Genomic DNA, 40745 nt, shown 5'->3' with positions numbered 1-40745 from the left:
GGCCGCCGCCGGCGCCCGGGCGCTGTGGCCCACACTCACCGCGGGGCTGCTCGCCGCCCAGCAAGGCAACGGCACACTCCTGCACTTCGTGGTCTCGAAGGTCACGGTCGCACCGTTCGGTGGTCCCTACGCGACGCTCCAGGAGCAGCACACCGCGGTGCGGTGCGCCGACTGGCCGGAACTGACCAACCTGGCGGAACACCGTGCCGCAGCGAAGAAGATCGCCGCACGCGGCGAGCGTCTGGGCAGCCGCGCGGCCTACAGCGCGCTCAACTGCGCGCGGTGGCCCGCCCAGAACAAGGACCGCTTCACCAAGGAGCTCACCGGCGCCGGCGCCCCGCCGATCCTGGTGGTGGGCGGCCGCGTGGACAACGTATCCCCGTACCACTGGGCCCTGACCATGACGAAGCGCCTCGAGGACGCAGTCCTGCTCACCCGCGAGGGCGTCGGTCACACCTCGTACCGTACGAGCGGCCGGTGCATCGACGACGCGGTGGACGCGGCGCTGATCGACGGGGACCTCCCCACCGAGGGCACGGTCTGTGACGCCGTGCCCCCGGGCACGACCCGGCCGCCTGCGCCCCAAGCAGGGACAGCCGAGTAGGCGCTGGGCCTGTGTGCTTCGGGCAGGAACACGCGACAAGCTGCGCGAGCCGCCGGCGTGCGGAAGCCATCAGCCGTTCTGCGCGCGCACCTTGTTCATCGCGGCTTGGATCTGCAGCCAGGTCGGGTCCGCGCCCGAGGCTTCGGTCACGGTGTCCAGGTCCTCCTGCTCCCATGACCGTTCACCGTCGGTCAAGGACAGTTGCGACTCAAGGTCCGTGCTGTCGTCGGAGACCTCGGAGGTGGAGTCCACGAAGGTACACACGGCCCCGGCCATCGTCTCCAGGTCGCCGGGGCGCGGGACAGCGGACACGGAAAGGAGCAGGACCTCGCCGGCTCCGGTGGCCGCCACGAGCTGTCCCGTCGCCAGCGTGCTCACAGCCGTCACCGGTGAGCCGGCCAGCTGGTGATGCGGTGTGACGCGGTCGTCATCGAGGTCGAGTTCGAACAGGGTGCCGTCCGGCCCGCCGATCCACAGCACACCCGGCCGGGCGTCGAAGGCGATGTTGTGCCGGGACCAGTCCGGCTCGTCCACGGACTGCCCCGCAGTCGCAGGCGGCCCGGACTCGCTCTTGTCCTCTGCGTCGAGGGTCGTAAAGAGCGTCAGCCGCAGCGAGGGGAACGCGTAGACCGCCAGGGTCTCCGCGTAGGCGTTGCCGCGGATCGCGAAGTGACGGCCGTCCGAGCTGAACACCGGGGCCTCGTAACCGTCGACATCGATGATCAGCGCACGCCGCAGGAACCGGAGCGGGCCCGACGTGTCATCTGTGCGGGCGAACAGCATGAGGGTGGCGCCCTGGTCGCTGTTGTACGTAGTGACCAGACCGCCCGCCGGATGCTCCACGATCCCGGTGTCCCAGCCCCGGCCCGAAGTGACCTCTCCGCTCAGCAGATCGATCGTGTCACTGCGGTCCCACATGCCACTGTCGTCGTGGGCCGGCCAAGCCCACAGGGCGTTGCCGTCCGGACTGAAGGCCACGTGCTGGTAGTCGGCGACGGGAACGTGGACCATCGCGAGGTCCTCCTCCCCGCCGTACGCTCGGGGCGCGCCGTCGGCAGGAGGCTGCCTCCAGTGCAGTACCCGACCGTCGTGGGCCACCGCGAGCGCGGGTTCTGCCGGATGCCAAGCGACTGAAGGTGTCGCCCGGTCCCAGCTCCCTACGTCCCCGTACGGATCCAGCTGAGCTCCGATCGTGGCCAGAAGATCCAGCCGCCCCGCCGAGCAGTCCCAGATGTGCACGGCCGGACGCTCCGCATCAAGGCCCGCCACCAGAGGCAGCCGTGGGTGGCACACCAGTCGCTCCACCCGCGATTCGCCGTCCACACCCAGCCGCGCCACGATCACTATGTCGGTCATGCCGGCACCCTACGAGGCGCCGCTGACAGCCACGGGTGCCGGCGAGCGCCAGCGTCCTGGGGGGGGGCGGCGGACCGTACCGGTCATGGGTACGGACACCGGGTGCGGCCCAGGTCAGCCGCCGCCGTAGACTCCCCCAGGTCCGTCGCTCAGGGCGCCGGCCACCAGCACGTGAACCAAGGAATGGAAACCGCAGTGAACGCCAGCACCGATGCGCCGATCTACGAGGAACTCGTCAAGGAGCTCGGAGACGTCCCCGGCGAGGTACGGTCGGCCGCCGAGAAGGAGCTCAACAGGCTTCAGAACGTCTTCGGCCTCGAGCGCCCCCGCAGGACGCAGTAGCGCTCCTCTCCCCCATGACCCCCGTCAGGCGGGGAAGGAGAAGTAGAGCGCGTCGCTGTAGAAGGACGCGAAATGCTGCTGCCAGTCGGTGCGAATCGACGCCAGCCAGTCGTCGTTCTCCCCGGCGATCGCCGCCTCGGCCTGGGCCACGGCATCGGGAATGTCCTCGGACACCAGTCGCCGCACACTCGCTGCCGGATCGTCTCCCGTCATCGAGACGATCTCCCCGGTCTCCAGGACGAAGTACTTCGCCGCCTGCTTCTCGAGGTGGGCTGTGGTCCGCGCGACGCAGTCCCCGAACTCGGCGTCGTCCCCCAGGCCCTTGCCGACCGTGCCCAGGAGGTCACGGAGCAAGGACGCCCCGCCGGCGTAGTCCGCGGCGATGCCGATCGGAGGGTTCCAAATCATGGACGGGACGATCGTCGTTCCGCGCCCCACCAGGAGCTTGTGCGCGAGCGGAATATCCCAATTGTGCTCGGATATGCAGCGGATTTGCTGAGGGATCTCTGCCTCGTTCGGCATCGAGTCGGCGGCGTAGAGATACGAACGATTAGCCATGGCGGCGACGCTAACACCGGGCACTGACAGGGTCGCCACCAGCCGTCCTGCGGGCGCCGGACCGCAGCAATCCTCAAGACCTGCGAGCTGATGCTCGGCCAGGGGGCGGGTTGGTGCCCCGCAGGACGTCCCCTCGCTCGAGATGCAGATCGTCCGCGCCTGCGCCGGTAAATACGAGACGGGCACCGTGAGGCGGGTCCACCTCGTCGACTGGCACCTGGGGATACCGGCGGATCTCTGCCAGTACCAAATCGACGACTCGTCCGCCCGGGCTGGTGCAGCGGAAGTGCGCGCCCAGGCGTGTGGTCGCCAGGCATCGCACGACGACAGCCACAAGAGCGCTGCCAGCGGCATCCACCTGCACGATCTGGACCTCGGGGCCGGGTGCCTGCGCTGGAGTCGTCGTCACGTCGCCATGCTCTCAGGACTTTCGACGAGATGGCCGGGCGCTTTGTGCAGAGCAGCCACTCGAACCCGTCTCCGCTCGTCACTCCACAGCGCGGCCGATGAGTTTGTGGCTCCCGGGCGGTCCAAGCTTGTAACACCGAAGGAAAGGACCCCGCCATGTCGGAGCTTCTCGTCGACTTCATCACCTCCCTCGACGGCCACGCATCTGGAGAAGGATGGCCCGGATTCTGGGGCCTCGAGGGCCCGGAATACCTCGCGTGGCTCGGCGAGCAGCCCAAGGCCACCTACTTGATGGGAGCGAACACGTACCGCCTGATGTCGGGCTTCGCCGCAGGCGAGGTCCCGAGCGGCCAGGACGAGTTCCGGCCCGAAGAAGAGGCATCCGTCGACGAACTCACGCAAGCGTCCAAGGTGGTGTTCTCCTCCTCGCTCAAGGACCCGCTGACGTGGGCCAACGCCACACTCATCCGCGACGACGCCGTCGAGACGGTCCGCGCCATGAAGGCGAACGGCTCAGGACTCCTCAGCACGATCGGCAGCCTCAGCCTGAGCCGGTCCCTGCTTCGAGCCGGGCTCGTCGACCGCTTCCGGGTCGTCATGTTCCCGGTGATCACCGGAGCCACCGGCGAAGAACGCATCTACGACGGCTACCCGGACGTCGCCCTCGAAATGACCGACCACCGCACCTTCGACGGCCGCATCCAACTGGTCGAGTACAAGCCCCGGGTGCTCGAACACCCGCCGCTGCACGTGCCCGCGTGACGTCAACCCGACCGCTCTGAGTCAGGACGACTGCGAGGCGTCCGGCACCCAGAAGGCAACAGTCCGTTGTGGCTACCGAATTCAGCCATGGAAGACCCATGGCGTACGAGTTCTGCCAGCGGATGGTGGGAGGCTGCGGCATCCGGGCTGGGGCCGCGCCCCAGCCCGCCCAGTCGGCGGTTCCGATGGTCTTCGCCGCTACGATTTCCCGTCAACGTCCCGCGTGCAGGTGGACATCTCAGCGCAGAGACTGAATCGCACACGCCTCCCCTCGGCGATGTCCCCGGAGCCGTCTGGAGTACCGAGCTGATACACCTTGAGCCCCGTATTCTCCAGGTAATCCCAATCCACCACTTGCCCGTCACTGCCGGTGACCGTGAGACGAATACGCGCTTCTCGGTTGTCCGCATAATTGTCGTGCACCGCTAGCCGCTCACCGTCTGCCCAGAACTGCGCCCGGTAGTGGTAATCCAGGTAGTCACTCCCGCAGATGTAGAGGTATGCAGCTGCGTTGCGCCCGCCGGAGTCAGTAGAGCTTGGCCACGACTTGGTGTGCGTGCAGTAGTCGATGGCTGCACCTGCCGCCGGAGCAGTGATCAACCCCGCTCCGAGTACAGCAACCGTGGCCGTTGCGACGGCGACGACCTCGCGTAGCGAACGCCGGAACATAACTCGCCTCCCCGTGCGCCGTTCTGAGGCGGCACCTCCCCGCGCGCCCAGCGATTCCAGGCACCATTCCAACGAACTTAGGTGGCTTTGCGGACTGGTCAACCTGAGAAGTCTCAGTACGCCCCATGCATACGTGCGCCGACGCGCCCCTCGTCTCTGCAGCGGGCAGAGAGGGATGCGTTCCACCGCGGCGGGATTGGCCAGCAGTCCAACAGCTGCTCTCTCCTCGCACGCGAGGCGAGGTACCGCACAGAGTTGTAAGGCACGATCAGGAACCCGTTGCTCTCACGGACCGGCATGTCGCCGCAGAGCCGAGGTCAGTAAAACCAGGTAACGACTCGCACATGGTCCGCTCCGTGCAGGTCGCTGAGTGTCCGCATCACATTCCAGACCGGCCCCCAGCCGCTTTCATCTCCAGCGACCGATACTCGAGTTCGAGTGCCGGAGTCGTCCGTCTCCTGCCAGTCGGCAGCCGCAAGCTCGGCCCACGTGATCCACGTCGTGCCATAGGTGTCAGGAGAACCGCCGTAGCCGGCGCATTCGGTCTGGAGCCCGTCGGAGGCGTCCGTCGGGAGGCCGCGACCTTCGGCCAGGGGGCGGAAGCCCAGGTAGTTGCGGATACCGAAGAGGCAGGCGAGAGCGTCGTAGGCGTTGCCGGTGTCGAGGAAGAAGAGGTCGATAGCGGCGTGCCAGACGGAGTCCTCGTCGTCAGGGCCCCACAGGCGGGCACCTGGCCGACACTCGATCATTCCGCTGACCTCGGTAGACATGGGGGCATGTTGCCCGCACGGGCCGTGAGTCGGCATCTGAATATTCTCCGGTGCACCCAAGGTGGACCCGCAGGTGCCGACTGCCCGCGGCCTCGAGCAGTTCAAGCCGCTCTGGATCAACTCGCAGTTCGGCTGATCATCACAGCCGACATGATCGAGATACACCGTCAGATGGCTGGAAGGAGGACGAAGAGGAGGTACCCCAGCCTCAGATACGGCGCCCTTCTGGTGGCGTACGCGCCGTTTGTGAGAGTCGCGCCGGCGCCGGAGAGTTCGAAGCCAGACAAACCTCTCGACGCACCTCGGTCGCCCTCTACTGACCCAGACCGTCGCCTATCGAATACGCAGGCGTCGCGGAACAGTTGGCGAGGGACGCGGATCACGGCGTCTGGCATGATCATGCCGACCGGCTGGGCCGCCCATCCTCATGCGTCCGGCCCACCGGCCGATCCGGATCGCCTCCACTCGAAAGGTTCCGCTTCATGCGCATGAAGAGACTGCTCACAGCCGGCGCGGCGGCGCTCCTCGCCACCGTCGGAACCCTTGTCGTGGGCTCCCCCGCTCAGGCCGTCGACTGCGACCACGTCTGGTACACCGACGAGTCCGACTCGATAGGCTCGGTCGACCAGGGTGGACGTCTGTGCTTCGCCGAGCACGGCGACTACGTTTTCCTGACCGACTACGACGCCGACGGCTACAGCGTCGTCCTGGCCGTCTTCATGGATGGCACCGGTCAGCTCCTGTACACGCTCAAGGCATCGGGTGCCGGCGACGTGCAGACTGCCAACGCCGGCGACGGGATCGCCTACCACAACCTGCCTGAGGTGAACGTCAGGTTCCGGATGTACCTGACCAAGTCCGGTTCGGGCCAAGTCGGCCTCGTCTCGCACGTCGTGAACAACGACCACTGAATGACGGGGCGGCCGCCGTAAGACCGGCCGCCCCAGATCGGCGCAGCCACAACGATCGGAGACCGCGAGGGGGAACATCGCATGGTGCGCCATGACGTCGAGGCCGAACGTGAGATGTGGGACCGGTATGCTGCGGCCCCCAAGAACGACACCCGCGTCGACAGCGAGCCGGTGTTCGAGTGGACGCAGTGGGGCTCTGCCCATGGGCCCGACATCGAACTGCTCGGCGAACCGGCGACGGTGCTCGACCTGGGGTCCGGGCCCGGGCGTGAAGCGGCCTACCTAGCCGCGCGCGGCATGGAGGTGACCGGGATCGACCTGTCGCCGGTAATGGTCGAGGCGGCGGCGAAACGCTGGGCTGGCACCGGGGAACTGCGGTTCGTGTGCGCCGAGGCGATCAGCTATTTATCGGCCGGCACCAAGCGGTGGGATGCGATCTATTCATCGTGGGGTGCGGTCTGGTTCACCGACCCCGAGGTTCTACTCCCGCTCATCGCCCGGCACTTGAGCCCGGGCGGCCGGTTCGTTGCCGCCCATGCTCCGGCGATCCCCGGCGCGTACGGGCCGCAGGGGATGTACGGCGACGGGTTCAAAGGGCGGGCGCACTTCCACTACCGCTACGCGTACACCCCGCGGCGGTGGCTGAGCCTGATGGGGCGTGCCGGTCTCGTCGACCCCGCCGCTGAAGTCGTACCGGCGCCGGTCGCAGGGGACGTGGGCACGCTCCTTCTGACCGCCCAGGGCGCGTGATTCACGGCGCGCGGCGCTGTGCCGAGGGCGCGCTGGATGCGGATGGTGTCGACGGATTCGGCGAGCAGCTCGAACTCGGTCGTGGCGTCGCGGGCGATGAAGCGCAACAGCTGTCCGTACTCCAGAGTGCGGCCGGCCTGGGCCTGTTCGGCCGCGTTGTCGCGCCAGGCTCGCAGTTGACCAGGAACGTCGGGGGCATCTCGCGGGAGCGGGATCAGGGCGCCCGCCGGGATGCCCGCGGCATCCGGGGTGGGATCGAGGCGTTCGGCGATCCAGGTGGCGCGCTCGCGCAGCCACCACAGCGCCAGGGGCAGGCTCGGAGCGCGGTAGGTGCCCAGCGGTACGCCGACCAACTGCCCGGCACAGACGCCGTAGCCGGTTACTTCGCAGAGAAATTCCTCGTGCACGTCGCCCCCATCTGCGGTCTGTCCGCACAGGTCGGCGCGGTGACGAGGGATCGCGCGCGAGAGTACGGACGGAACCGGATCGCTGGTGCCCTGGCTGCGGCAGGACACATCGTGTGCACGTCGAGGTTGGGCCGCCTCGGCGCTCAGGTCTGGTCGAGCCTGTGAGCATGACGGTCACGCCGATCGGCACCTCGATCGCGTACGGCTATTGTTCCCTCACAACCCGTGATCGTTGGCATATGCCGGGGAGTTATGGCTGGATCCGCGCTCTGCTTCACCTGCCGCACCGGCAACACCCGCTTGGAGCATGCGAGTTACGGAGCACCAAACCCAACTCCCGCCGCACCGGACATTCGACGTGGCCGAAATACCCCCTGAGCGACTGGGAAGCACCGACGAAAAGGTGCCTCCTGCAGTGACGGAAGTCGCGGTGAGGCGCACCCTTTCGCGTTGGTGAGTCGCGTTTCTGTCGGTCATCGCGGATCCGGGCAGGACCGAGCCGCGTCTGCAGTGATCTGTTCAGCTGGCAGGAGCCGCGATGCGTCCGGTGGGGGTCCTGGTGCCAGGGCGATCGACCTGTACCCGGCCTCAGGTGTTCAGCGCTGCCGCGAGGATTCGTACGCCGTGGCTGATCCCGGACTCGTTGACGTTGCCGAAGCCGAGTACCAGGGCAGGGCTGAACGCGGTCGGATCGGTCGCGCCGGCGGTGCGGTAGCGATCTAGACCGTAGACCTGGACGCCCTGGGCGGCGATGCGGTCCACAATGTCGGTCTCGGTCAGCTCCGGGGGGAGCCGCAGGAGGGCGTGGCAGCCTGCGTCCAGGCCGTCGAGCCGACTGCCGGGGGCGTGCTCGGCAAGTTCGGTGACCAGGGTTTGGCGGCGGGCGTGGTAGATGTCCCGCATCCTGCGCAGGTGCCGGTCGAAACGTCCGGACTCGATCAGCAGCGCCAGTGCGCTCTGGTCGAGTGCGGGTACTCCGCGGCTGGTCAGGTGCTTCTCCCGCACCAAGGGCTCGAGAAGTCGTGGCGGGACCAGCAGCCAGCCGATCCGGATGCCTGGCGCCAGCGTCTTGCTCACCGAACCGAGCGCGATGACCCGGTCCGGTGCCAGCCCTTGCAGCGAACCGACCGGCTGACGGTCGTAGCGGAACTCGGCGTCGTAGTCGTCTTCGAGAACGAGTCCGTCGACCTCCTCGGCCCAGGCGATCAGGTCGCGGCGGCGCTGTGCGCTCAGGACGACTCCGGCCGGGCATTGATGAGCCGGTGCGACCAGGACGGCACGGGTTCCGGAGGCGGCCAGCGCCGCCACGTTCACACCCTCCTCGTCGACGGGTACCGCGATCGGCGACAGGCCGGCCCGGGCAGCGAGTTCGTCGTGCTCACGGGGTCCAGGGTCTTCCAGAGCGACGGTGTCGTGGCCGGCGTGCGCGAGCGCACCGAAGACCAGGTTGAGCCCGTGCCGGAAGCCATTCACGATGATCGTGTCCTCGGCTTCGGCGGTACCCGCCCGGACGCGCCGGTGGTACCCCGCAAGGACACTGCGGAGGTGTCCGCAGCCCGAGCCCGTTTCATCGCCCATGGCAGCAGACCCCGCCCCTCGTGCGGCCTGGGTGAGCGCCCACAGCCAGTCCTGCATCGGGAACGAGGCGAGGTCCGGGATCCCGTACTCGAAGTCGACCTCGATCGGCGCCGGTCGGGTGCTCTCGACCCGTTCCGGTCGCCGCGGCGCTTCGCGTGCGGCCATGCTCGGAGCGACCCGCGTTCCGGATCCGGTCGCGCTGATCAGGTAGCCCTCCGCGGCCAGTTGGGCGTAGGACTCCACAACCAGACCACGGGACACCTGAAGTTGGTCGGCGAGGGACCGGCTGGACGGCAGACGTTCCCCCTCGGAGAGCCGGCCGGTCCGGATCCAGCCGCGCAGCTCGCGCTGGAGCTGCTGTCCAATCGGTTCGCGACTCGACCGGTCCAGGCCGATGAGCAGCTCCGGACCAAGCCCGACCCAGCGCACTGCCATCAACGCCACCCCAAGTGGTCCACTCGACAGCCTTCCAATTGGTACTACAGGTAAGACCATTCTTGGTCGAGAATCGAGGTCCTGGCAACAACAACAGCAGGAGGGACCGATGATGACCTCGACATTCATCGCTCACGATGGCGGTGGGCTCCGATGACCATCGGCATTCTGCTGGCGTTGCTGGCCGCCGTCGGGTACGGCACCTCCGACTTCATCGGCGGCTTCGGATCCGGGCGGGTCTCGGCCTGGGCGGTCGCGTTCACCGGGCAGCTGGCCGGTGCGGGAGCGATCGTCGGCGTCAGCTTGGTGATGCCCGGCACCCCGTCGCTACGGGACTTCGGCTGGGCAGCGCTGGCCGGTCTCGGCGGCGCGATCGGGTCGGCCTTCCTCTATCGCGGTCTCGCCTCCGGCCGCATGGGGATCGCGGCACCGGTCTCGGCCGTCGGCGCCGCGATCCTGCCCGTCCTGGTCGGCACCGCCCTCGGCGAGCGGCCGACCTCGCTGGTCTGGCTCGGCGTGCTCGTCGCGTTGCCGGCGATCTGGCTGGTGGCTCGCGAGAGTGGCGGAGACCCGGCCGGTCGCCGGCCGGCGATGATCGACGGCGGAATCGCCGGGCTGGGCTTCGGCTGCCTGTTCGTCGCCACCGCTCAGATTCCGTCCTCCGCCGGCGTGCTGCCGCTGGCCGCCAGCCAGTTGATCGGTGCTGTCGTGATCGCCGTGATCGCCACGGCACTCCGCAAGCCCTGGCGTTCCAGTGTCAGGCACCATCACTGGGGCATCGCCGCCGGCGCCCTCGGCGCGGTCGGCACCTGTCTCTACCTCGCCGCCACCCAGGCCGCCGACCTCGGCGTGACCGCGGTCCTCACCTCGCTCTACCCGGCGATCACAGTGGTGCTGGCCGTCGCGGTCCTGAAGGAACGTATCCGCCCCACCCAGCGCGTCGGCCTCGCCGCTTGCGGAGCCGCCGTCGTCCTCGTCGCCATCGGATGAAACCGACCAAGGAGAGACTGACATGACGTACGAGCTGCCCGACCCCGCCCCTCAGACCGCCGCAGGCAAGGTCCTCTGGCACTTCACGATGTCGCTCGACGGCTACGTCGCCGGCCCGAACCACTCCATGGACTGGATGACCGGGATCGTCAACCCCCGGGCCGACATCATCCAGGAGTACATCGAGACCACCGGTGCCATCCTCGGCGGCCGGGACGGCTTCGACGCCTTCCCCGACGCCGACTCCACCTACGACGGCACGTGGAAAGGCACCGTATTCATCCTCACCCACCACCCCGAGGACGCCCCGCCCACCCCGAGCACGACGTTCCTGAACTGCGGCGTGGCCGAAGCGATCCGGATCGGCCTCGAATCCGCCGACGGCAAGAACCTGGAGATCCTCTCCGCCTCGATCGGCCGGCAGGCCCTCGAACTCGGTCTGATCGACGAGATCGACCTGCACATCGCCCCCGTCCTCCTCGGTGACGGAATCCGTCTGTTCGACAACCCGGGTGGCTCCCCAGTCAAACTCCAGCTGCTCAATGGCGACATCCCCGCAGCCGAGATCAACGTCAGGTACCGGCCGGTCGCGAACAACCAGCAGCCATAGGCACAGCCAGACTGCTCACAGCCCGACTCCACGGCACAAGCACGCCGAGGAGGTGGGAAACGATCTCCATCAACGCAGGATCGCCAAGGTGACGCACCTCCCTTACCGCTGGTCGGCGAGTTCCGTCGGTGTCCCACTGGGTCGAGCCTGATCTCAGTGCGGCGCCAACTCCTCGTCCGACCACAGTGACGCGCCGGCATGGCCCAGCAGCAGCTTGGGGTAGTAGGTCCAGGCGAACCATGGTGCGGTCCGTGACGGGCCGAGCAGGCCGTCCAGTACGAGCCCGCCCGCCGTCAGGGCCACTCCGAGCGTTCGCCGCCGTGCCGGGGCGCGACGGATCGCGACCGTCGCGGCCACCATGTACGCGTACTGGCTCGCGGCCCACACGGCAGGGTGGACGCGGCGGCTCGCGGCCCACACGGCAGGCTGGACACGGCGGGTCGCGCTCCCGCCCGGCAATCCCGCATCCAACCGCGCCACCACCGCGGGGTGGACGTGCAGCGCGGCGAATGAGTAGTGCGCGGCGTTCCCCTGGCCCCGGCGTTCGTACCAACGGGCGCACGCCCGCGTGTTGTTGACGTACACGCCGCCTGCGAGGTCCACCGCAAGCAGACACGCGATGGCCGCGCTCCCTGCGCCGGCCCCACGTGCCCTGGCCACAGTCGGCGCCGCGACCGCACCTGCCACGGTCGTCACAGCCGTCAGCACATGGTTCGCCCGCGTGGCCTCCGGGCCCACGAACTCACCCCACGCCCGGCGCAGCGCCGCCCTCGCCTCCGTCAACGATCCTCCCGAGTTGTGATGTGGTCTGCGTCCCGTCTCAGCATCTCCAGATCCTTGTCCCCGTGACGTACCTCCACTTACGTGGCTTCGTTCACGGGTCGTGAATAGCGTTCGTCGTGTGGCTGTGATCCACGAACAGCCGTTACTCAGGCTTGACACCGCAGATCGCACACTTGCCCGCCTGAGCCCATCGGCGATGGTTGTACTCGTCCAGCGTCAGGCCGCAGCGGCAACGAAGGCTCCGCCCGTATACGTGATCGGTCCCCCTGCAGGTGTAGCGCTCCCGGTTCCGATCGCTGCTGCTTGTCTGCACTTCACTTTCATGGATGTGGGGGGTACGTGACTCGTCAAAGGGCCTCCGCGATGGATGAGATGGGGGCAGGGGTGGCGGCGGCGCCCGCGACTGCAGGGCAGATCGCCACGCGTCGCTAGGATCAGCGCTCTCAATGGGAGTGCGATGCGAACATCCGGTCGGGGCGACGACGGGCAGAAGTGCGCGCTGTCCTCGGACGAGGACGAAAGCGACTTCTGGGGCTTCGCTCAGGAAGCGGAGGGGTTGTTCACGTCCCTGCCGGATGAGGATGGAGCGCGACGAGTGCACCTGGCGGGTTGCCTCCCGCAGGGTGGCCTACTCAGGTGCGTTGACCACGTCGGCAGCCGTCGTGCAGCGGCGGGGAACGCCCGGATCGCGCTCCTCGACGGTGACGGTGCCACCATGGGGTCCTACTTCGTCAACGAGGTCACCGTCATCGACGTCGAGCCCTCCGCCAGTGGTGCCGGCCTCGTCGACCTCACGGTGACGCTCTGGTGCGAGGACGCCCTGCGCGGAGCGGAACCGACCGTGGGAGCTGGTCCGCACTGGTCACCTGAACCACACCGGAATGTGGCACGAACTCGCACCCGAGGACAGGCACGCGTGGCTGTCGGTGGCCCTGTGGTCCCGGGAGTACCAACGCCAGGGGAAGCCCGATGCGCCTGCAGGCCAGGTGTTCACATTGGATGGCCGACACATCGTCGTCCGCAGGAGTACGTCATTCGGACTCCTGCGGACGGCGACGTGTGGGATGCCGAGGTGGACAGTTGGTCGCTGGTCTCGCTGACCGAGGGTGAGGAGACGGGTTCAAAACGAACAGGCAGGCCGCCGGGTCGGACGTAGGCTGCGGCTGTGACGGTGAGATATGTGTTGGACGGAGGCCAGGTCAGGACCCTGGAGGACTTCTGGCGGATCGCCGGCGAGAGCATTGGCTGCGGCGGATACTTCGGTCGGAACCTCGATGCCTTCGCCGACTGCCTCCGCGGCGGCTTCGGGGCACCGGACGACGGCGACTTCATGATCGAGTGGCACAATCACGCGGCCTCCCGTCAGCATCTCGGATACCCCGAGACCGCCCGTCAGCTGGAGATACGACTCGCTCGGTGTCATCCGGCGAGCAGGACCCGCGTGAGCGCCGAGCTTGCAGAAGCTCGCGCTGGACGTGGCCCGACCGCCTTCGACTGGCTGGTCGAAATCATTGAAGGGGAACTTCCCGGGGGCCTGCTCCTTCGTTAGCCAGGTGGACCGGCACGATCCTCGAGACCGGCACCGAGTCCTACCGGCTCGCACAGACCAGGCCCAAGCAGCAGGAGCAGACGAAGAAGTAGCCCGAGGGCAGTCGGCCGATGGGATCTAATCCCTGCTGCCTCGGGCTTGGCGGTCCAGGAACTCGATCAGCCGTGTTTCCGAATGTGCAAGCCTCTCCCGTTGTTCGCGTGGAAGCGAGGCGAGGGCGTCGACCAAAGTCTGCTTTCGCGAAACGTGCACCATGTTGCCGGAGTAGATCCGACAACTGGAACACCATGCGAGTCCGACGCACCGCTCGAACATGGAAGACTCGGGCGGATGGAAGCGGTACTGGTATGAGCGGACTGGCGTTTCGCAGGCGGCGCAGATCCGTTGGTCCCCGTCGACGACCGTGCCCCAAGTCCCGACCTTGCGCCAAGGCTGCCGCCCGGCCGGTGCTCTTCAAGTCGTCATGCCTGACATTCTCTCCTGCGGCCAGGCTCAGCACAGCCATCCCGGCGAAGGTGGGGCCGCAGCAGACCGAAAGCCGTGGCCACCTCAAGCCGGAACCAGCCGTGACTCAACAGCTCGCCGGCATCCCCGAGGGATACCTCGCAGCCTGCCGCCAGTTGGACGCCTCGTCCCCGTCGGACGCCTCCGCGAGCCAGTCCACCTTTGCGTCAAATGTCGGCAGCTTTCGGCGAGTTGATGCGGAGGTAAGTGCAGAGGTAGGCGCGGAAGCAAGTCACGCGCCCCCGGCAGCGAACCACCGGGGGCGCGTCGCGCCGTACCTGAGTCAGGGGTTGTGGTTTACGGAGCGGTGCCCCACAGCAACTCGCCGCCGGAGTACACGCCGATCTTCGGTGCGTCCGTGTACGAGCTCGCGGTCCCGTGGCTGTAGTCGTCCGCCTCGTTGAGGTTCGACCAGTCACTGCGGTGCAGGCGCAGCTGAATGTCACCGGTCGAGGCGCCCGCGGCGAGTGTGCCACCGGTGACGTTGACCTTCAGATAGCGATTGGCCCCGGCCGTCGTGCCGTTCGTCGACACCGAGTGGGTCAGGTTCGCGCAGCCGATCTGCGCCCAGTCACACCACGTCGTGTACGACGAAGCAGAGTCGTCGAACCAGTAGCGGACCTCGACGCCCGTGAGGCTCTGCGAGGTGGAGCCGGTGTTGATCAGCTGCAGGCTCATGCGGATGGCGTTGTCCGCCGGGCTGGTGTCGCTGGTCTTGAACTGCACCTTCAGGTTGCCGGTGCCGCTCCCGCCGCCCGACGTCGTCGTACCGGCTACTTGGGCGGACTGGGCCGACGCGTTCCCGGCGGCGTCCCGCGCCCGGACCTTGTACTGGTAGGTGGTGGTGGCGGTCAGCCCGCTGTCGGTGTAGGTCGTGCCGCCGGTGGAGCCGACGAGCGTCCCGTTGCGGTACACGTCGTACGACGCGACGCCCACGTTGTCCGTCGAGGCGGTCCAGGACAGGGACACCGAGGACGAGGTGGTGCTCGTCGTCTTCAGCCCCGCCGGGACGCTCGGCGCCTCCGTGTCGTCGCCCGGGTCGCCGCCGCCGTCCAGCGGCGGGTAGGCGTTGGCAAGCAGCATCCGGAACTGTGCCGAGAACCAGTGGCCGGCCAGCGGGGCGTCCGCCATGGCGCCGGTCGGGTTGTTGCCGTTGCGGTCGTTGCCCCCGTACGTCGGGTCGCACATCCGGTCGAAGCCCTTGCCCTCGTCATTGTCGATGGGCTCGCTGTTGCCGTCCGACTCGCCCGGGGGCTTGGCCCACACGTACGCGTCGATGCCCGGCTCGGGCGCCGTCTTCGGGCGCTCGCCGACGCCGGCACCCTCCTGGTTGCACCAGTTGCCGGTGTGGATACGACGGTCGACGCGGCTGCCGTCGACGTAGGCGTCCACCGAAGTCAACGGGCCGGGGCCGGTGGGCCGGGCGGTGCCGCCCCAGCCGCTGCGGGCGGTGTCGATGAGCATGCCGATGTCGGAGTTGAAGCCGCCGCGGCTGACCAGGCGGTCGCGCAGCGCCTGGGCGAAGGACAGCTCGTCGACGTAGTAGTTCCAGTCGACCCACTTGGCCTGGCGCACGGTGGTGCCGTTCACGGAGTCGGTGACCTTGAAGTGCGGCTCCTTCACCGCGTTGTAGTTGGCGGTATTGACGATGAAGCCGTGCACGTCGTCGACCGTCGCGCCCTCGGTGGTGGCGGCCTTCTTGAACTGGTCCACCGCCGGGTCGAAGTTGCTGTCCCAGCCGAGCCAGCCGTGGTGGCCCGCGTCGATGTAGTTGTAGACGTTGGGGATGTCGCCGAGCTTGTTCAGCGCATAGCCGACGCCCTTCTCGTACGACCCCAGAGCCTTCACGTTCCGGCAGGCCTCGGTGGAGCCGGCCGCGCTGCCCGCGTTGGTCACCATGTTGGGCAGCGAGTCCGGCTCGATCAGCGCGGAGATCCGCAGCGAGGCGTACTTCGGGTCGGCGAGGATGGCCGCGATCGGGTCGATGTACTCGGTCTTGTACCGACCGAGCTCCTCCGCCTTCAGCTCGCCGTTGGAGGCGAGCGCCGCGCAGTCGCGGCCGGGCAGGTCGTAGATGACGACCTGGAAGAGCGTGGCGCCCTGCGTCAGCGCGTGGTCGAGGTGGGCACGCAGGCCGCGGCCGTTGGCGGTGCCGGTGATCGCGGCGATCCGGTCCATCCAGACGAAGCTGGGCTGGTCGGCGATGGCGGAGCCACCCGGCTCGGCCTTCGCCTTGGCCGACCAGTCGGGGTTGACGTAGGGCTTGGCGCCCACGTACGGGTTGTCGACGCGGGCCGCCGCGCCGGCCGAGGCCGGTGCTGTGGGCAGCGCGATGCTGAGCGCGGCGCCCATGGCGAGCGTCGACAGCAGCGCCGCGAACCTCCTGATGCGGCTCTTGCGTCTGAGGTGCGTGGTGGTGTTCATCGTGGTGTGGGGTTCCTCTCGGATAAGGGTGTGCGCAGGTGCGGCCCGGTGGCGGGAGGCAGCGGGAAGGATTCCCGCCACCGGGTGTCTGGGGGGTGGATCAGGGCGCGGTGCCCCACAGGAGCTGGCCGCCGGAGTAGACGCCGATCTTCGGAGCGTCCGTATACGAACTCGCCGTGCCGTGGCTGTAGTCGTCGGCCTCGTTCAAGTTCGACCAGTCCGCCCGGTGCAGCCGCAGCTGGATGTCACCGGTCGATGCACCCGCGGCCAGCGAGCCACCGGTGACATTGACCTTCAGATAGCGATTGGCCCCGGCCGTCGTGCCGTTGGTCGACACCGAGTGGGTCAGGTTCGCGCAGCCGATCTGCGCCCAGTCGCACCACGTCGTGTACGACGAAGCAGAGTCGTCGAACCAGTAGCGGATCTCGACATCCTTCAGGCTCTCCGCACTGGAACCGGTGTTGACCAACTGGACGTTCATCCCGACGGCGTTGTCGGTCGGGCTCGTGTTGCTCGCCTTGTACTGCACCTTCAGGTTGCCGGTGCCCGTGCCACCGCCCGGTGCGGTGGTGACGCTCACCGGACCGGTGGGCGGCGAGGCATTCCCGGCCGCGTCCAGGGCGCGCACGGTGTAGCTGTACGCGGTGGACGCCGTCAGGCCCGTATCGGTGTAGGTCGTGCCTCCGGTGGAGCCGACGCGCGTGCCGCCGCGGTAGACCTCGTACGCCGTGACGCCGACGTCGTCCGTGGCGGGATCCCAGGCCAGCGTGGCGGACGACGGACTCGCCGCGGTGGAGCGCAAGTTGCCGGGCACGGTTGGCGGCGTGGTGTCTCCGCCGCTCGAGCCCTTGCCGGCGTCGAACGAGAAGGAGTTCACGCCCAGCCCTTGGCCGCCCTGCCAGATCTCGAAGCCTGCCTCGGCGTCGATCAGGTAGTGCGCGGGGTTGATCTGGCCACGCGCGGTGGCGTCGTCGATGAGGTCCTTCACGTCCAGGTCGGTCACCGCGGTGGCGCCGCCCTGCAGCACGTAGGAGATGACCTTCCAGCCGGAGGCGCCGGGGCCGGTCCATACGTCCCACGTCCGGCCGTCCGCGGTGAACGTCGCCGTGCGCGAACCGATCGGCTGGACGCCGCCGCGGTGGTTGATCCAGATCATCACCTCCGTGCCGTCCGGCTGATCGTCGGTGGTGGGCGTGGAGTTGAACCACAGGTCGTACGCGGCGTTCCAGGCACCGGAGGCGACCTGGGTGGTGTCGAACGTCGAGCGGGCGCTGCCCAGTTCGCTCACCTTGATCGGCAGGCCGCTGTTCGCGGTGCACGCGCCCCAGTGGCAGCCCTTGTAGCTGGACGGGTAGGTGGCCGGCGGCCCTGCCGTGGTGAGCGAGAAGTTCGCCTCGGTCAGCCGCCAGGCGCCGGTGTCGGGGTCCACGCTCACACACTGGCGCGCCGAGGAGTTCCACTCGTTCTGCTGGTAGGTGTATGCGCCGCCCTGCAACGCGGTGGTGCCCCACGGGGTGCAGTCGGTGATCGGTGCGGCCGTCGCCGGGCCCGCGCCGGTGAGCAGTGCGAGCCCGGCGAGCAGTGCGCTCGCGGCAAAGGCGGCGAGGACGCCGCGCAGATGACGTCCCGTCACGGCTCCATCCCCCAGACGAGTTCTCCGCCCACGTACGCGGTGATCTTTGAGGCGTCCGCGAAGGAAGAGTTGGTGCCGCGGCTGTAGTCGTCGGCCTCGTTGAAGTTCGACCAGTCGCTCTTGTGCACGCGCAGCTGGATCTCGCCGGAGTCGCCGCCTGCGGCCATGCTGCCCGCGCCGGCGGTGAAGCCGACCTCCAGATAGCGGTCCGCGCCGGACTTCGGGCTGCTCATCGCGACCACGCGGTGGGTGATGTTGGCGCCGCCCAGCATCGCCCAGTCGCACCAGGTGGTGTACGAGGACGGGCCGCCGTCGCCGGTGAAGTAGTAGCGGACGGTCAGTGTGGAGAGGCTGAGCGCGCCGCCGCCGGTGTTGACGGCCTTCAGGGACATGCGGATGGCGTTGTCGGTGGCGTTGGAATCGGTGCTCTTGTACTGGACCTTGGCTCCGCCGGTGCCTCCGCCGGCCTTGGTGGTGCCGGTGACCTCGGTGGACAGTGCGGAGGCATTGCCTGCCGCGTCGCGGGCGGCGACCTGGTAGCGGTAGGCGGTGGCGGCCGAGAGCCCGGAATCGGTGTAGCTGGTCGCGGTCGGAGTGCCGACCGGGGTGCCGTCGCGGTAGACGTCGTACGCCGCGACGCCGGTGTCGTCGGTGGAAGCCGTCCACGACAGCGACACGCTGGTGCTGGTCGTCGCGGTGACCTGGAGGCCCGTGGGGACGGTCGGCGGGGTGGTGTCGTCGCCGCCTGGGTCGCCCTCGTCGCCGAGGAGTTCGGCGTACGAGGCGAAGGAGAGCGCCAGCGCCGCCTGCGCCCAGAAGCGGTGGTACGTGAAAACCGGCGGAGCGCCGCCGTCGAGGTATGCCTGCACCTTCGACCAGCCCGGCTCCTGCTTGAGCCACGGCCGCATCCCGATGAAGGTCGCACCGGCGCCCAGCTGCACGCCCTGCGGGGAGGTGCCGGACCAGCCCGCGGGGAAGTGGACCGGGTTGTCGAAGCGGTCGTAGTCACGGCGGGTCTCGGGGACGGCGATGCCCTGGGCATCCGCGTGAGCGGCCATCGCGTCGAGCAGGGCCTTGGCCAGTCCGGCGGCGTCGGCGTCCCCGGACTTCGCCGCGTAGTAGATCAGCGTCATGGCCAGCGCCGCGCCCACGCCCACGTCGTCGCCGTAGTCGACGACCGAGACATGCAGGCCTGCGTTGGCGCCGGGAGAGGCGGCGTTCCAGGTGTCGGGGGCGCCGGTCCAGCCGAGCGTCGAGGGGAAGCGGTAGCTGCCGTCGGCGCCGACGGTGGTGTGCTCGGCGGCCCAGGCCACCCACTTGTCGAGGACCGTCTTGGCACTCGCGTTGCCGGAGACGTAGTAGCACTGGGCGACGCGCTCCATGCACCAGACCTGGAAGCCGAACCAGTTGTTGCTCGGCGGGTCGTGATACACGGGCTGCCAGTCATACGCCATGCCGTAGAAGGTGGGCGTGCCGGCCGGCGGCGTGCCGTACTGGCCGTCCCAGCTGTTGGAGCAGCCGCCGGCGAGCCCGCCCTCGGCGGACTGCAGCCAGCGCAGGAACTCCAGCTGCCGGGTGAGGGACTTCTGCCAGTCGCCCTTGGCGGTCGGCGACTTGGGGACGAGCGCGGGGACCGTGGACAGTACCCAGGCGGCCAGCGGGTTCTGGTAGCCCTGGTGGGCGATGCCGTCGCCGATCCGCCAGGCCCAGCCGCCGCCGGTGCCGGTGGAGCCGCCCCAGGCGTAGTACCAGGACAGCAGGTAATGCTGGGCGTCGCGGCCGGAGGCGGCCTCGCAGCCGGTGGGGCTGGTGCAGTTGCCGATTTTCTTGAAGTACTTGTCGAACATCGAGTAGCGCAGGTAGTCGCCCATCTTCGCGGCCCTGGCGACGGAGGCGGCGACCTGGCTCTCCTTGCCCTGCGCCCGCGCCCAGGTCAGCGCCCAGTAGGCGGCCTGCACGGCACGCGCGTCGGCATCGGGGGCGTTGGTGTACTTCCACTGCTTCGCGTACGAGGCGTCCTTGACGAAGAGGTCGAGGTAGCCGTTGGGCCCGCCGTACTTGAAGAGGTCCGTGGTGGGCTGCGGAACGGTCTCCCAGACGGACTCCTGCGCGCCGCGCTGGTAGCTGTTGATGAAGGAAGCCATCTTGCCCGGGCCGAGCTGGTCGCCGGTGCCGGGCTTGTTGCCGAAGCCGTAGACGTTGTCGAGGTCCATCAGCCAGTGCATGCCATAGACATCCATCGTCCCGTAGGAGGAGGCGAGTTCGGCGGCGAGAGGGTCGGAGCCGACGGGGACGGCCGGATTCAGCTCGGACGGGTAGCTGGTGACCTGCGGGTGCTCGGGCGCGTAGGTGGCGGGCTTTGCGGGGCTGTAGGAGTCGTTGGTGGGCTGGTCGATGTGCGGCGGGATGATCGAGGCCTCGGCGACCTCCCAGGACTTGTTGAACGGGGCCCAGTCGCCGGTGACCCGGCCGTACGCCGCCTCCAGCCAGATCCAGAAGCTGAACGCCTCGGAGGTCGTCTGATGACCGTGGTCGGGGGCCTCGACGATCAGCGTCTCGACACTGTGGAACGGGATGCCGTCCGGGCTGAAGTAGCCGTTGTCCGGGTTCTTGATCTTCTCGTACTGGGTGAGGAAGGCCTGGGTGTACGGGCGGTCGGCAGCGGCCGCGGCCGCTTGCGGGCCGGGCGGGACCTGGGCCTCGGCGGACCGGGCGAGACCCTGCCCCACGCCAAGGGCGACGAGCGCCCCGCCGGCCGCGGTGGCGAACGAACGCCGGGACAGTAAGTCAGACTTTGGTGATCTTTCGGGCATTTCGTGCTGCATGGGCTCGGCTCCTCCGTCAAGGGTGGGGTGGGAGTGGTGAGCGCGACCGGACCGCACATGGAGCGCGGTACCGGCGACGGCTTTGGGCCGCCTAGTGCACGGTTCGATGCGCCTGCGAAAGAGGTGCTCGTACCGCGGATGTCGTGGTCTGCCTCGTCCACGTTCGACCTGTCGGTCGCACCGAACTGCGGCTGCGTCGCGCCGCTTGCGTCTCCAGGGGCGAGGCCGCCGCGGCCGCGGCGAAGCTGCGAGGCATCCGCCGCGTGGCGGGCAGCGTCATGCCGGTTCCTCTCTCCGAATGCAGGAGGTGACGGTTGTCGCCGAACCCCACGAACCGGCATCCCTCCGGTCGCAGAACTCCGTCCCCTCCTCGCGGCTCTGGCGAGGGTGTTGCAAGACTTGAAGCAGTGGGAGCGCTCCCAAAGTGCCGCGCAGAGGTGTACCTGTCAACAGGCCGGACGCAGACTGGCCATCATCTGACGAAATTGGCTCCACTTCGGGCGCTGTGGATGTTGCCGCTCGGCGAGCGTCCGAGGGGAAGCGAATCCGATCTTCCTCGACTCATGATTTCGATCGGTCGATCGTGGCGCTGATCGCCAAGCAGGCCCGCCTATTGGGCGTAATCGCGCCCGAGGTGCCGCGTATGGAGAGACGGCCACACCCCGGCGAATTACCGGAGGTCGATCAAGCTAATAGTCACGCCCTGGAAGCAGGACTGGGTGGCCTCGAACTGTAGCCACGGACGCAGGGTCCGCGATATCTCAGAGGCCGTGAACAAGAATTTCCATCAGGATCTGACGGGCCGCCATAAACGTCAATCGACGTACCCTTCCCCGATCAACTGACTTAGCCTGCAGGCCAAAAGAAGAATGCGAATCGCCATACCAGAGAAGGGGTGAAAACGTCCACGCCGATGGAGCGCCTGTGCTCGTTGCAGGGGTTACTACCTGCCAGGATGCGGGGAAGGCCACACACTGGAACGCCACTGTCTCCAGCTGCTCAACCCAGAATTGTTCCGCATGCACCAGAGACGCGGCTACCGAGAATCCGGCGCGATGACACCCTCATGTGCGCAGAAATAGTTGACGGCACGTCACAGGCGAATGCTTTGGCGATCACAGGGCTCCACGTTCCGACTCGGCCCGATAATTGACCAGCTAGACCGTCCTATACCGAGAGGGCGGTGAGCCTGAGCAACAAGCACCCATCATCCTTACCAGTTGCCGCCCCACCCAATGCGGATCGTAGTGAAATGACGGACCGGAACACGGTGATTCTCGAAGGCAACTTTTCCGGCCAATTTGACCGCTTGGATCACGAGTTGATGCTGGCGATCATCACGGATGGAGATCCACAATGGGCCGCTTGTGCAGCCGATCGGGCACGTACTGATGGCCAGGCGTCTGGAGGACCGGTGGCGGAACGCAACGTTGAGCGGCGCACGACAGGGCGGCGTGGCCTCGCCAGTTCGGTCCAACATCCATCTGGACCGGTTCGATCAATTTCTTGAACAGTCGCCGTTCCAGAGCAAGTTGAGCGCCACGCGCACGGCCACGCACCCGTGGTCCGTGACACCACCGACCTCCTCCGCTGTCGGCGCCTCCTTGTAGCCTCCCCACCATGCCGACTGAACTGGCCCACGACCCGCGCCCGGCCCTCTCCCGGGCACTTGACCAAGCCGGGAAACAGGTTGCGGCGGTGACTCCCGATGAACTGAGCAACCGCACTCCCTGCGCCGAGTACGACGTTCGCGCGCTGCTCGGGCACATGGTTTCGGTACTGCACAAACTCATCCGAGTCGGCACCGGACAAGGTGCCCGCGACGTGCCCGAAGTGATCGACGACATCGCCGACGACAGCTGGACAAGCACTTTCACCCTGGCCCGCAGCGAGGTCGAGCAAGTGTGGGCCGACGACGAGCAGCTCGACCGAATGATTACTCTCCCGTGGGCCACGCTGCCCGGCCGCGATGTTCTCGAGGCGTACGCCCACGAGTTCACTGCTCATTCCTGGGACCTCGCCCATGCCACAAGGCGGCTTGCCGAACTCGACCCCGACCTTGCCACGCGGGCACTCGAGGCATTTACGAAGTTCGCCCCGCCGGAGGACCGCAGCCAACAGGGGCCGTTCGGCCCGGTCGTCACGGTGCCCGACGATGCCGGCGTCTACACCCGGCTAGCCGCGTACCTGGGGCGCCGACCATAGCCAGCAGCGCCCCTCGTCACCTTGGGCCGACAGGACCACCGGCTTTCGGGCGTGCATGATCCGTAATCGCCATACATGTCTCCTCGCTTCGCATGCGCAGCGCTGACCAGGTGTACCGCAGCGTCGTACAACGTGGTCCTCAAGGGGAAAATGCCCGCGCGCATCCAGCAGGCCCATGCCACGATGCTGCTGCTCGGCCACAGGGCGGCGGGGCAGGGCAGGAGCTCCGGGGGCACAGCATGGGACTTGACTACAGTTACGAGATCTTCGTGCCCGCGCGGAACGTCGCCACAGCGCTGACCGCACTCACCGAGCTCGCACCGCCGGAGCGCCACGTACCGCCGCTCTCCCTCACGCTGCCCGGTGGCATCGGGCTCGAGGTCCCTTTCACCTCGAACTTCAAGAGCGATCCGGTCGATTGCACCAGCGCTGCCACGCTCGAGCTCGACACCAGCATCATGGTCGCCCCTGACGACGCGGTCCTCGAGGACCGCGCCGGCCGCCCCATCGAGCCCGACGAGTTCGGCCGTATTCTGGTCGGATACGTCTACCTGACGGTCACGTTCGCGTCAGAGCTCCACCCGGGATACGCCTCACTCGACTTCTGCGCGGCCACCTCCTCCATGAGCCGGATGTTCGAGCGCTCCCCCAACATGCGCGCCGTATTCACCGACCTGACCGCCGCCTGTGGCGGCGTGTGCTGCCTGCTGGACACCGAGTCGGACCACTTCACGATCTGCTGGCTGAACGGCCGCACCGTCCATGACACGGTCCCCGGCCCTCGCTTCCCCGACGACCGCGCCCTGGTCGGCATCTGGCCGGTCCCGCACACCTAGACCTGGGCCAGGAAGCGTGAACTCGCCGAGGCCCGGCGGGAACTGGCCGGGATCACGTAGCGTGGATCAAGGAGAGGGGACGGTGCGGTGGAGTTGAAGACCGTTGGAATGTACCGGGAGATGTACGGGGGCCGGCACGATCACCTGCCGTCGTTCTACGACTCCGTGGCCACCGAGGAACTACCCGACCGGGACGCCGTGTTGAGTTACCTGCGCCGCGGGCCCGGTGTCTTCGACATCATGACCGCCGAGCCGCACTTCTTCGAGGAGGACCGGTACATCCCTGGCGGCCCCTCGATGCATTCGGACGGCGTGTGGCTCTGGCGGGTGGACTCCATCGAGTATCTGACGCAGCAGCCGCTGGTCATCCCGGCCGAGTTCGTCGCACATGTGCGGGCTGCGGGATATGAGCCCCCGGCATCCGTTGAGTGGACGGATGAGTTGAGCGCAGCCGTGGATGTGTATTTCTGAGGCACGTGCGCGCAACTACCCGTACCGGATAGGGATGTCCGGGGATTACATGGCCTGCTCCAGCGCCATCCGGAAGTCCGCCGCGCTCCGGAAGCCGATCTCCGGGCGTTCACGAAGTGCCTGATCGATGACGTCCGCGAGCGGCGCCGGAACACCGGGATCGCGTCGGCGGATGGGAACGGCCGGCTCCTGCAGGACGACCTGCCAGGGGTCCTTCCCCCGAGGGAACTCGCGGGGTGTCTTGCCGGTGAGCGCGTGATAGAGGCAGGCGGCGAGAGCCCAGACGTCCACCGCGGGCGGCGCCTTGCGGAAGTTGACGACCTGCTGGCGGGGCATGAACATCGGCTTGCCCGCCGTGGCACCGGTCCGGGTGAGGCCGCTCAGGCCGGCCTGGTCGAAGGCCTTGCCGATGCCGAAGTCCGCGATCTTCGCCGTCCTGGAGCCGTCCAGGAGAATGTTGGACGGGGTGAGGTCGCGGTGGATGACGCCCTGCTCATGGGCGTGTTCCAGTCCGCGCAGGGCCTGCAGGGTCAGGGGTACGGCCTCGTCCACGGGGAGGCGGCCGCCGCGTCCGGCAAGGAGGTGGTCGAGGCTGCCGCCGGTGCAGTACTCGGTGGTCAGATAGAAGATGCCGTTGGCGAAGCCGGCATCGTGCAGCGCCACCACATGCGGATGCCGCAGCGCCCGGGTCAGACCCACCTCGCGCAGGAAGCGGGCCCGGGCCGTGGCGTTCGCCGCGACCTTGGGCAGCATCACCTTGAGCGCCACCTGCTCGCCGGTCGACTCGTGCCGCGCCAGATACACCGCGCCCATTCCGCCCCGGCCGAGCTCGCGCAGCACGGTATAGCCATGGATGGCCTTCAGGTCGGCGCGCCCGCCCTTCGCCTGGTCGAGCAGCTGCCGCAGCACGGCGGCGGGTTCCGACTGGCAGGCGGCGCACAGCACTTCCCCGTCCCTGCCGGTGCCTCCCACCTCGCGGCCGCACCGGGCGCAGGCCCCCAGGACGCGGGTGGACTGCGCTCGCGTGACGCCGACGCGCAGCACGGTCTCGCCGACGCGGATCTCGTCGCCGTCGGACAGATCGTGTTCGGGGTAGGAGTCGCCGGCGGCCTCGGCGGGGGTGAGCCCCTCACGGCGTTGGCCGATCTTCTCGCCGTTCACGTAGGTGCCGTTGAGGCTGCCGAAGTCACGTATGCGGATGTCGGGCGGGTTGATGTCGATGAGGCAATGATGGCGGGAGACGGTGCGATGGTGCTCGTCGTTCGGCAGCCGCGGCGAGCAGTCGGCGGCGCGGCCGACGACGCAGGTGGCGCGGCCGTCGTAGACGTACTCGGCCGGGTCGAGGCGTCCCTTGACGAGTGTGAGTTTGACAGTGGCGGGCGGCGTCGTCATCAGGGCTGCTCCGTTACGAAGGTCAGCGCCCCGTCCGCGGCATCCGCACGGACCACCGAGCCGTCGGGGATGTCGCCGTTCAGGAGGGCGCGGGCGAGGGGCTGGACGAGAAGGCGGTCGACGGACTGCTCCAGGAAGCGCGCGCCGGCCCGGCGGTCGGTGCCGTGGCGCAGGAGCAGGGCACGAGCCGCGGGGGTCAGGGTCAGGGTGATCGCGCGGGCGGCCAGACGCGTGCGGACGCGGTCGAGGATCTTGTCGAGCACGGGGTCCAGATCGGCGTCGGACAGCGGGGAGAACACGACGATCCGGTTGATCCGGCCGAGGAGTTCGGGGCGCAGGTGCCGGCGCAGGGCGTCGAGGACCGGCCGGTGCGAGGGGTCCTCGTGACCGGGTTCGGCGGCGCGCGGGCCGCCCCTGGCTGCGGGCACCGCCGTTCCGCCCGGGGACGCGAATTCGACCGGCGGCGCCCCGGCGAATCCGAAGCCTCCCGTCGGCCGCGCAGCCACCCCTGTGCCCAGATTCGACGTCAGGATCACGACCGCCTCGGAGAACGGCACCCGCCGCCCTCGCGCGTCCGTCAACTGACCCTCGTCGCAGATCTGCAGCAGTACGTCCAGGACTTCCGGATGCGCCTTCTCCACCTCGTCGAAGAGCACCACGCTGTGCGGATGGTCCCGCAGTGGGCCGCTCAGCTGTCCCTCGCGGTCGTGCCCGACGTATCCGGGTGGAGCACCGAGCAGCCGTGAAACGGCGTGCCGTTCCTTGTACTCCGACAGGTCGATACGCACCAGCCGCCGCTCGTCGGTGAAGAGGAAGTCGGCCAGTGCCTTGGCCAGTTCCGTCTTCCCCGTGCCGGTCGGCCCCGCGAAGAGCAGCACCCCCACAGGCCGCCGCGGATCGCCCAGACCGGACCGCCCGGTGCGCACCGCCTCGGCCACGGCCCGTACGGCCTCGTCCTGCCCGACCACGCGGCGGCGCAGATGCTCCTCCATCGCGAGAAGCCGGTCCGCTTCCGCCCGCGCCACTTGGTGCAGCGGCAGCCGGGCCTGTTCGGCGACGACCGCCGCCACCTCGTCCCGGCCGATCGGCAGCGGCGGTGCCGGCTCGGCGTCCGGACTCAGCGTGCGGATGCGGGCCGCCGCGCACGCCTGGTCAAGGGCGTCGATGGCCTTGTCCGGCAGCCGCTGGTCGGGCAGATGCCGCATCGTCAGGTCCACGGCCGCCTCCACGGCCTCCGGTTCGATCCGTACGCCGTGGTGCGCGGCGAACGATTCGGCGATGCCGTCGAGTATCGCCAGCGCCTCGTCCCGGTCCGGCTCGTCGACCCAGACGACTTCGAAGCGGCGCTGCAGTGCCGGATCGTCCTCGATGTCGCGGCGGTACTCGCCGGGCGTCGTGGCCCCGACGCACCGCAACTCGCCTCGGGCCAGCGCGGGTTTGAGGATGTTGGCGGCGTCGCTCGCCCCGCGTCCTCCGGCCCGCAGGACGGTGTGCAGCTCGTCGATGAAGAGGATCACGTCCGGCGCGTCCCGCGCCTCGGCCAGGACCGCTTGCATCCGCGCCTCGAACTCCCCGCGGTATTGCGCGCCCGCAAGCAGCGCCGACATGGACAGCTCCACGATCCGCGCCCCGGCCAGCTCGGCAGGGGCTCCGGGCGACGCGAGCCGCTGGGCGAGGCCTTCGACGATGCCGGTCTTGCCGGTGCCCGCGTGGCCGACGAGGACCGCGTTGGCCTTGCGCTGCCGAATGAGGATGCGGGCGAGGGTACGCAGCTCGGTGCCGCGTCCGATGAGCCGCGGCAGTTTCCCGGCCCGGGCCAGGGCGCTCAAGTCGCGTCCGTAGAGGTCGAGATGCGGGGTGTCCGGCACCGCGTGGAAGAACGCGGCACGGGCGTCGCTGATCCCGTACGACTCGAGGACGTGCCGGCCGACGGGTGTGAGTTCGTCGAGGACGGCTTGCAGCAGATGTACGGTGCCGGCCTTCTCCGGGCCCGCCAGTTCCGTGGCGCGGCGCAAGGCCCGGCGGGTGGCGCGGCTCAGCGGGCGCTCGCCCGCGCCGGGTCCGCCCTCGACGACCAGTGCCTCGCGCAGACTCCGGCGCAGCCTGCGGGGACTGATCCCGGCGCGGGCGAACGACTCCATGACCCGCTGGGCATCGGCCTCGATCGACTCCCGTACCCCCGGCTCCTGCTGACCGCGCGCGAGGATCGCCGGCAGATCAGGGCGGCACAACGTGCCCATCCCCACCAGGAGATGATCCGGCTCGACCTCTAGTGCCCGGCCCGAACGTGCCTCGACCAGCGCCCGGGCCAGCACGAACAGCACGCTGTCGGCGTAGGCGGCGTCCCCGCTCATGTCCCCCTCCTGTCCCCGCTGCGGTCCCTGCTCATGGCGCGCCGCCGGCTGTCGCGATCATCGGCCCCTGCTCCCCCATCCCGTACGTGACCTGTCCCGACCCGTGCGGGACCTGTCCCGACCCGTGCGTGATCCGCCCCGTCCCGAACGTGACCATCGAATCCCGCGCGGCGTCCCACACGCGTCACAGCCCCGTCCCACACCCGTCCCACATGGCAACACCGGCCGCCGAACGTCACGTTGCGGCCGTCAGCTCCCAGTCCAGCTCCCACAACCGCACACTGCCGTCCTCACTGCCGGACAGCAGGTAGCGGTCGTCCGGCGTCAGCGCCAGGCCGTTGACCTGCCCCGTATGACCTTCCAGGGTGCGGACATGCCGTCCGGTGGCGATCTCCCAGATCCGCACGGCGCCCTCCTCGTCCCCCGAGAACGCGAACAGCCCGTCCGAGCTCAGCCGCGCCGTCCACACCACGTCCTCGTCGTCCCGCTCCTTGCTGAGCCCCCGCACGAACTCTCCGGTCACCGCGTCGGTCACCCACAGCGTCCAGTCCCCGTGATGCCCGGAGCTCAGCACGATCCTGCCGTCCGCGCTCAGGCAGACCGACGTCACCCAGACACCCGGGTGCGGGGCGGTCACTTCCGTCCCGGATTCCATGTCCCAGATGTGCAGCGTGCCGTCGAAGCCGGCGGACACCGCACGCCGCGCGTCGGCGCTGAGCCACACGCTGTTGGAGTGACCGCCGGGCAGGGTCCGTATCAGATCGACGGCCGTCAGGTCCCACAGCCGCAACTGACCGTCCAGACAAGCCGTCAGCACCAATCCGTCCGCACTGACCGACGCCGTCCCTCGGTCCCCCGTCGCACCCGTACCGCGACGGCCCCGAAGTCCGTCGCTGGGATCCGTGTTGAGCACTGTGGGCCAGTGGCCGTGCGGGGCCGACCGCAGGACGATGCGCCGGTTCCCGCTGGCCACCACCCGACGCCCTTCGGACAGGAGCGCGACCGTCCCCGTACCGTCGTCCTTCCAGGCCGCGAGCTGCGCACCGGTCTTCGTGTCCCACAGCCGGACCTGCCCGCCGCCCGACGCGCAGACCTTCACACCGTCCGGGGAGATCGCCACCGACCCCACCGACTGGATGTCCGTCAGCTCCCACGCCGCACGCACCGACCGCACCCCGGACCGCACCGCTTTGGCGCTGAGCACCCGCCACAGCTCCATCGCCCGCGGATCACTGGCGTGGCCGGGCACGGCCCTGGCGCGCTGCACCAGATCCACCGCCACCGAAGTCCGGCCTGCGGCAAGGGCCTTCTCCGCGCCGGCCAGGAGCGCGGCACTCCAGCGTCCGTGGCGGTCGAGGTCGGCCTGGCGCCGGGGCCTGCCGAGGACCGGGGTGGCCGTGAACGTGCCCGGGGGATCCCACTGCAGCCACCGCGCGTCGTCCATGTCCATGATCGTCGCTCCGTCGTCGCCGAGTCGCAGCCGCAGCTCCCGGAAGCGTGTGTTGTGGTTTTCGAAGGTCCGCAGGCACCGGCCCCGGTCCAGATCCCACAGGCGTATGCGGCTGTCGTCCTCGACCCCGGAGAGTGCGTAGCGGCCGTCCGGGCTGAGGACGAGCGTCGTGACCGTCCAGCCCGGTGCGGCCATGGTGGCGATCTCACGGCCCTGGTCGATATCCCACACCTTCAGCTCGTGCCGGCGCGGGCTGTTGATCGCGGCGACGACGGCACGCCGGCCATCGCGGCTCAGAGCGACAGTGTCGACCTGATGACGCTGCTCCGGCATGGTCCACAGGAGGCTGCGGGAGGCGAGGTCCCAGGCCTGAACGGTGTCGTGACCGGTGAGGGTGAGGGCGCGGCCGTTGCTCACGTCGAACGCGGTGATGTCGTCCTGCGAGGTGATGACGTACGGCTGTCCCTCGGGGAAGTCCCAGGCGGTGAGGCCTCCGCCGGCCAGCGCCACGACGGTGCGGGCGTCGGGGGTCAGCCGCACCTCGCTGACCTGCGGCAGCCGCTTGACGCCGAGCCGGCGGTCCTCGGGCAGGTCCCACTGCCGTACGACGCCGCCGGCATCGGCGGTGACCGCTCGGCGGGCCGTGGCGTCGACGGCGACGATATCCGTGTCGTGGCCGGTGAGGGTGCGGTGGGCTTCGCCGGTCGGCAGATGCCAGAGCTGGACCAGGCCGCCGGGCCCGCCGGCCAGCGCCCAACTCCCGTCCGGGTACAGCCGCACGTGCCGCGGCCTGCCCGTCCAGGTTTCCTTCCAGGGCAGCGGTTGGGAACGGTCCGTGGTGCCCTGGCCGGCATCGAGCGCGGTGCGCAGCGCCGCGGCCTCCTCGGTGCGGGGGCGGGCGCGGTCCATTTCGTCCAGGAGCGGCCCGACGCTGCCGTGGTCGCCGCGCTCCAGGTGGACCTGGGCCAGCAGATGGCGGACCTGCCAGGCATCAGTGACGGTATCGGCACGCAGGCTTTCCAGCGAAGCGACGAATTCGTCGTCGAGCAGCTTGCCCTGCCGCCACTGATGCAGACCGCGGTTGTACGTCGCGACGAGATGACGCGGGTCCGCGGCGAGCGCGGCCTCGAACGCCTCCTCCGCATCGGCGGTACGTCCGAGGTCGAGCAGCGACAGGGCACGGTTGTTCAGCTCGTCGGCGCGGAGATCGGCCCCGGCCGGTCGGGCACGGGGGTAGGGCGCACCGGTCATGTCCTCGTACAGGCCGGTCAGTACGTCCGCCACGTCCGCCAGCGAGGCCGGCCGGCGGGCGGGATCCTGGCGCAGGCAGCGGGCGAGGAGGGCCCCGATGCCCGGCGGCATGGGCGGCCCGTCCTCGTTGTCGGCCCGGTACTCGGCCAGGGCCTCCGCCGCGGCGGGACCGGCCAGCCAGGTCACCTCGCCGGTGAACATCTCCAGGACCAGGACGCCGAAGCTGTACACATCGGTGCGGCGGCTGACGCGTTCGCCGGCGGCCTGTTCTGGCGAGGCGTAGGCGAGGGTGAGGCCGGCGTGGGTGACGAGAAGGGAGCCCTCGTCCTGCTCGGCGCCGGGCTGGGTGCTTGCGGCGGTGCTCGGGAGGGCCCGGGCGAGACCGAAGTCGGTCACCTTGACCGTGTCGTCGAGGTCGACGAGTACGTTGCCGGGCTTGACGTCCTGGTGCACGAGACCGCGGCTGTGCGCGTAGTCGAGGCCCCAGGCGACCTGGATGGCGAAGTCGACGATGCGGGCGAGGACTTCGGCGGGCCGGCCCTCGTGCAGCCGTCCGTCACGGATCCAGTCGGCAACGCTGCCACCGCTGATGTACTCGGAGAAGACACGCGGTACGCCGTCGATCGTGCGCACGTAATGACAGCCGCACACATGCGGATGCAGACCGAGGGACACCCAGGTCTCGGCCTCGGCCACGAACCGGTCGAGGAATCCCGCACCGGCGAGCAGCTCCGGGCGCGGTGACTTCATGGCCAGCATGACGCCCCACTCGAGGTGCTTCACGCGGTGGACGAGGCCCATTCCCCCTTGCTCATGGACCATCCACACCTCGTACTGCCCGTCCACGACATACGGCTCCAGCCAGCGCCCCGCCACCACAACTCCCCCGTGCCATCCCGCACTTCAGCGGTGATCAAGACTGCCACCCGTACCCCGGTCCGCGTGCTCACTCCAAAAATCCCGACGGACCGTCAGCCGCCGGACGCGACCTCCGCCCCTGAGGCGTCCTCGGCGGTGGCGGCGTCCCGCACGGCAGTGGCATCCAGCACCGCGCGCACCGCCGCACACAGCAGCTCGTCATCCCGGACCGCGCCCCAGTGGTCATGGCGCACGGGGCGTTCGTCCGCCTCGAGGAGGGCGTGCAGCACAGGCAGGGCCGAGGTGACGGACGCCGGGTCGGCGGCGGCGACTTCGGCGAGGAGGTGCAGGGGGTCGAGGACCGTGGCGCCGGCGCTGCCGGGTGGCGGGCAGATTCCGACGAGGTCGATCAGGGCCTGGACGACCTGCCGAGGGTCCGCGGTGAGCCGCCACAGACTCCGTACGGTCCTCATCGCGTCGGAGCAGTTGCCGTGCCTGATCCGTTCCCTGGCGGTGGCGGCCAGTCGCCGTGCGACCCGTTCCGCGACGGGCGGATGCGTGGCGGCGACCTCGGCGAGCAGCTCCAGGGCCTCGACACCGCCCGGCGTCTGGTGGGCGTCGGCAGCGCTCCGCGCCGTCAACTCCTCCAGTCCCGGGAGTACTTCGTCCGGGTCATCGGTGACCCGCCACAGCGCCCGGGCCCGCTCCACGGCACCCTTCGGCGCATCGGACCAGCGGCCGGGCTTCCTGCTCAGCGCCTCGCGGAACAACTCGCGCAGTCCGTCCGCCGCCGAGGCCCCGAGCGAACTGCCGAGCGTGACGCAGGCCCGGAGCAGGGTCGGCTCGGGCAGTTCGGGGCTGGGCTCCGGGAAGCCGCGGTGGTCGGTTGAGTGCAGCAGGGCGCGTACGGGTTCGTCGTCTCCGGTGAGTGCGTGGTAGTCGAAGGGGCTGATGGAGTCGAGGTCCGGGTAGCCCGAGGTCTCTGGGTGCTTCAGTCGTCGGCGCAGCCGGTCGCGATGGGCGGCGGCGACGGGACCGCTGTCCATCCGGAGCAGTGCGTGCGCGGCCACCATCAACGTCTTTTCGTCATCGAGGAGTTCGATCAGCCGCGGGATGACCCGTCCTCCGTCCTGGTGCCATCGGCGCAGGATCGTGTGGTACGCGTGCGGTTGGTGCGCCGAGGCCGCGAGGCAGGCCAGGAGGGGGTCGAGGAGTACGTCGGCATGGGCGGCGAAGGGGGCGAGCGCCTCGGCGAGACTGAGATCGCCGGCGTTCCAGCCGCGGTCGGCCGAGGCGGGGTGGCCGTACGTGAATCCTCCGGGGGCGCCGAACCCTCCATGGACGGTGAACCCTTTGTGCGCGGTGAGCAGTTCGGCGAGAAGGGGTACGCAGCGGGCGTCGCCGATGCGGCTCAGGGCCCGACCGGCGTGTTCCCGCACCGGTGCGTGGGCTTCGTCCGCCGACGTGAGCTGGGCGGCGATGCGGTCGGCCCACGGGTGCGCGGCCGGGCCGCACATGGCGAGCACCCGCAGCGCGAACACACGGTTGTCCGCATCGGTGTCGTCCACGAGCCCGGCGACGGCGGGCAGGAGGTCGGGGACGGCGGAGCGCCAACGGGATATCACCCTGGCGGCGACTCTGAGGCCGCCCGCCCGCGTTGCCGCTTCGTCGTGGCCCAACAGCGCGCGGGCGAGGCCGAGTCGTCCGGGCAGGTCCGCGCCGAGCCGTCGGTCGGCTGCGGTGATGACGTCGATACGCGTGAAGGAGTGCTCCACGGGGACATGCGCCGATGCGCCCGCGGAGGCGAGCAGGGCTTCGGTGGTGGCGCGGGCGTAGCGAGGGTCGGCGTGGTCGGGCAGCGCGCGGCGCAGCGCCTGGACGGCGTGCAGCCGGACGTCGTGGCGTACTTCGTCGTACCAGGCGAGCCAGGCCTCGATGTCCTCGTCGAAGTCGGGCTCCGCGCCCTTGCCTTGGTCGGTCGTACGCGACCGCAGCCAGGCCAGGGCCGCTTCGCGGTGGCGGATGGCGTAGCGGGCGAGCTCTCCGACGGCGAGTACGAGGCGTTCGGCCTGCCACAGGTCGGGCTCACTCTCGAAGCGCGTCCGCAGGACGGGGATGAGGGTGTCCGCGTGGGCGGCGGCCTGTGCGAGTGCGCGGACCGCGCCGGCCCTGATGAGGTCGTCCTCGTCGTCGAGCAGCGGCAGCAGCCCACGTGCCGCACGTGCCCAGGCGGCCGGCCACGAAGGGTCGACGGTGGGCCGCCACTTGCCTTTGAGGAGCGGGGCGACCTCCGCGGTGGGGGCGGTGTTGCCCGTCTCGGCGATCTCGGCGACCGTCTGCAGGATGTCGCAGCGCACCGTCACGTCCGGATCCCGGGCGGCCTCGACGAGGAACGGCACGATCTCGGCGGCCGCCGCCCGCACCGAACTGCCGTCACCGACGGCCGCGAAGTACAGACTCGTGCACATCTCGTCGGCCGCGTCGCGGTCGGCCGACCAGAGCTCATCCAGCACCTGCGCGTCGTACCGCTCGGTGCTGTAGGGATCGACCACCTTCGCCCAGTCGACCTGTGCGGCGAGCCGCGCCAGTCGTCGCGCCTTCGCCTCCTGTGCGGACATGGCGCCGCTCGCCGCCCTTCGTCAGGTCTGCGGGGTGAGGCCGAGGCGGGGCAAGGCCAGAGAGCGATTGCCCCTGCGCCCGTCCCACGCCTCGTAGACGAGCGCCTGCGGTCCTGCGATCCGCAGACCGTCGCGCAGCCCGGTCACGGTCATCCCCGCCAGTTCGCGGTACGCGGCCGAAGGGGACGGCCAGGGCAGTTCCGCCCACCAGTTGTGCCCGTACACGGTGTCCGCGGGCGGCTTCCATCCCGCATCGGTGATCAGCCTGCTGCCCGCTTCCCCGGCGCGCAGTGCGGGGTCGAGGTGGTGATCGCCGACCAGTTCGGCCTCGACCGTCGTCTCACTCTGCAGGAACTGCGCGTACCTGCCTGTCTGCCCGGCCTCTCTGATGATCAGCACCGAACCGGCGGACAGCGAGGCCAGCTCCTCGGCGAGCGCCTCGCCGAACCCGTCCCACCCCCTCACAGCAGCCCCTCTTCGTACGCGTCCATCTGCCGAAGCTCCTCGTCGAGCGCAAGGCGTTTGTTGGTCGCCAGCTCCAGGTACACCGCGCTTCCCGAACGACGCAGCACCAGGGTGGTGTCCACGCCGGCCCAGTGGATCTCGGCATCCGCACCCGGCCTGCGGTCCGTCGGTTCACCCAGCGACGTGCCCAGTGCGGCGGCCATTCTCACGAAGGCGTCCAAGGGCAGGTCCCACTCCACCGTGTAATCGGTCAGACGCAGCTGCACGCGCTCCACCAACTGCCCGTCCTGCGCACTCCCCCGGCGGGCGGTGGCACGGCCGGTCCTCTTGAACCCGGTGTCGAGCAGCTCCCAACGCGGCCGGATCATCAGCGCCTGACGCGGAAACTGCGCCGACCGCCTCGCACTCGGCGTGGCCCCCAACTCCCATGTGCAGTCCAAGGACCGCAACCGTGCCGCGAATTCGACCACTTCGGCATCGCTCAACGCACGCCATTGCGTCATACGTCGTCAGAGGCGCGGCGCCGTATTCGGCCCGCCTCCGTCCTCCCCACGCTCCACGCGGCGATACCGCACCAGATGACCCTGTGTTGTGTATCGGTGCAGGCACTCGCACCGAATGATCCGTCACAGACCGGGCCCCACAGGCTACTTGGCCATCCGGGGACCGGAATGGTCAGGGCCACCTCAATGGCGGGAGGAGGGGCGCGCGCTCAGGGTGTGCGCGAGGTTTCCCGGTGCGGTCCTGGTGCGGTGCCGGTGCCGAAATCCAGACAGCGGCCTGCTACGCCACCAGTCGGGAAATGCCCTGATGTGCCATGACCGACCAGGCGGACAACTACATACAGTCCTCCCGAAGCCACTAGGGTCTCATTTCCCGATACGTACCTCCGGGGTGTATGACGCGTCCCGGCAGAAGGCAGTTCACCATTGGAGTTCCATGGAAGGTGACCAGAGCGCGGGGTACCCGGGCCGGGTCCCTTTCGGGGTCACGCCCTTCGTGGGCCGCGGTACGGACATCGCTGCTGTGCTCGAACTGGCCCGCGCCTCCCGCCTGGTGACCCTGACCGGCCCGGGCGGAATCGGGAAGTCACGCCTGGCAACACAGGCCGCACTGCACATGGCCGAGGAGTTCACGGACGGCGCATGCATGGCGGACCTGTCACCGCTCACCGAATCGGCCCTCCTGGCCGACAGCATCGCGGCATCCCTGGGGCTGCACGACGGCAACGCACGTTCGTCCGCCGACGCCATCGCGGATCATCTCCGCGACCGCAACGTGCTGTTGATCCTGGACACCTGCGAGCATGTGGTGGACGAGTGCGCCGTACTCGTCGAGCGGCTCCTCAGCCAGGCGCCTCGCCTCCATATCCTCGCCACCAGCCGCCAGGCCCTCGCCGTCCGGGGCGAGCATCTCTTCGACGTACCGCCGATGGCGCCGGACGATGCCCTGGACCTGTTCGCGCGGCGCGCCGCTGCCGCCGTCGCGGACTTCACCGTCGACGACACCAACCGTGATCTCCTCAACCAGTTGTGCGGCCGGCTCGACGGCCTGCCGCTCGCCCTGGAGCTGGCGGCCGTACGCCTTCGGGCCCTCTCCCTCGGCGATCTGCATGCCCGCGTGCTGCGCCGCTTCGACATCCTGGACGCACAGCGCTACGGGGCCGTCCCGCGCCAGCACACCCTGCGTGCCTCCATCGAGTGGAGCCACGCCCTGTGCACTCCCGACGAGCAAGCGCTGTGGGCCCGGCTGTCCCGGTTCGCCGGTCCGTTCAGCATCGACTCGGCGGTGCAGGTCTGCCACGACGGCGAGCTGACCGAGGACAGGATCGTCAGCGGGCTGATCGGCCTGGTGGACAAATCGATCGTGCAGTACTCGGGCCAGCGTTCGACAGGTCTGTACCGACTCCTCGACACGTTGCGGGAGTTCGGGATGGAACTGCTGCGCGAGCGGGGCGAGGAACAGCAGATCAGCGCAGCTCATCTCGTCTACTACACGCACCTCGCGGAAACCTTCGACCGGCAGAGCCTGACTCCGGGCCAGGCGGATCGCGTCGCCACCCTCCGCGGCCAGCACGCCGACATCCGCCGCGCCATCGACCACGCACTGAGCCATGGCGAACCGGACTCGGCGGCGCGGCTGATCCACGGCCTGTGGTTGTACTGGCATATCACCGGCCGCCTGGCCGAAGGCCGTTACTGGTGCTCCCTGCTCCAGGACAACAGCCCTGACACCCCCTCACACCAGGTGGTGGCGCGGGGAGTTGCCGGATATCTGGGCGCCGTCCAAGGACACCCGGACAGCCTGCTGGAGACCCGGGACGCTCTGGCCGTGGCGGACCTGACGGACGATCCACTCCTCGCGGGCCGGGCCCGGCTCTACTTCCAGCTCGCCGCTTGCATGAACGGCCTGCCTGACGAGGCATCCAAGGCGTTCAAGGAGGGAAGCGGACTGCTGACCGCCGCACGCGACGGCAACGGCCTGCACCTGATGCGAATGCACGACGGGCTCAGGCACGTACTGCTCCAAGATCTCGACGGCGCCCTGGCGACCAGCGAACGAGGCCTCTCGGACCTGCGGAGCGAGGCGCCCGGTGTCGAGGGATGGGTGCACGCCACGTACTACTACGTCCAGGGCCTGGTCCACATGATGCGCCAGGACCACGCGTCCGGCACGACCGCCTGCCGCGCGGCCCTGCGCGTGGAGCGCGCCCTCGGTGATGTCACCGGGGCGGCCCACAACCTGGAACTGATGGCCTGGCTCACCGGCGGCAGCGGACACCTCACCGATACCGCGTGGCTGCTCGGAGCCGCCGACTCCCTGTGGAACCGCATGGGAGGCCGCCTCACCGGCAACGCCGCGCTGGAAGCCGTACACCAGCGGTTCGAGTCCGCCGCACGCTCCCGACTCGGGGACGCCGACTTCATGGCGCTCTGGCACAAGGGTGCGGCCCTGTCGATGGAGGACGCCATCGACAGGGCCGTCTCCGACCATCACACCCCGAGCCCGAAGCGCCAACCCCTCACACCCCGCGAGCAGGAGGTGGCGGGCCTGGCGGTATCCGGCCTGTCCAACCGCGAGATCGCGGAGAGCCTGGTGCTGTCGAAGCGCACCATCGACGTCCACATGGAACACATCTTCACCAAGCTGGCCATCACCTCCCGCCACGACATCTCGGCCCGCCTCGACACCACGTAGGCCACGAGAAGACCGCAGCAGGGGTGGACCGCCAGTTGTCCGGGCCCACTCAGCTAGTCGCCACCACGCGTCGTCAACGGCGCGCCGTGGCCGAACTGGACTGCCCTACTGGTGGTCACGTAGCGGCGTGACGCGGCTCTCGTGACGAGGAAGGGTGGGATGGGCGCCCCGCTTCCTCTGCCTGCCTCGATAGCGGCGAGGAGATCTCTTAGTTCGGAGATGCCCTGGGAGGCCGGACAGCCCACGCGATGGTCCGCAAGGATGCGGTGGGCTCGACGCCAGGCCCGAGAGACGCGGCCTCTGCTGCAATCGATACGGACCAAGGCGTACCGCGCGAGAAAGCAAGCCCAATCGTCGCCTTGGATCCGGGACTGGGTGAGGGCCCTGCGTGCGGTCCGAAGAGCCTTGGCCGGGTCGGAGTGCGCTTGGACCAGAGCGAGTGTGGCCAAGGCCAATGAGCGGGAAGGGCCCGAGAAGGCATGTCCCGGCATGGTGCGCGCAGCATCGGCGAGGAGCTCTGTCGCGCTTTCGACATGCCCTTGGTCCCAGGAAATGAGCCCTTGGACGAACGCGACGCTGCCTGCTGCGGCACTGTCGTTGCCGAGCATGGCGCTGGGCCATGCCTCCTGGAGCAACCCGGCAGCCGTTTCCGGTGCCGTGCGTGCCAGAAGCCACGCGCCCAGCCAGCCTTCCCGTGTGGACACAGGCGCATCGGGTGGACATGCGGCGCGCAGCCGCAGAAGGTGCCGGCGGCCTTCATCCGCGTGTCCGTACGCGATCCACCAGAACCAAAGGTCCGTAACAATCCCCAGTGCGGCTTGAGCCTGCTGCGGCAGGCGCGCGGCGCGTGTGAGCGCTCCCATGAGGTTCAGGTGCTCCTCCGCGAGCAGGTGGGCGGCTTGACGGCGGCTGCCGCAGTTCCACAGGTGCTCGGCGACCTGGGCGATCTGCCGGCCATGGACCAGATGACGTTCCGCGGCGATGTCCGCTTCACCGGCCCGTGCGAGGCGGTCCTGACCGAACTCCCGTACCGCCGAGGACATTTGGTAGCGCATCGGTTGCAGACCACCGGGATCACCGATCGCGGTGAGTACTCCTTGCGCGGTCAGCCGAGCAAGACACCGCGGGATGTCGCGGGGCTGCACACTGCCGCCCGTACACAGGAAGGCCGTGGAGGACTCGGTGAACGTGCCGGTGAACGTGCTCGCCCTGCTCCACACCGTGCGCTCGGCGGAGTCACAGTCGCCGTAGACCGCCTCGAGGCTGTGGTGCAGTGAGGCCTGACGGGCCAAGGTCGCGTCGGGATTGCTCAACCAGCGTTGACCGGCCTTCAGGCGGTTGGCCAGTTGGTCCAGTTCGAGCGTCCTGAGCTGGTGGGCAGCTTGCTCGATCGCAAGGGGCAGCCCGTCGACGCGTCTGCATACCTCCCGTGCAAGCAGCAGTTCCGCCGCGTCAAAGCGCCGCCCTGGGCGGATAGTGCGTGCGCGGTCGAGGAAGAGGCGCACTGCGGACGATTCGCCGTGGCTTCCGGCGTCGCCCTGATCGAGTGGGCCGAGACGGACCGTGTGCTCAGGGCCGAGCCCAAGCGCACACCGGGCGGTCACGAGCACGCGCAGTTTCGGCAGGCGGTTCAGCAGATGTTGCGTGAGGGACATGCAGGCTCGGTGGACCGGATCCACATCGTCCAGGACCAGTACGACCTCCCGCGACCGTCGCAGCATGACACCGAGACCGCTGACCACGGCATCGCGCCGCCGCCTCCCACCCGCTGCCAGCGCTGTCAGGATTTCGGCGATCGGACCTGTCTCCTTGCGTGCGCTGCGGGTCGTCGAACCCGATCCGGGCCAGCGCACCACCAGTACCGTCCGGCCGTGGTCCGCTCCCGCCAGAGCGGCCTTCATCAGCACGCTCTTGCCGACTCCGGCTGCGCCGGTCACGCTGATCAAAGATGCGCCCTGGTCCAACAGGCTATGGATCTGCTCGAGTTCCCGTTCGCGGCCGATGAGGCCTCCGTCGCCGAGCCCCGTCCGTGGTGTTGGCACCAAGCCGCCGATACCGCTGGTCACCGCTGGCCTTCCGTCACATGCATCGTCAATGGTCCGTTACGGCTCGCGACAGTCGTATGCCATAAGGCGGAACGGTTCTTCGCCTGGTGGGCCTTACGCGACTCGAGCGCACAACGGTTCATCCAACGGCGCGCAAGGCCCCAGGTATTGAGGTCCAGTTGCCAAGCACTCGGCATGGCTACTCGTATGAACACGCGTTCTGGTACCTACATCTGAAGGGGCGGCCGAGAAGGCATCAGCAAGTTCAGATGGTGGCCGGGCTCCAGCGCGTCGGTCACACAGAGGCAGGGAGAGCCGACGTAGCGCTCCCTCCAGGAGGTGATCCGCCCACGTCTTCGATCTAGGTATACGTACCTCGGGGCTCTGGTGGTGTGCCGACCTCTTCGGCTCGACTCCCTCTGGCCCCGGAGCGGGCTGCAGCGTACGCGCAGTTCTTCGGCGTGTGTGCGCCGCATCACGCACAGACGGATCCGACTACGTCGCATGACCTCTCACCGGCCCGGCCGGAGCATGGTGCTGCCCGGAGAGTGCGCGCCGTGACGGGCTGCTTGGGCCGGTCTCTGTCCGAGTGAGTGGGCGGTGCTGCGTCGAGTGGGGTCGTATTGCCGGTAGCGTGCGGGGTCTATGGCGTCGCACCAGGGGGCGCCGGAGTCTGGAGGCACCACCGCATGCTGATCGCTCAGCGCCCTTCGCTGACCGAAGAGGTCGTCGAC

At 69.0% G+C, this 40745-nt stretch carries 28 protein-coding genes and 1 pseudogene; 12 read left to right on the top strand and 17 right to left on the bottom strand.

What is annotated here, in order from left to right:
* On the top strand, positions 1–604 hold a 604-nt coding region (locus ABT367_RS23925; protein WP_352255131.1), incomplete at its 5' end, for an alpha/beta hydrolase.
* 69 nt (positions 605–673) lie between these two features.
* Here ABT367_RS23925 and ABT367_RS23920 read toward each other — a convergent pair.
* Entirely contained in the window at positions 674–1960 is a 1287-nt protein-coding gene (locus ABT367_RS23920) for a hypothetical protein (RefSeq protein ID WP_352255130.1), read from the bottom strand.
* Positions 1961–2155: 195 nt separating this feature from the next.
* Between ABT367_RS23920 and ABT367_RS23915 the strand changes: the two genes are divergently transcribed.
* Positions 2156–2302: a hypothetical protein gene (locus tag ABT367_RS23915; RefSeq protein WP_352255129.1), complete on the top strand. Its 147-nt coding sequence runs from the start codon at positions 2156–2158 to the stop codon at positions 2300–2302.
* Between the two features lie 24 nt (positions 2303–2326).
* On the opposite strand, the gene ABT367_RS23910 is transcribed toward ABT367_RS23915, so the two are convergent.
* Positions 2327–2860 carry a DUF7822 domain-containing protein gene (locus ABT367_RS23910; protein ID WP_352255128.1) on the bottom strand — a complete coding sequence of 178 codons (534 nt, stop codon included), beginning with the start codon at positions 2858–2860 and terminating at the stop codon, positions 2327–2329.
* 564 nt (positions 2861–3424) lie between these two features.
* Between ABT367_RS23910 and ABT367_RS23905 the strand changes: the two genes are divergently transcribed.
* Positions 3425–4030 carry a dihydrofolate reductase family protein gene (locus ABT367_RS23905; protein WP_352255127.1) on the top strand — a complete coding sequence of 202 codons (606 nt, stop codon included), beginning with the start codon at positions 3425–3427 and terminating at the stop codon, positions 4028–4030.
* Positions 4031–4228: 198 nt separating this feature from the next.
* Here ABT367_RS23905 and ABT367_RS23900 read toward each other — a convergent pair whose 3' ends face one another.
* Positions 4229–4699 (bottom strand): hypothetical protein, encoded by a 471-nt coding sequence (locus ABT367_RS23900; protein WP_352255126.1) that lies wholly within the window; start codon positions 4697–4699, stop codon positions 4229–4231.
* A gap of 317 nt (positions 4700–5016) precedes the next feature.
* Positions 5017–5469: a hypothetical protein gene (locus ABT367_RS23895; RefSeq protein WP_352255125.1), complete on the bottom strand. Its 453-nt coding sequence runs from the start codon at positions 5467–5469 to the stop codon at positions 5017–5019.
* A gap of 482 nt (positions 5470–5951) precedes the next feature.
* Between ABT367_RS23895 and ABT367_RS23890 the strand changes: the two genes are divergently transcribed.
* Together ABT367_RS23890 and ABT367_RS23885 are read left to right on the top strand one after the other, a co-directional pair.
* Positions 5952–6380 carry a hypothetical protein gene (locus ABT367_RS23890; RefSeq protein WP_352255124.1) on the top strand — a complete coding sequence of 143 codons (429 nt, stop codon included), beginning with the start codon at positions 5952–5954 and terminating at the stop codon, positions 6378–6380.
* 81 nt (positions 6381–6461) lie between these two features.
* On the top strand, positions 6462–7130 hold the full coding sequence (locus ABT367_RS23885; RefSeq protein ID WP_352255123.1) for a class I SAM-dependent methyltransferase: 669 nt from the start codon (positions 6462–6464) through the stop codon (positions 7128–7130).
* A gap of 163 nt (positions 7131–7293) precedes the next feature.
* Here the strand turns inward: ABT367_RS23885 and ABT367_RS41475 are convergent.
* Together ABT367_RS41475 and ABT367_RS23875 are read right to left on the bottom strand one after the other, a co-directional pair.
* Positions 7294–7537, bottom strand: a pseudogene (locus ABT367_RS41475) (hypothetical protein); the annotation flags it as partial.
* A 588-nt stretch (positions 7538–8125) separates the two neighbouring features.
* Positions 8126–9550, bottom strand: coding sequence for a PLP-dependent aminotransferase family protein (locus tag ABT367_RS23875; protein WP_352255122.1), 1425 nt, complete (start codon positions 9548–9550; stop codon positions 8126–8128).
* A 153-nt stretch (positions 9551–9703) separates the two neighbouring features.
* Here ABT367_RS23875 and ABT367_RS23870 point away from each other — a divergent pair, with 153 nt between their 5' ends.
* Together ABT367_RS23870 and ABT367_RS23865 are read left to right on the top strand one after the other, a co-directional pair.
* Positions 9704–10540: a DMT family transporter gene (locus tag ABT367_RS23870; RefSeq protein ID WP_352255121.1), complete on the top strand. Its 837-nt coding sequence runs from the start codon at positions 9704–9706 to the stop codon at positions 10538–10540.
* 22 nt (positions 10541–10562) lie between these two features.
* Complete coding sequence (locus ABT367_RS23865; RefSeq protein WP_352255120.1) at positions 10563–11150, top strand: dihydrofolate reductase family protein; 588 nt, start codon at positions 10563–10565, stop codon at positions 11148–11150.
* 153 nt (positions 11151–11303) lie between these two features.
* Here the strand turns inward: ABT367_RS23865 and ABT367_RS23860 are convergent, their stop codons facing one another.
* Positions 11304–11933: a hypothetical protein gene (locus ABT367_RS23860; RefSeq protein WP_352255119.1), complete on the bottom strand. Its 630-nt coding sequence runs from the start codon at positions 11931–11933 to the stop codon at positions 11304–11306.
* A gap of 1165 nt (positions 11934–13098) precedes the next feature.
* On the opposite strand from ABT367_RS23860, the gene ABT367_RS23855 reads away from it, so the two are divergent.
* On the top strand, positions 13099–13482 hold the full coding sequence (locus ABT367_RS23855) for a barstar family protein (protein WP_352255118.1): 384 nt from the start codon (positions 13099–13101) through the stop codon (positions 13480–13482).
* 801 nt (positions 13483–14283) lie between these two features.
* On the opposite strand, the gene ABT367_RS23850 is transcribed toward ABT367_RS23855, so the two are convergent.
* From ABT367_RS23850 to ABT367_RS23840, 3 genes are all read right to left on the bottom strand, one after another.
* Positions 14284–16410 carry a glycoside hydrolase family 6 protein gene (locus tag ABT367_RS23850; protein WP_434975520.1) on the bottom strand — a complete coding sequence of 709 codons (2127 nt, stop codon included), beginning with the start codon at positions 16408–16410 and terminating at the stop codon, positions 14284–14286.
* A gap of 100 nt (positions 16411–16510) precedes the next feature.
* A complete protein-coding gene (locus ABT367_RS23845) occupies positions 16511–18043 on the bottom strand; it encodes a GH12 family glycosyl hydrolase domain-containing protein (RefSeq protein ID WP_352255117.1) in 1533 nt (510 codons plus the stop codon).
* Positions 18040–20868 (bottom strand): glycoside hydrolase family 48 protein, encoded by a 2829-nt coding sequence (locus tag ABT367_RS23840; RefSeq protein WP_352255116.1) that lies wholly within the window; start codon positions 20866–20868, stop codon positions 18040–18042. The genes ABT367_RS23845 and ABT367_RS23840 overlap by 4 nt, the downstream gene beginning before the upstream one ends.
* Positions 20869–22488: 1620 nt before the next feature.
* On the opposite strand from ABT367_RS23840, the gene ABT367_RS23835 reads away from it, so the two are divergent.
* From ABT367_RS23835 to ABT367_RS23825, 3 genes are all read left to right on the top strand, one after another.
* Positions 22489–23073 (top strand): TIGR03086 family metal-binding protein, encoded by a 585-nt coding sequence (locus ABT367_RS23835; protein WP_352255115.1) that lies wholly within the window; start codon positions 22489–22491, stop codon positions 23071–23073.
* A gap of 239 nt (positions 23074–23312) precedes the next feature.
* On the top strand, positions 23313–23909 hold the full coding sequence (locus ABT367_RS23830) for a hypothetical protein (protein WP_352255114.1): 597 nt from the start codon (positions 23313–23315) through the stop codon (positions 23907–23909).
* A 93-nt stretch (positions 23910–24002) separates the two neighbouring features.
* Complete coding sequence (locus ABT367_RS23825) at positions 24003–24380, top strand: hypothetical protein (protein ID WP_352255113.1); 378 nt, start codon at positions 24003–24005, stop codon at positions 24378–24380.
* A gap of 45 nt (positions 24381–24425) precedes the next feature.
* Here ABT367_RS23825 and ABT367_RS23820 read toward each other — a convergent pair whose 3' ends face one another.
* The 6 genes from ABT367_RS23820 to ABT367_RS23795 all read right to left on the bottom strand — a co-directional run bounded on the left by ABT367_RS23820 (position 24426) and on the right by ABT367_RS23795 (position 35271).
* Positions 24426–25772 (bottom strand): protein kinase domain-containing protein, encoded by a 1347-nt coding sequence (locus ABT367_RS23820; protein ID WP_352255112.1) that lies wholly within the window; start codon positions 25770–25772, stop codon positions 24426–24428.
* Positions 25772–28126 (bottom strand): ATP-dependent Clp protease ATP-binding subunit, encoded by a 2355-nt coding sequence (locus ABT367_RS23815; protein ID WP_352255111.1) that lies wholly within the window; start codon positions 28124–28126, stop codon positions 25772–25774. Before ABT367_RS23815 ends, ABT367_RS23820 begins: the two co-directional genes overlap by 1 nt.
* A gap of 235 nt (positions 28127–28361) precedes the next feature.
* A complete protein-coding gene (locus tag ABT367_RS23810) occupies positions 28362–31703 on the bottom strand; it encodes a WD40 repeat domain-containing serine/threonine protein kinase (RefSeq protein ID WP_352255110.1) in 3342 nt (1113 codons plus the stop codon).
* Positions 31704–31798: 95 nt separating this feature from the next.
* Complete coding sequence (locus ABT367_RS23805; RefSeq protein ID WP_352255109.1) at positions 31799–34303, bottom strand: HEAT repeat domain-containing protein; 2505 nt, start codon at positions 34301–34303, stop codon at positions 31799–31801.
* A 21-nt stretch (positions 34304–34324) separates the two neighbouring features.
* The gene (locus ABT367_RS23800) at positions 34325–34768 is read right to left on the bottom strand and encodes a TY-Chap domain-containing protein (protein ID WP_352255108.1); all 444 of its coding nucleotides are present in this window, start codon (positions 34766–34768) and stop codon (positions 34325–34327) included.
* Positions 34765–35271 (bottom strand): DUF6301 family protein, encoded by a 507-nt coding sequence (locus ABT367_RS23795; RefSeq protein ID WP_352255107.1) that lies wholly within the window; start codon positions 35269–35271, stop codon positions 34765–34767. Before ABT367_RS23795 ends, ABT367_RS23800 begins: the two co-directional genes overlap by 4 nt.
* A 436-nt stretch (positions 35272–35707) precedes the next feature.
* Here ABT367_RS23795 and ABT367_RS23790 point away from each other — a divergent pair, with 436 nt between their 5' ends.
* Positions 35708–37966: a helix-turn-helix transcriptional regulator gene (locus tag ABT367_RS23790; RefSeq protein ID WP_352255106.1), complete on the top strand. Its 2259-nt coding sequence runs from the start codon at positions 35708–35710 to the stop codon at positions 37964–37966.
* A gap of 53 nt (positions 37967–38019) precedes the next feature.
* On the opposite strand, the gene ABT367_RS23785 is transcribed toward ABT367_RS23790, so the two are convergent.
* Positions 38020–40032 carry an ATP-binding protein gene (locus tag ABT367_RS23785; protein ID WP_352255105.1) on the bottom strand — a complete coding sequence of 671 codons (2013 nt, stop codon included), beginning with the start codon at positions 40030–40032 and terminating at the stop codon, positions 38020–38022.
* Positions 40033–40745 lie beyond the last annotated feature (713 nt).

It is taken from the genome of Streptomyces mesophilus, from assembly GCF_040300965.1.
Classification (GTDB): Bacteria; Actinomycetota; Actinomycetes; order Streptomycetales; family Streptomycetaceae; genus Streptomyces; species Streptomyces mesophilus_A.
This window is presented reverse-complemented; position numbering and strand designations above follow the sequence as displayed.

Bases quoted from the DNA above. Each gene is read 5' to 3' on its own strand.
- ABT367_RS23920 (WP_352255130.1), bottom strand. From the start codon at position 1,960: ATGACCGACATAGTGATCGTGGCGCGGCTGGGTGTGGACGGCGAATCG.
- ABT367_RS23910 (WP_352255128.1), bottom strand. From the start codon at position 2,860: ATGGCTAATCGTTCGTATCTCTACGCCGCCGACTCGATGCCGAACGAG.
- ABT367_RS23905 (WP_352255127.1), top strand. From the start codon at position 3,425: ATGTCGGAGCTTCTCGTCGACTTCATCACCTCCCTCGACGGCCACGCA.
- ABT367_RS23900 (WP_352255126.1), bottom strand. From the start codon at position 4,699: ATGTTCCGGCGTTCGCTACGCGAGGTCGTCGCCGTCGCAACGGCCACG.
- ABT367_RS23895 (WP_352255125.1), bottom strand. From the start codon at position 5,469: ATGTCTACCGAGGTCAGCGGAATGATCGAGTGTCGGCCAGGTGCCCGC.
- ABT367_RS23890 (WP_352255124.1), top strand. From the start codon at position 5,952: ATGCGCATGAAGAGACTGCTCACAGCCGGCGCGGCGGCGCTCCTCGCC.
- ABT367_RS23885 (WP_352255123.1), top strand. From the start codon at position 6,462: ATGGTGCGCCATGACGTCGAGGCCGAACGTGAGATGTGGGACCGGTAT.
- ABT367_RS23875 (WP_352255122.1), bottom strand. From the start codon at position 9,550: ATGGCAGTGCGCTGGGTCGGGCTTGGTCCGGAGCTGCTCATCGGCCTG.
- ABT367_RS23870 (WP_352255121.1), top strand. From the start codon at position 9,704: ATGACCATCGGCATTCTGCTGGCGTTGCTGGCCGCCGTCGGGTACGGC.
- ABT367_RS23865 (WP_352255120.1), top strand. From the start codon at position 10,563: ATGACGTACGAGCTGCCCGACCCCGCCCCTCAGACCGCCGCAGGCAAG.
- ABT367_RS23850 (WP_434975520.1), bottom strand. From the start codon at position 16,410: ATGAACACCACCACGCACCTCAGACGCAAGAGCCGCATCAGGAGGTTC.
- ABT367_RS23840 (WP_352255116.1), bottom strand. From the start codon at position 20,868: ATGCAGCACGAAATGCCCGAAAGATCACCAAAGTCTGACTTACTGTCC.
- ABT367_RS23835 (WP_352255115.1), top strand. From the start codon at position 22,489: ATGCCGACTGAACTGGCCCACGACCCGCGCCCGGCCCTCTCCCGGGCA.
- ABT367_RS23830 (WP_352255114.1), top strand. From the start codon at position 23,313: ATGGGACTTGACTACAGTTACGAGATCTTCGTGCCCGCGCGGAACGTC.
- ABT367_RS23820 (WP_352255112.1), bottom strand. From the start codon at position 25,772: ATGACGACGCCGCCCGCCACTGTCAAACTCACACTCGTCAAGGGACGC.
- ABT367_RS23815 (WP_352255111.1), bottom strand. From the start codon at position 28,126: ATGAGCGGGGACGCCGCCTACGCCGACAGCGTGCTGTTCGTGCTGGCC.
- ABT367_RS23805 (WP_352255109.1), bottom strand. From the start codon at position 34,303: ATGTCCGCACAGGAGGCGAAGGCGCGACGACTGGCGCGGCTCGCCGCA.
- ABT367_RS23795 (WP_352255107.1), bottom strand. From the start codon at position 35,271: ATGACGCAATGGCGTGCGTTGAGCGATGCCGAAGTGGTCGAATTCGCG.
- ABT367_RS23790 (WP_352255106.1), top strand. From the start codon at position 35,708: ATGGAAGGTGACCAGAGCGCGGGGTACCCGGGCCGGGTCCCTTTCGGG.